We start from the raw sequence: 47,151 nt of genomic DNA on the forward strand, positions 1-47,151 counted from the left end.
CGCGCACCTCCTCGAGCGTGGTCAGCCCGCCGTCGGCGATGGCCCTGGTGATCCGACCCTTGCAGACGCCATTGCAGCCGCAGATCTCTGCCTCATCCGGCAAGGCTGCAACGGCCACCATAGGGTCCAGGGGGGCGCCCCCGGCATAGGCTGGCCCGAAGATCAGCGTGTCGCGCATCTGCGAGACGTCGGTCTGGTCCTTGAGCTGGCCGAAGAACCAGTTGCCGTCGGCGGTGTCGCCATACATCACCGCGCCGATGATCTTCTCCTCGCGCAGCACCAGGCGCTTGTAGACGCCGCGGCCGGGGTCGCGGAACACGATCTCCTCGCGGCCCTCGCCCTCGCCGAAGTCGCCGACGGAGAAGAGGTCGACGCCGGTCACCTTGAGCTTGGTCGAGGTCTCGACCGGCCGGAACGCCGCCGGCTCGCCGAGGAGCGTCTTCGCCGCCACCTTCGCCATGTCGTAGAGCGGCGCCACGAGGCCGTAGCAGGTCGTCCCGTGCTGGACGCATTCGCCGACGGCGAGGATGTCGGGGTCGGAGGTCCGCATCGCGTCGTCGACGACGACGCCGCGCTCGACGTCGAGCCCGGCGTCGGTGGCGATGCGGGTCTCGGGCCGGATGCCGACGGCCATGACGACGATGTCGGCCGGATAGACCGTGCCGTCCTCGAGCAGCACCGCGTCGACCTTGTCGTGGCCGAGGATCGCCTTGGTCGAGGCCTTGCAGTGCACGCGAATGCCGCGGCGCTCGAGATCCTTCTCCAGCAGGTAGCCGGCGGCCGGATCGAGCTGGCGCTCCATCAGGTGCCCCATCAGGTGCAGCACGGTCACCTCCATGCCGCGCGCCTTGAGCCCCGCCGCGGCTTCGAGCCCGAGCAGGCCGCCCCCGATGACCACCGCCCGGGCGTCCGGCCTCGCGGCGGCGGTCATCATCGCATGCACGTCGTCGAGGTCACGGTAGGCCATGACGCCCGCCAGCTCGCGCCCCGGAACCGGGATGATGAAGGGCGCCGATCCGGTCGCCACCAGCAGCCGGTCATAGGGGGTCTCGCCTCCCTTCGAGTGCACGACCTTCGCCGCGCGGTCGATCCGCGTCACCGTCTCGCCGAAGCGGGTCGTCACCCCCTGCGCGCGATACCAGTCCGCATCGTGGGTGACGATCTCCTCCCAGGTCTTCTCGCCGGACAGCACCGGCGAGAGCATGATGCGGTTGTAGTTGCCCCGCGGCTCGGCGCCGAAGAGGGTGATCTCGTAGCGGCCGCGGGCCTCCTCGACCAGGTGCTCGAGCACCCGGCCCGAGGCCATTCCTGCGCCGATGACGACGAGTTTCTCGGTCATGATCCCGGTTCCCTTCCGAGGTTCAGGCCGCCCGCGCCCGGGCGCGGGTTTCCATGCGATGGATGGCGAGGTGCATCCAGGCGAGCGAGGTGGCGACGACGACGAAGAGCGCCATGAAGCAGCTCGACCAGAGACCGGTCAGGTCCTTGAGGGCGCCGAACGCAAGCGGGAGGACGAACCCGCCGAGGCCCCCGATCATGCCGACGAGCCCACCCACCGCGCCGACGTTCTGGGGATAGTAGACGGGGATGTGCTTGTAGACCGCCGCCTTGCCGAGGCTCATGAAGAAGCCGAGCGTGAAGATCACCACGACGAACGTCCAGGGGCCGACGCTGGGCATCGACAGGATCAGCGTGCAGATGGCGGAGACGGCGAAGGTCCAGTACATGACGGTGCGGGCGCCGGCCTTGTCGGAGAGTACGCCGCCATAGGCGCGAAAGACCGAGGCCGGGATCGAGTAGATCGCCCCGATCATGCCGGCGGTCCGGATGTCGAAGCCGTAGACGCCGATCAGGTAGCGCGGCAGCCAGAGGGCGAGCGCCACGAAGGCGCCGAAGACGAAGAAGTAGTAGAGCGCGAAGCGCCAGACCTGAAGGTTCCTGAGCGGCTCGAGCTCGGAGGCGAGGCTCCGGCGCTGCGCCTGCCCGGCGCGCCGGGCGCGGATCACCGGATCGTCGCCGGTGGTGAACCAGAAGACGACCGCCATGACCGCCAGCGCCGCCGCCCAGACCTGCGCGACGACCTCCCAGCCCCAGGCGACCATCACGAATGGGGCGAGGAACTTCGTCACCGCCGCGCCGACGTTGCCCACGCCGAAGATGCCCAGCGCCGTGCCCTGCCGCTCGGCCGGGAAGAAGCGCGAGACATAGGCGACGCCCACCGCGAAGGAGCCGCCCGCCACGCCGACGCCGAGGGCGGCGACGAGCACCTGCGCATAGGTCTGCGCCCAGGACAGCAGAAAGGTCGCCACGGCGGCGGCCAGCATGGTGGCGGTGTAGACGAGCCGCCCGCCATAGCGGTCCGTCCAGATGCCGAGCATCATCCTGACCAGCGAGCCGGTCAGGATCGGGGCGCCGACGAGCAGGCCGAACTGGGTCTCGCTGAGGCCCAGCTCATCCTTGATGCGCACGCCGATGATGGAAAAGATCGTCCAGACCGCGAAGCAGACCGTGAAGGCGACGGTCGACATCGCGAGGGCTCGGGACGGCGCGGTCTCGGGCGTCGAAACGGGCTGTGAGGTTGGCATCGGGAGTCCTGCGTCCTTCTCGGTTGCGCTGGTCCGCCCATCGCGGAACGCGCGAAAACGAAAAGGCCGCCCGATCCGGACTGCGCGCTCGCAGCGGGATCGGGCGGCCTTGCCCGGATGCCCCGGCCTCGGGGCGAAACTCGCGACGGCCCGCCATTGGGTCGTCACGGCCTTGTCTCATGTTGTGCGGTGCAAGATCAACCAGAAAGTGTCTTCATTGGGGCATGATCCGGTCTTTGCGCATAAATTGACCAGCCCATCAAGATGGCTGCCTTACTGCGGATCAAAGACTTGCCCGTCATGAAACGAATCCGGCCCGAGAAGCAGCGTGCCGAGCGTCGACGCGACCTCGCTGCGGTGCGGCAGCGCCCCCTCAAGCTTCTCCGAGGCTCCGGGCAGGTCGGCGCCCGCAGGGCCAAGCGTCGCGCGGTAGAGGTCGGGCCGAAAGCATGCGCGGGCCGCTTCGCGCAGCGCCTCGCGATGGCCCATGCGGCGGGCCATCGACTCGGCGATCCATAGCGCCTGACTGCGCCAGGGAAAGGTCGCGGCGCCCCGGTAGAACTCGATCGCTTGCGACGCGCTGCGCTCGTCGCCGCGGGCGTTGACCACCATGCGGCATCGAAGCGGGCGCTCGATGATCTCGGAAGCCATGTCGAGATAGTCCGGGCGGCCCATGATTTCGGCCACCGTCCCGACGTTCTCAGTCTCGGCGATCCAGCGGCAGGCGCGCCAGACCGCGCGCATCAGCGCCGCCGCGATCTCGGGATTGGCTTGCGTCCAGTCGTGGCGCGCCGCCAGCACCTTCTCCGGGGCGAACCGCCAGATCGCGGCGCCCGGCAGCACCAGTTGCGTCATGCCCATCTCGGCGGCGAAGCTCCCCCAGGGCTCGCCGACGCAGAAGGCGTCGATCTCGCCCTGCGCCATCGCCTCCGCCATGCGGGGCGGGGGCACGGTGCGGATCTCGAAAGCGGCCGGAGGATCGCCGCCGAGGCTCCGCAGCCAGTAGTGCAGGAGTTCCGCGTGCATCGAGACGGGGAAGGGCGCCCCCACGCGCAGCGGACCGTCCGCCGCGGCGATCAGCGCGCGGCCGACCGCGAAGGCGTCGCCGAAGTCGAGCGCGGCGGCCCCCATGCGCCCGGCGATCCCGGGCCGTACGCCGATCATGTCGCCGTTGACCGAGAGCACCATCAGCGCATCGACCGCGACACGAAGCCCGCCGATGCCCGCCGTCAACGCCACAGGCATGGGCGAGAGCATGTGCGCCGCCTGAAGCCCGCCCCAGAGCAGCCGGTCGCGCAGCGCCGACCACGAAGGCTCCCGATGCAGCCGGAGCTCCAGCCCCTCCTCGGCGGCGAAGCCCAGTTCGCGCGCGATCGCCAGCGGCGCTGCGTCGAGCAGGGGGACGAAGCCCGCATCGAGCGCGACATGGCTCATTTCAGGAGTTCCGCCGCGGTGATCAGTGCCGCCGCCACCTCGCCGAGCTTCTTGCCCTGATCCATCGCGGCCCGCCGCATGAGCGCGTAGGCCTCGTCCTCGCCGATGCCCTTGGCCTTCATAACCATGCCCTTGGCGCGATCCACCAGCTTGCGCTCCTCGAGCGCGGCCTTGGTGGCGGCCAGTTCGGAGCGCAGCCGTGCGACCATGTGGAACCGCGCGATCGCCGCCGTCAGCACCGGCCGGATGCGCTCGCGGCTCAGTCCGCCGACCACGTAGGCGCTCACCCCCGCCTCGATGGCGGCGCGCATCACCGCATCGTCCGAGCGGTCGACGAACATCGCGACCGGCCGGTCGGCGGGGCCGGAGGCCATGGTCAGCGCGTCGAGCACGTCCCGGTCGGGACTCTCGAGGTCGATCAGCACCACGTCGGGCTGTAGCGCCACGAGCCGGCGGGCAAGCCCGACCACGTCGCCGATCACCGTGACGTCGTAGTCCCCGGCGTCGCGCAGGCCGTCCACGATCATGAGCGCGCGCTCGCGATCCTGCTCGACGACGGCGATGCTGAGCTTCGGGGTCATGGGGCGATACTCGGGCTTCGATGCTGCATCGCATCAAGCCCGCACGCAGTCCAGAGGGACGGTTCCATCGGGACGAGACGGCAGGTTTGCGGCCGACCTCGGGCGACGCTTGCCTCCGGCGACGCAGCCGTGCGTCGCAGCGGCTGCTGGGCCGGCGGTCAGCGCACGACCGCTTCAACCGGTTCTGGACCGATCGACCTCATCGCGCTGCCGTTTCGTTCGTGGCCGCCATTTCGGAGCTTTCCAGCATCCGCATCAGCGGCCCGTAGTGGTCGATCACCGCGCGACGATAGGCTTCGGCGTCGCCGCCCTGCGCGGCGTCGAGGATGTCGCCGTGCGCCAGGGCTGTCTGGCGCAGGTCCGAGGGCAGCGCGAGACCGAGACGCGGCAGCACCGCCGTATGGATGTCCCAGAACGCGGTCACGAGCTGGCCGGCCAGCCGATTGCCGATCGGGGCGAGCAGCTCGGCATGGAACTGCCGGTCCTCTTGCAGAAACGGTTGCTCTTTCTCGGCACGGATGCGCATCTGCTTGACCAACCGCGCGAGGGACGGGTTGGAGCGGCCGCGATGAGCTTCGACGATCCGATCGGCCAGGGCGAGATCGAGGGAGCAGCGCAGCTCGACGACCTCGCGCAGCGCCGCGAGATCGTCGCCGGGATAGAGAACCCCACGGAAAACCAGCGTCTCGACCAGGGGCGCGAGGCTCATGCCGCCCACGACCGTTCCATGACCATGCCGCACCTCGACGATGTCGAGCGTGGCCAGCGTCCGAATCGCCTCGCGCACCGAGGATCTCGAGACTCCCAGCTCCTGGCAAAGGTCGGCCTCGGTGGGGATCGCGTCTCCCGGCCGCAAGCCGCGACGCAGGATCAGGCGCTTGATCTGTTCGGCCGTTGTGCTCCGGCGCATCCGGGACACGGCCGGCGTGGTGTCGGAGGGGGGCTTCATCGTCTCGCAGACCTTTGACTTACATCGAGTTTGTCGCAAGGCATCTTTGTGTTCCCGGGTTCCAGAACAAGAGGGTTGCGAAAGGTCGTGGCGTGCCCTATAAGACGTATGACGTAAGACGTCCGATGTCAAGCTGGAGGAGAGCTGACTGATGCGTTCCCACCTACTTTCCGTATCTCGCCGTGCCCTTTTGCTGGGCGCGGGCGCCTTTGCGTCCAGCCTGCTGATCGGAGGAGGCGCCTTTGCGCAGTCCGCCCCCGCGGGGGTCGATGGCGAGGCCACCATCCAGGCGGCGATCGCCTATGGCCTGTCGGGCGCCTTCGACCCGCTCAACGCCTCGGGCGCGGTGACGGTCGCCGCCAACTGGCATGTCTTCGAGTCGCTGGTCGATCTCGATCCGGTGACCCGCGAGCCGTATGCGGCGCTGGCCGCTGAAATGCCGGTCAGCGAAGACGGCCTGACCTATACGATCAAGCTGCGCGACGGCGCCGTGTTCCACAACGGCGATCCCGTCACTGCCGACGACGTCGTCTATTCGTTCGAGCGCGTGCTCGACCCGGAATCGAAGTCGCTGTTCCGCTCGTTCGTGTCGTTCATCGACACCGTCGATGCGGTCTCCGACGACACGGTGAAGATCACCACCAAGTACCCGTTCTCGCTGTTCAACAAGCGTCTCGGCTCGGTCAAGATCGTGCCGCGCGCGGTGGTGGAAGCGAATCCCGAGGGCTTCGGGACCCAGCCCGTCGGCACCGGCCCCTACAAGCTGATCTCGGCCGTCCCCGAGGCGCAGATCGTCTTCGAGCGCAACGACGCCTATACCGGTCCGCGTCCGGCCCTCGCCAAGGACATGGTGTGGAACCTGATCTCCGATCCGACCGCGCGCGTCAACGCGCTGAGCTCGGGCACGGTCATGGCGATCGAGGACGTCCCCTACATCGACGCCGACGCGGTCGCCGCGGTGGCGAGCCTCGAGAAGGCGCAGTCCTTCGGCCTGCTCTTCGCGATGTTCAACACCTCGACCGAGCCCTTCGACGACGTCCGCGTGCGCCAGGCCTTCTTCTATGCCCTCGACATGGACAAGATCATCGGCACCGGCATGCTCGGCAATGCGACCGCCGCGACCTCGTTCCTGCCGAAGACGCATCCGAACTATCACGAGGCGTCCGTCGTCTACAGCTACGACCCCGACAAGGCCCGCGCGCTGCTGGCCGAGGCCGGCACGCCCGAGCTCGACATCACGCTGATGAGCACCGACCACGGCTGGGTGCGCGACGTGGCGCCGATCATCAAGGAATCCCTCGACCAGGTCGGCTTCAACACCACCCTCGACATCGGCCAGTCCGGCGGGCAGTACGGCAAGGTCGACGCCGGCGAGATGCAGGTCATGATCGCCCCCGGCGATCCGTCGGTCTTCGGCAACGACCCCGACATCCTGATGCAGTGGTGGTACGGCGACAATGTCTGGCCGAAGGATCGCTACCGCTGGGCCGGCAGCCCCGAGTACCAGGCCCTGACCGCGACGCTGACCGAGGCGCTGACCCTCGACGGCGAGGCGCAGCAGGAAAAGTGGAACGAGGCCTTCGACCTGCTCTCCGAACAGGTTCCGCTCTATCCGCTGTTCCACCGCCAGCTGCCGACCGCGTGGGACGACACCCAGCTCGTAGGCTTCTCCCCGGTGCCGACGACCGGCCTGTCGTTCCTCGGCGTCGGCGTGGCGGAGTAACCGCGCCTCGACCGGGCGCAGCGGCGGCAAGCCCGCGCCCGGTCTGGCCCGACCCTCCGGAACCGGGGGACACCCCCCGGTTCCGCGCATCATCCGTCCCGACACCGCCAGCAGCCCGGGGAGCCGCCTCGACATGATGAATGTAGTCAACCTGATCGGACGCCGCCTGTTGCAACTGCCGATCATGATGCTGGGGATCACGTTCCTGGTCTTCTTCGTCATGTCGTTCTCCAAGATCGACCCCGCCATCACCGCCCTTGGCGAAGGGGCGTCGGTGGAGGCCCGGCAGGAATACCGCGCCGCGCACGGCCTCGATGAGCCGCTGCTCGTGCGCTACGTCTCGTTCGTGTCCGGTCTGACGCGGCTCGATCTCGGCACCTACTCGGCCCGGCAGCTTCCGGTGATCGACGAGGTGGCGCGCGCCTTCCCGATCACGTTGCAGCTGACCTTCTTCGGCCTGATCATCGCTGTAGCGTTCTCGCTGCTCCTCGGGGTGATGGCGGCCGTCTACCGGGACCGCTGGCCCGACCACCTGATCCGGCTGGCCTCGATCGCGTCGCTGTCGACGCCGTCCTTCTGGCTGGCGATCCTGCTCATCCAGTTGCTCGGGAACAAGGTCGGGCTCATCTCGCTGCTGCCGACGTCGGGCAAGCTTCCCGCCATGACGGAGGATTTCGGCGGCTGGCTGGTGCGGATGCTGCTCCCCGCCGTCGCCCTGGCCGTCCCCGTGATCGGGCAGCTGTCCCGCGTCGTTCGCACCTCGGTCGTCGAGGAGCTCGACAGGGACTATGTGCGGACCGCGCTCGGGGCCGGCATCCCGTGGCGGACCGTGGTGTCCAGAAACGTGCTTCGCAACGCGCTCATCACGCCGATCACCGTGCTCGGCCTGCGCGTCGGCTATCTGCTGGGCGGCGCCGTGATCATCGAGATCATCTTCAACATCAATGGCATGGGCATGCTGATCCTCAACGGGGTGACCAACAACGAGCCCAATCTGGTTCAGGGCGTCACGCTTACCGTCGCGCTTGCCTTCATGGTCATCAACGTCGTGGTCGACCTGCTCTATGTTCTGGTCAACCCGCGCATCAGGACGATCTGACATGCTGCGGTCCCAACTCACCCAGACGCTCTCCATCTCCGGGATGCGCCTTGCCGCCCTTCGGGATCTGCCGGCGGCCTCGAAGATCGCCCTCGGCATCCTGCTCGTGGTCTGCCTCTCCGCGGTATTCGCGCCGCTGCTCGCGAACTTCGATCCGCTGGCCACCGGCCTGACGCCCGGCCCGGCCGCGCCCGACGCGACGCACTGGTTCGGCACCGACCGGCAGGGCAGGGACATCTATTCCCGCCTGCTCTATGGCGCGCGGTATTCGCTCGTCATCGGCCTCGCGGCCACCGCCGTGGCGCTGGTCGCCGCCTCCGTCCTCGGCGCAATCGCGGCGACCGCCGGCAAGTGGACCTCCGAGGCGCTGATGCGCGTCCTCGACATGGTGATGTCCTTTCCCGGCATCGCGCTCGCGGTGGCCTTCGTCAGCGTCTTCGGCCAGTCCCTGCCGGTTCTGGTGCTGACCATCGCCTTCCTCTACACGCCGCAGCTCACGCGTGTGATCCGCGCCAACATCATCGGCCAGTACGGCGAGGACTATGTCGCCGCCGTGCGGGTCATGGGCGCCTCGACGCCGCGCATCCTGATGCGGCATGTCGCGCGCAACTGCCTCGCGCCGATCCTGGTCTTCGCGACCGTGCTGGTCGCCGACGCCATCGTCTTCGAGGCCTCGCTGTCCTTCATCCAGGCCGGCGTGCCCGACCCGGAGCCGTCCTGGGGCAACGTCATGTCGGCGGGGCGGCAACTCGTCATGTCCGGCGCGTGGTGGCCCACCTTCTTCGCCGGTCTCCTGATCACCACCACCGTCCTGGCGCTCAACATCCTGGCCGAAGGCATGACCGACGCCATGGCCGCGCCGCGAGCCCGCTCGCGGGTCAACGCCGCCGCCGTCGAGGCCGGTATCGTGATGCTGGAAGCCTCCGAAGGCGTCCCGCCGGAAGGGCTGACGCAGAAGCTGACGGAGGCGTTCGAGCCGGTCGTGCCGCTGCACCAGCGCCTCGATCAGCTTCGCGGGGTCGAACTGGCGCGCACCGACCGGCGGATCTACGAGGGCGACGCCGCGCCGCTGCTGGAGGTGCGCAACCTCAGCATCGGCTTCGCGCGGCACGGCAAGATCAATGTCGTCGACAACATCTCCTTCTCCGTGCGCCCTGGCGAAACGCTCGCCCTGGTCGGCGAATCCGGCTGCGGCAAGTCGATCACCTCGCTCGCCATCATGGGCCTGCTCGGGCCGAAGACCGTGATCGGCGGCGAGATTCTCTTCGAGGGCAGGAACCTGCTGACCATGAGCGCGCGCGAACGCGACGCCCTGCGCGGCCGCGGCATCGCGATGATCTATCAGGACGCGCTCTCCTCGCTCAATCCGGCGATGCTGATCAGCGCGCAGATGCGCCAGCTCACCAGCCGGGGCGGCACGCGCAGCGCGTCGGACCTGCTGAGACTGGTGGGCCTCGATCCGGAACGGACGCTCAACTCCTATCCGCACGAGCTTTCGGGCGGCCAGCGCCAGCGCGTTCTGATCGCCATGGCGCTGACCCGCGATCCCAAGCTCATCATCGCCGACGAGCCGACCACGGCCCTCGACGTCACGGTGCAGAAGCAGGTGATCGAGCTCTTGGACCGGCTGCGCCGGGAACTGGGCTTCGCCATGATCTTCGTCTCGCACGACCTCGCGCTCGTCGCCGAGATCTCGCACCGGATCGCGGTCATGTATGCCGGGCAGCTGATCGAGCAGGGCAGCACCCGCGACATCCTCACCCACCCGGTGCACGAATACACCCGCGGGCTGCTCGGCGCGGTGCTGAGCATCGAGGCGGGCGCCGCGCGGCTGCACCAGGTCCCCGGCACCGTGCCCTCGCCGGCCGAGTTCCCGCCCGGCGACCGGTTCGCGCCGCGCTCGTTCAACCCGCGCCGCAACGCCGGGGTCACCCCCGTCATGCGGCAGATCCCCGGGACCGAGCACTACTATGCCGCCCACCCCGATGACGCGCCGATCGCGCCCAGGGAGGAATTCGCATGAGCCCCGCAACCGAAGCCGGCCCCGTTATCGAACTGCGCGACGTCTGCGTGGATTTCCGCACCCGCGCCTCCACCCTGTTCCGGCCCCGGTCGATCCGGGCCGTCGACCAGGTCTCGCTGGCGGTCCGTCCCGGCCGCACGCTCGGGATCGTCGGCGAATCCGGCTCGGGCAAGTCCACGGCGGCCAAGGTGCTGATCGGCCTTCTGGAGCCCAGCGCCGGGCAGGTGCTGTTCGAGGGCAAGCCGGTCGGCCACTTCGACGCCGCGACGCGCCGGCAGATCGGCCGGGTCGTCTCGGTGGTCTTTCAGGATCCGGCCACCGCGCTGAACGCCCGCATGCTCGTCCGCGACGCGCTGACCGATCCGCTGGAGGTGCACGGCATCGGAGACGCCGCCAGCCGTCAGGCGCGGGTGTCCGAGCTGGTTCAGCTGGTCGGGCTGCCGCAATCGGTGCTCGACGCCATCCCGGCGCAGCTCTCCGGCGGTCAGCGCCAGCGCGTCGCCATCGCCCGCGCCCTTGCGCTGGAGCCGCGGGTGATCGTCGCCGACGAACCGACCTCGGCGCTCGACGTCTCGGTGCGGGCGCAGATCCTCAACCTGCTGCAGGATCTCAAGCGCCGACTCAATCTGGCGATGGTGTTCATCTCGCACGACATCCAGACGGTCCGTCACGTGTCGGACGACATCATCGTCATGCGCAACGGCAAGATCGTCGAATCCGGCCCAGGCGCACAGGTCATGCACAACCCGTCGCAGGACTATACCCGCACGCTGCTCGCGGCCGCGCCCAGCCTGCTGCACGCGCGCGCGTCCTGACATACCTCCCACCCCGCAACCACCTGACAAGTTGGACAAGATGACCAGAACCGACTTCCGCGGCATCGTTCCGCCCATCGTCACCCCGATCAATCCCGACGGCACGGTGAACTGCGCCGATCTGGAAAAGCTGGTCGAGCACCTGATCACCGCCGGCGTGCACGGGCTGTTCGTCATGGGCTCGACCGGCCAGGTCGCGTATCTCACCGACGCCGACCGGACCGCTATCGTCGAGACGGTTAGCCGCACGACGGCGGGGCGCGTTCCAGTCATCGCGGGCGCCATCGACTCCTCGCCCGCCCGCGTGATCCAGGGCGCCCGCGCCATGGTGACCGCCGGCGCCGACGCCATCGTCACGACCGCGCCCGTCTATGCCCTCAACGACGAAACCGAGATCGCGGACCATTTCCGCCTCGTGCGCGCCGCCATCGACGTGCCGCTCTTCGCCTATGACATTCCGGTCCGGGTGCATCGCAAGCTTTCGCCCGGGATGCTGGTGCAGCTCGGCAAGGAAGGCGTCCTCGTCGGCGTCAAGGATTCCTCTGGCGACGACGTCAGCTTCCGGCGCCTGATCGCGATGAACAAGGCCGCGGGCCGTCCCCTCGCCCTCTTTACCGGGCACGAGGTCGTCGTCGACGCCATGGCGATGATCGGGGCGGACGGCGCGGTTCCGGGCCTCGCCAACGTCGATGCCGGGGCCTACGTGCGGCTCTGGGAGGCGGCGACTTCGGGCGACATGGCCAAGGCCATCTCCGAGCAGGAATACCTCAACCGGCTGTTCGAGATCGTCTTCGTCGCCACCGGCCGGTCCGGGGACGCCGCCGGCGTCGGCGCGTTCAAGGTCGCCATGGCCGCCATCGGCCTGCTCAGCTCCGCCACGATGACCGCGCCGCTGAAGGACCTCGACGCAGCCACCATCGGCCGCATTCATGCGATCCTGAAGGACGTGGGCCTGCTGCGCTAGGGCAGGGCGGGCCGGGGGGAACGGTTATGGACAAGCTGCAACGGCTTCGGGGCGGCCTCGTCGCCTCCTGCCAGCCGGTGGATGACGGGCCGATGGATCGCCCGGAGATCGTCGCGGCGATGGCGCAGGCCGCCGTCGCCGGCGGCGCGGTCGGCCTGCGGATCGAGGGGGTGGACAACCTTCGCGCCGTGCGCCCCACGGTGGACGTGCCGATCATCGGCATCGTCAAGACCGACCTGCCGGACAGCCCGGTGCGCATCACCGTCACGGTCGAGGATGCGCTCGCGCTGGCGGGGGCAGGGGCCGACATCATCGCCTATGACGCGACGCCCCGCCCGCGCCCCGGCGCGCGCGAGGATGTCCTGGCGGCGATCCTCGCCAGCGGATGCCTCGCCATGGCCGACTGCTCCACGATCGCCGACGGCGAGACGGCGCTGGCCGCTGGCGCCGCGATCCTCGGCACGACGCTGTCGGGCTACACCGCGGAGACGGCGACCGGCGACGACGGGCCGGACCTCGGGTTGATCCGCGCCTTCCGCGGTCTCGGCGGCTTCGTGATGGCGGAGGGACGGGTGAACACGCCCGATCTGGCCGCGGCGGCGATGGCCGCCGGGGCGGACGCCGTCACCGTCGGCAGCGCGCTGACGCGGCTCGAGATCGTCACGGGCTGGTTCGCCGAGGCCGTGCGGGGCAAGCGATGATCGAGGGGTTCGTCGTCGATCTCGGCGGCACCAAGACCGCCGCGGCCCGGGTGGTCGCCGACCGGATCGGGGACCGGCTCCAGGCCCCGACCGACGGGCAGGCGGGGTTGGAAGCCCAGCTCGATGCGATGGCCGCGCTGCTCGACCGGCTCGGCTACCGCGCCGGTCAACCCCTCGGCGTCGCGGTGGCCGGGCGCGTCGACGCGGCGGGGCGCTGGCACGCGGTCAACGCCGGCACCCTGGAGCGGATCGCGGGCGAGCCTCTGCTGGACCGCCTGCGCGCGCGCTTCGGCCCGGAGATCGCGCTCCGGAACGACGCCGCCGCCGCGGCGCTGGCCGAGGCGCGGCTCGGCGCCGGGCGCGGCGCCGAGCGGTTCGCCTATCTCACGGTCTCGACCGGCGTCGGCGGCGGCGTCGTACTGGACGGCCGCCTGCTGGCCAGCCGCGACGGACTCGCCGGTCACATCGGGTTCGTGTCGTCGTCGCTCGGCGATGATCCCTGCGGCTCGGGGCGCCACGGCACCGTGGAATCCGTCGCCGCCGGCCGGGCCATCGCCCGCGTCGCCGGAACGCCCGATGCGCGCGCGGCCTTCGCCGCGACCACGCCCCGGGCCGCCGCCGCCATAGATCGCTCGGCCCGGGCGATCGCCCGCCTCTGCGCGGATCTGCGGACGATCTTCGGGCTCGACCGGATCGCCATCGGCGGCAGCGTCGGCCTTGCGGAGGGCTATCTGCCGCGCGTGACCAACTATCTGGCCGAGGAGCCGGCGCTCTTCCGGGTCGAGCTCGTGCCGGCGGCCCTCGGTCAGGACAGCGCCCTCCTCGGGGCGCTCCTGCCGGACGGAGTTGAACGATGAAAGTCCTGATCTGCGAAAACCACGATGCCGCCGTCAGGCGCGCCGCCGGGTTGATCGCCGACCATGTCCGCGGGCGCGCCGACGCCGTCCTCGGACTCGCCACCGGCGGCACGATGCTGCCGCTCTACGAACGACTGGCGGCGCTTCATCGCGAGGGCCTGTCCTTCGCCGGGGTCACCACGTTCAACCTCGACGAATATGTCGGGCTCGCGCCCGACCATCCCGCGTCGTATCGCACCTACATGAACGACCTGCTGTTCCGGCACATCGACATCGACATCGCGCGCACGCACCTGCCGCGGGGCGACGCCGCCGACCCGACCGCCGAGGCCGTGCGCTACGAGGCGATGATCGCCGAGGCCGGGGGGCTGTCGCTGCAACTGCTGGGGGTCGGACGCAACGGCCATATCGGCTTTAACGAGCCGACCTCGTCGCTGGCCTCGCCGACCCGGATCAAGACCCTGACCGAGAGCACGCGGGCGGCCAACCGGCAATACTTCGGCCCGGACGAGACCCCGCCGGCCTATGCCATCACCATGGGCGTCGGCACCATCCTGGCGGCGCGCGAATGCCTGCTGCTGGCGACCGGCGCGACCAAGGCCGAGGCCGTGGCCGCGATGGTCGAGGGACCGGTCGCCGCCGTCTGCCCGGCCTCGGCGTTGCAGATGCACGCGCGCGCGACAGTGGTTCTCGACCGCGACGCCGCCGCCGGTCTGAAGCTGACGGACTACTATCAGAACGTTCACCCGGATGGCGAGGGAACCCCCTTTGACTGAGACGCTGATCCTGGCCGACCGGCTCTATGACGGCGTGCGGCCCGAACTCCAGCCCGACCGGGCCGTGGTCATCCGCGACGGAACGGTGGTCGCGCTCCGGCCCGCCACCGACGCCGACCGCGCGACGCCCGGCGCGATCCGCGCCGCGATCGCCGCCCCGGGGATGATCGACATCCAGATCAACGGCGCGGCCGACACCCAGTTCAACTTCGAGCCGACCGCGGCGGCGATCGCCCGCATCGCCCGAGGCGCGCGCCAGGGCGGCACCGCACACATCCTGCCCACCTTCATCACCGCCCACGGCCAAGCCTATCTGACGGCGCTGGCCGCCGCGCGCCAGGCCATCGAGGCGGGCGCGCCCGGGGTGATCGGGGTGCATCTGGAAGGCCCGTTCCTGTCGCCGGCGCGGCCCGGCATCCACGACCGCACCGCCATCCGCCCGCTCGCCGAGGCCGACGTCGCCGCGCTCGAACGGGAGGCCGCGAGCTTCCCGGGCGTGATCCTGCTGACGCTGGCGCCGGAGTGTCAGGAGCCCGAACGCCTTCGGCGGCTTTCCGACGCCGGGATCATCCTGTTCGCCGGCCACTCCGAGGCCAAGGCCGAGCATCTGGAGCGGATCAGCGGCGCCACGCACCTGTGGAACGCCATGCCCGGCCCGGCCAGCCGCGCCACCGGCATCGTGTCCGAAGTGCTCGGCGGCGACCGCCTGTTCGCCGGCCTGATCGCGGACGGCCACCACGTCAGGCCGCATGCGCTGCGCATGTCGGTTCGCGCCGCGGCCGACCGGTTGTGCCTGGTGACCGACGCCATGCTGACGCTGGCGGGGACCATTCAGAGCTTCGATCTCGACGGCAAGCTGATCAAGCTGGCCGACGGTCGCCTGACCGGCCAGGACGGGACGCTGGCCGGCGCCCATATCGCCATGGACGAATCCCTCCGCAACCTCGTCGATCTTGCCGGAATGGATCTGGTCGGCGCCTTGCGGATGGGATCGACGAACCCCGCGCGCGCCCTGCGCCTCGATCACGAACTCGGTCGGATCGCGCCCGGGACGCGGGCGTCGATCAGCCTCTTCGACGAGGCCCTGTCCACGCTCGCGGTGATTTCGGGGTAGCGTCGGCAAGACGCCGATCGCGCCCGCCGCTGCCGTCCGGGCGCGATGCGCGCGCCCGGACGCGAGACCGGCGCGACCTCCCGACGCACGGCCCGATCGGGAAGGCAGGCGTGACAGCCGCGCGGGATCCGTTTCGACCCGCGACTGGCTTCATGATCTCATGATGGGCAGCTCAGCGAGGCTGGTCTTCAGGCGCAGCATGTCCCAGGGCAGATGCTCGGTGATGGCAAGGCCGACCATGTCCGCCGCCGCGCCGACATCCTTCAGCAGGCGCACCGCCTGTTCGAGCCGCATCCGGCCCTGCTCGACCCCATCGAAGGCGCCCTCCGGCGCCCCCGGCCGGTTGAACAGCAACGGCGAAAAATGCGCCGGATCGAGGACGTCGAGGTCGAAATGAACCGCGACATGCGTGATCCCTTCGCTCTCGATCCAGTCGAGGACCGGCCGGCTGCTGTCGGCAATCGCGGCCGGCGGAATGTGGCGCAGGCCCAGCTCCTTCAGGATCGGGTCCTCGGCCTCGTTCCATCCCCGCATGCCGGCGATCATCACGCACCGGGCATCCAGCTTTTCGAGCACTTCCGCCGTGAAAGCCTCGTCGCCCCGGCCGAGCAGCATGGCCAGCACATGCGCATGGGCATGCGAGAACTCGGCCGCGCTCATCACGTCGGGATGAGCGTCGAGCCAGAGGGCGCCCAGCTTTTCGCCATACTTGCGGCTCAGGTAGGCGATCGGCGCCAGATCAACGAGGCAGTCGCCGCCAAGCGTCACGATCCGGTCGGGTTCGTGCCGCTCGATGGCTGCGCGCGCCGCCCTTGCCTGTGACAGCAGGGCCGCGCGCCACTTGATGCCGTGCTCGACCGGCGGCGTTCTGCCGTCCGGTTCGGGAACCGCCACGGTTTCCTCGGGCCCGTCATGCGGCGGGGCGAGCCAGCGCAAGAGTTCGGCGCCGAAGCGATAGGCGGGTTCATCGCCGCCCTGCCACTGCGGCATGTTCAGTCGGAGCGTCGTGGAGGTCATCGGAAAATCAGGCTCGTTCGAGGCGGGGAGGTATCGCAACGAGCCTAGGTCTCCGGCGAGGGAAATGTCCACTGGCCGCCGTGCGGCCGGATCCGGCCCGGACATTCGAAGCGGCCGCGCCGCGGCCGCCGTGATCGCCCCGGCAGCGGTCGCGCCGTCTACTGGACGATGAACTCGGCGTGCAGGGCGCCGGCGGCCTTGATCGACTTCAGGATGTCGATCATGTCGTTGGCCGACACGCCGAGGGCGTTGAGCCCGGAGACCACCTCGGGCAGCGAGACCGACGTCTCCACCAGCGCGAGCCCCGTGCCCGGCTCCTCGTCGATCGAGGCGTCGGTGCGCGGGATCACCACGGTTCGGCCATCGGCGAAGGGGTTCGGCTGGACCACGAGCGGCTCCTCCTCGACGCGGAGCGTGATCGAGCCCTGCGTCACCGCCACGCGGCTGATGCGGACGTCCTGCCCGAGGATGATCGTGCCCGAGCGCTGGTCGACCACCACGCGGGCGATGGTCGAGGTCTGCACCTCGACGTTCTCGATCTGCGCCATCAGGAGGGCGGGCCGGTCGATGCCGAAGCCGGCCAGATCGAGCCGCACGGTCCCGGCGTCGAGCATCCGCGCGATCTTCTCGCCGACGTTGCGGTTGATCGCCGCCTCGATGCGCGCCGCGGTGGTGAAGTCGGGGTTCCTGAGCGCCAGCCGAAGCTCGGCCGACTGGCTGAAATCGAACGCCACCTCGCGCTCGACCCGCCCGCCGGAGGGGATGAGGCCCGAGGTCGGCACGCCCTGGGTGACGCTCGCCGCCTCGCCCTCGGCGACGATGCCGCCGGCGATGATCGAGCCCTGCGCCACGGCGTAGATCTGGCCGTCGGCGGCGTTGAGCGGCGTCATCACCAGCGTCCCGCCCATCAGGCTGGAGGCGTCGCCGATCGCCGAGACAGTGACGTCGATCTGGCTCCCCGCCCGCGCGAAGGCGGGCAGCGTCGCCGTCACCAGCACGGCCGCCACGTTGCGGGCGCGGATCTGCTCGCCGGTGACGTTGACGCCCAGCCGCTCGAGGATGTTGATGATCGCGTCCTCGGTGAACGGCGAGTTGCGCAGCGAGTCGCCCGAATTGTTGAGCCCGACCACGAGCCCGTAGCCGAGCAGGTCGTTGCCGCGCACGCCGTCGATCTGGACGAGATCCTTGATCCGGACCGGCGCCGCCGCCGCCGGCCCGGCCAGCCCGCCGAACCAGAGGACGAGCATCGCCGCGAGAAGCGCCAGCAGACGGCCCATGATCACCGCATGAAGTTGGTGAAGCGCAGATCGGTCAGCCGCGACGTGACCGTGTAGATCGCCTCGAGCTGGACCTGGAGCTGCTGGTAGGTCGAGGCCGCCTCCAAGGGATCGGTGGCGACGATGCCGGCGCGGGCGAGCTTCAGCGCGTCGCGCTCCGACGTCCGTTCGGCCTGGGCGCGCTCGACGACGTTCTGCGACACGCCGACGCGGGCGCGCAGCGCGAGCACGTCCTCGCGCGCCTCGAGCATCCGCTGCCCCGACGCCGTGAGGAGCTCCATCTGCCCGTCCGGATCGCCGGCGAAGGCGCCGCCGGCGACGACGGCGGCCAGCGCGTGCGCCCGCAGCGTCGCGACGATCTCCGGGTCGTCGCCGCGCACGGCGTAGTCGAGCCGCGCGCCCTCGCCGATCTCGACAGGCGTGAGGCTGGCGGCCGAACCGACATAGCCCTGGGTGTGGAAGTCCCCGCCCGGCGCGAAATAGGCCTCGATCGCGGCCACGGCGTCCGCCGCCGTCGCGGCGCCCGCCGCCAGCGCGTCGAGATCGGCGGGCAGGTTCGTGGCGGAGGCGAGGGCAGGGCCGTCCGTCGCGGCGCCGGCGAACAGCGACTGTCCGGCGACGCGGGTGTTGAGCACGCTCACCGCGTCGACGATGGCGCGGCGCGCCGTCGCGGCGTGCAGTTTCCCGGCCGAGACGTCCGAGACCCCCGTCGCGGTCGCGAGGTCGACCGCAAGGCCTTCCACCGGCGCGAGCAGCCGGCCGAACCCCTCCTGCATGATGTCGAGCCGCATCTCGCTCAGCGAGGCGCTGTCGGCGAAGACCTGGTTGCGCGCCAGCGACCGCTCCAGCGCGAAGAGCCGCGTCAGGTTGCCACCCGTCGCCTCGAAACGGTCCTGCTTCTCGCCGCTCGTCATCTCCACCGAGGCGACGTCCATCGCCGAGCGCGTGGTGAAGGCGTTCCTTTGCAGCATCTGGAGCCGGGCGAGGTCGGAGGCGTTGCCGAGTTTCATGGCGTCACTCCAGCAGCAGCTTCAGGAGATCGTCGATGGTGGCGAGCACGCGGGCGTTCGCCGCATAGGCCTGTTCGATCAGGATCAGGTTCTGAAGTTCCCGGTCGGTGTCGACGCCGACGGCGTTGGCCTCGCTGTCCGAGAGGGTGGTCTGCCGCGCGGCGGCGTAGGCCTGCGCGCCCTCTGCCGTCGCCGAGCGCCCGGCGAAGAACGAGGCGATCTCGGAGGCCATCGTCGCCGCGTCGTTGGCGGCGTTCTGGGTCGTCCAGCCGCCCGGGGCCCGCGCCGTCGACATCGCGTCGGCGAGGCCCTGAAGATACGCCCCGAACCCTTCGGCGCCCGGCGTCGCGGCGGAAAGTCCGTCGCGCAGCCGCCAGGCCGCGCCGCCCTGGGTCGGGTCCACCGCGGCGTTGATCGCGAGCCGTCCCGCGAGCCCGACGGCAGGCCCCGAGGTCGGGTCCACGAAGAGACCCTCGCCGCCCGCGTCGAGCGACCCCGCGGCGGCGAGGCTCCGGAAGCGGTCGATCAGCTCGGCCGCGTAACGGTCCATCTCCGCGTCGACCCCCGGCACGAGCGTGTCGCGGATCTCGAAGAGCGCCCCGAGCGAGCCGCCGTCGAACGTCCCCGATCCGGTCCCGGCCGCAACGGCGGTCAGGCCCGCCGCGCCCTGGTCCTGCATCAGCCCGCCGAGCGGCGCGCCGGGCGTCATCTCCGGCGTGATGACGTTCGGCCCTTGCTGGAACGACAGCCCCCAGACCCGCCCGTCGAGCAGCGCGCCGCCGTTGGCCGAGTAGAGCGCCACCTGTCCGTTGTCGCGGTTGACGACCCGAACGGGGATGATCGAGGAGATCCCGTCGATGATCCGGTCCCGCTCGTCCTGAAGGGCCGAGACGTCCTCGCCCTTCAACCCGAGCGTCACGATCTTGCCGTTGACGTCCTCCACCGCATGAAGGGCGTCGTTCACCCTGTTGACCTGCCGCGCAATTTCGGCGTCGGCTTCGGTCCGCAGGCTCTGGTTCTCCCGCGCGACCGCGTTCACCGCCTCGGCGAGCTGGCGCGCCGCGGTCACGGCGTCGGTCAGTTGCGTCAGCGACTGCGGCGAGGCGACCGCCGCCATCAGCTTCGCCTCGAGCTCGGAGGCCCGCGTGGCGAGCGCCCCGGTCTCCCCGGGCTCGCCGAGGGCGTCCACGATCCGCAGCCAGGCGCCGGACGTCGTGCCCGCCGCGCCCGCCGAGGCGTCCATCGCGCGGCGTTCGGCGGTGAGGAAGGCGTTCTCGGTGCGGTAGGAGCCCGTCACCCGCACGCCGGAGCCATAGCCCCCGAGCGCCAGCGACGAGAGCTCCGTCACCCGCCGCCCGAAACCCGGCGTCATGGCGTTGGCCACGTTGTTCGACACCGTGTCGGCAAGCCGCGAGGCGCCGACGAGCCCCGTATAGGCATTGTTCAGCGCATTCGAGATGCCCATCGCTCGCTCCCCCGCCTACGTCTCAACGCTTGAGGTTGGTGGTTTCCTGCAACATCTCGTCGACGGTCTGGATGATCTTCGCGTTCGACGAATAGGCCCGCTGCGTGGTGATGAGCTGCGTCAGCTCCTGGGCGATGTCGGTGGTCGACTGCTCGCGGGCGAAGCCCTGTATCGCCCCGGTCGGCCCGTCGCCCGCGTCCCACAGGAACATCGAGCCCGACATGTCCGAGAGCCCGAAAGTCTGGTTGTCGAGCACGCGCAGGCCGTTGAAGTTCGGCACGTCCACGACCGGCACCTGGTAGACCACCCGGGTGAAGCCGGACGAGTAGCTCGCCCGCATCAGCCCGTTCTCGTCGATGGTGACGCCGGTGAACGTCCCCGCCGGCGAGCCGTCCTTGGTCACGCCCACCGGCGAGAACGTCGAGGAAAGCTGGCTGAGGTGCTGGTTGGCCCCGCCGCCCGGCGCGCCGAGCTGGATGGCGATCGGCTGGGCGCCGAGGTCGAGCGCGAGATCCCCCGTCGCCGCGTTGTAGGCCGAGGTCAGCGGCGCGGTCGGCGCGACGGTCTGGGTGACGCTGGCGATCGCGCCGGCCGTGGGCGGCGTGTCGGAGAAGACGATCTGGTAGGTTCCCCCCGAGAGGCCGCTCGCCTGGTCGGTGATCGTCATCGTCCAGGTGTTCGACTGCCCCGTCGCCGGGACGACCGGCGTGAAGGACATGGCGAGCGTCTGGGAGGCGCCGAGGTTGTCGAAATACTCGACGTTGACCGGCAGCGCGGTCCCCGCGCTCCCCGCCTGCGTCTCGGTCGCCGGCAGGTTGGCGTTGAGCGTGATCGTCGAGGTCGGTTGCGCCGCGAACGACGAGCGGTTGATCTGGATCGGCGCGAGGCCCGCGGCGCTGTCGCGCGGCTGGGGGGGAATGTTGCCGTTCAGGTCCGCGGGCCAGCCCATCAGCACCAGCCCCGAGGGGCTGCGCAGGTAGCCGTCGGCGTCGGCCTCGAACGAGCCCGTCGAGGTCAGGAAGAAGTCCGGGTCGCTCGGGGCCGCGCCGATGTTCGTCATCGACGAGAGCGTGGTGACGGGCAGCATCCCCCGTCCGGTGATGGCGATGTCGGTGGCGTTCGCGGTCGAGGCCAGCGCGCCCTTGGCGTCGATGTCCCAGATGGCGTTGGTCCTGACGCCGCCCGCGGTGAACCAGCGCCCGCCGCCGGCGGTGTAGGGCGTGCGCGAGTCGCTGACCGCCATCGAGGCGAAGTCCACGTCGGCGCGCTTGTAGCCGTAGGTCTGCGAGTTCGCGATGTTGTCGGAGATGGTGGCGAGCTTGTTCGCGTTCGCGTTGAGGCCGGAGACGCCGGCGTTCATCGACGAAGAGATGCCCATGCTCTGTCCTTCCGGATGGGGGCGGTCGCGAGGGGAGCGGCCGGTCGGCGGCGACATTGCGCAACGGGGGCTTAAGATCCCGTCAACGCAATGGATCGCGAGGGTCCGCCGCCGGCGGCGTCATTGTCTTGCGCCAACGGCCCGCGCGCCTGACGCGTGCCGAAGCCCTCCCGAATCCCTAAAAAGTGGCAAGGCAGATTCCAGCCCGGTTCCAGCCGCGTTCCAGCCAGATAAAACCACGCCTTTTCAGCCCCTTGCCTCTCCCCGCCCCAGCCATCGGCTTTTGCGCGTTTCACCCCGAACCGCGGGTCGCGGACCGCATCCCGTCGGCGTGCGCGGGGCAGGCCCGGCCCGAAGCCGGGAATTCCGCCGGCGCCTCGCACGAATCGTGCGCATGGACCGCACCCGGCCGATCCCCTATGACGACGCCGAGCACGGATCGGAGCGCGGAATGGCGGGACACGGCGAGGCGCAGCCCATGCGGGCCACGGCGGGCGGGCCGCTTCGCGGCGTGGCCGAGATCCCCGGCGACAAGTCGGTCTCGCACCGGGCGCTGATCCTCGGCGCGCTCTCGGTCGGCGAGACGGCGATCACCGGCCTTCTCGAGGGGCAGGACGTCCTCGACACCGGCCGTGCGATGGCCGCCTTCGGCGCGAGCGTGGAGCGCGACGGCCCCGGCGCCTGGCGGGTGCAGGGCGTCGGCGTCGGCGGATTTCGCGAGCCTCAGGACGTGATCGACTGCGGCAACTCCGGCACCGGCGTGCGCCTGATCATGGGCGCGGCGGCGACCACGGACCTGACGGCGACCTTCACCGGGGACGAGAGCCTGCGCTCGCGGCCGATGGGCCGGGTGACCGATCCGCTGGCGCTTTTCGGGGCCGAGGCGCGCGGCCGGCGCGGCGGGCGGCTCCCCATCACGCTGACCGGCGCGGCGGAGCCGGTCCCGGTGCGCTATGCGACGCCGGTCGCCTCGGCGCAGGTGAAGTCGGCGGTGCTGCTCGCCGGGCTCAACGCCCCCGGCGAGACGGTAGTGATCGAGAAGGAGCCGACGCGGGACCATACCGAGCGGATGCTGGCGGGCTTCGGGGCCGAGGTGGGCGTCGAGACGACGGCGGAGGGGCGCGTGGTGACGCTCGTCGGCCAGCCCGAGCTCAGGCCGCAGCGGATCGCGGTGCCGCGCGACCCGAGTTCTGCGGCGTTCCCGGTGGCGGCGGCGCTGCTCGCGCCCGGCTCGGAGGTGCGGGTTCCGGGCATCGGGCTCAACCCGACGCGGGCGGGGCTCTATCAGACGCTGGTCGAGATGGGCGCGGCGATCGAGTTCGTCGACCGGCGCGAGGAGGGCGGCGAGCCGGTCGCCGACCTCGTGGTGCGGCACGGGCCGCTCGCGGGGATCGAGGTGCCCCCCGAGCGCGCCGCGTCGATGATCGACGAGTATCCGATCCTCGCCGCACTGGCCGCGACGGCCGAGGGCAGGACGGTGATGCGCGGCGTGAAGGAGCTGCGCGTCAAGGAGAGCGACCGGATCGACGCCATGGCGCGCGGCCTCGAGGCCTGCGGCGTCACCGTGGAGGAGGGGCCCGACTGGTTTATCGTCCACGGCCGCGGGGCCGACGGAGTCCCGGGCGGCGCGACCGTGGCGAGCCGGCTAGATCATCGGATCGCCATGTCGTTCCTGTGCCTCGGGCTCGCGTCGCGAAGTCCGGTCACGGTCGACGACGCCGGGCCGATCACCACCAGCTTTCCATCCTTCGTGCCGCTGATGCGGGCGCTCGGGGCGGACCTGGCAGGGTAGCAAGATACCGGGGAGGGAGATGACCGGAACGGAGAGCTGGGGGGTCGGATCGCGCACCTTGCACGCGGCGGCGCCGACCGGAGCGGCGCCCGCCGACGGGCGGGGGGCGCCGCTGGCGGGGAGGACCCCGGAAAGCACCGTGGCCGAGACTCAAGGCCGACTGCTGTTCTTCACCAGCTCGCCCATGGGGCGGATGGCCCGCGTGCTGATCCGCGAATGGGCGCTGCCGATCGACGAGGAGGCGGTTCCGTTCTTTGCGCCCGATCCTGTGACCGCGCTCAATCCGCTCGGGCAGGTTCCGGTCCTCGTGGAACGGGGCGAACCGCTCTTTCCGACGCTCCTCGTGCTGGAACGGCTCTGGGTCATGGCCGGCGAACCCGCGCAGGCCTACGCGCCGGCCCGGGAGCGGCAGGCGCTCGCCACCGTCCTCGTCGCCGGCGACGCGCTCGTCGCCGCCCTCTACCAGCGCTGGTCCGGGCTGGAGCGGACGCTGCCGAACAACATCGGCTTCGACCCCGGCCAGCGCAACCTGGCGCGACTGCTCGCGACGCTCGACTGGCTGGAGCAGGGGCGGCTGCGCGACGGCCTGACGATCACCGGCGTCGCCGTGGCCTGCTGCATGCTCTGGTCCGACGCGCGGGGCGGGCCGGCCTGGTGGGGACGGCCGCGGCTCGAGGCGCTGGTGGCCGAACTCTCCGAGCGCGAGAGCTTCCGGAGCACGGCCCCGAAGCGCTGGCGTCCCGGCGAGAGCGAGCAGATGTGAAACAGACGTGACGCCGGGCTGGACGGAGGCCGGGCCGCGATCTACCGATTGGCGACCGACTCCAGCCGAGGCTGACATGGCCAAGCCACCCGCCTGCCGCGAGACCGCCCGATGAGGTTCACCGTCGCGATCGACGGGCTGGCCGCGGCCGGCAAGGGAACGATCGCCCGGGCGGTGGCGCGGGAGTTCGGCTTCGCCCATCTCGACACCGGCCTGCTCTATCGCGCGGTGGGTCTCCAGGCGCTGGAGGACGGCCGCGGCGTGATCGACCCGATGTGGGCGGCGGAGCTGGCGCGGCGGCTGACGCCGGCGGCGCTGGCGCGCGAGACATTGCGGAGCGTGCGGGCGGGTCAGGCGGCGTCCAGGGTCGCGGCGCTGCCCGAGGTCCGAAACGCGCTGCTGGCCTTCCAGCGCAACTTCGCCCGGCGCGACGGCGGCGCGGTGCTCGACGGGCGCGACATCGGCACGGTGATCTGCCCGGAGGCCGAGGCCAAGCTCTTCGTCGTGGCGAGCGACGAGACGCGGGCGGCGCGACGCGCGGCCGAGCTGGCCGCGGCCGACGTGGCGGCGGTGCTGGCGGATCTCAAGGCGCGGGACGCGCGCGACAGCTCGCGCGACATCGCGCCGCTCAGGGCCGCGGAAGACGCGCTCTTGCTCGACACGACGGAACTCACTATAGACGCGGCCGTCGCCGAGGCGGTCGCCTTCGTGAAAAGTCGCTTCGACCCCGACGGGGACTGATCCGCCGGGGCCGTCCGGCATTTCACGACGACACCGCCCGCAGGCGTCGCCAAAAGACCGGCGGAGCCAACCGCCTGGCCGGAAATCCGACGAACCAGGAGAACTTTATGCCAGCTACGGCAACCATGGAAGACTTCGAGGCTCTGCTCAACGAGAGCTACGAGCTGGAGACCCCCGACGAGGGCACCGTCGTCAAGGGCACGGTCCTCGCCATCGAGGCGGGCCAGGCCATCATCGACATCGGCTACAAGATGGAAGGCCGCGTCGATCTGAAGGAATTCACCCCTCCCGGCAAGTCGCCCGAGATCAAGGTCGGCGACGTCGTGGAGGTCTATCTCGATCGCGTCGAGAACGCCCGCGGCGAGGCCGTGCTCAGCCGCGAGAAGGCCCGCCGCGAGGAAGCGTGGGACCGCCTGGAGAAGGCCTACGCCAAGGAGGAGCGCGTCGAGGGCGCGATCTTCGGCCGGGTCAAGGGCGGCTTCACCGTCGATCTCGGCGGCGCCGTGGCCTTCCTGCCGGGCAGCCAGGTCGACGTGCGCCCGGTGCGCGACGCCGGGCCGCTGATGCACATGCCGCAGCCCTTCCAGATCCTGAAGATGGATCGCCGCCGCGGCAACATCGTCGTCTCGCGCCGCGCCGTGCTCGAGGAGAGCCGGGCCGAGCAGCGCGCCGAGATCGTGGCGCGGCTGGCCGAGGGCGACGTCATCGACGGCGTGGTCAAGAACATCACCGAGTACGGCGCCTTCGTCGACCTCGGCGGCGTCGACGGCCTGCTGCACGTCACCGACATGGCCTGGCGGCGCGTCAACCACCCGAGCGAGATCCTCGGGATCGGCGAGACCGTCAAGGTCCAGGTCATCAAGATCAACAAGGAGACGCAGCGCATCAGCCTCGGCATGAAGCAGCTGCAGGCGGACCCGTGGGACACCGTCGAGGCGAAGTTCGCGATCGGGTCCAAGCACCTCGGCCGCGTCACCAACATCACCGACTACGGCGCCTTCGTGGAGCTGGAGCCGGGGATCGAGGGCCTCGTGCACGTCTCCGAGATGTCCTGGACCAAGAAGAACGTCCATCCGGGCAAGATCGTCTCCACCTCCCAGGAGGTCGAGGTCATCGTGCTCGAGATCGACGGGCAGAAGCGGCGCGTGTCGCTGGGCCTGAAGCAGACCCAGGGCAACCCGTGGGAGAACTTCGCCCGGACCCACCCGAACGGCACGCAGGTCGAGGGCGAGGTGAAGAACATCACCGAGTTCGGCCTGTTCGTCGGCCTCGACGGCGACATCGACGGCATGGTCCACCTCAGCGACATCGACTGGAACCGTCCGGGCGAGCAGGCCATCCAGGATTTCCGCAAGGGCGACGTCGTCACGGCGGTGGTCACCGACGTCGACGTGGAGAAGGAGCGCATCTCGCTCTCGATCAAGGCGGTCGGCGGCGATCCCTTCGCCGAGGCGATCGGTGGCGTGAAGCGGGGCGACATCGTCACCGTGACTGTCACCTCGATCGAGGACGGCGGGATCGAGGTCGAGTACGACGGGATGAAGTCGTTCATCCGCCGCTCGGACCTGTCGCGCGACCGTTCGGAACAACGCCCGGAGCGGTTCACCAGGGGCGACCACGTCGACGCGCGGGTGACCAACATCGACACGAAGACGCGCAAGCTCGGCCTGTCGATCAAGGCGCGCGAGATCGCCGAGGAGAAGGAGGCGGTGGAGCAGTACGGCTCGTCCGACAGCGGCGCCTCGCTCGGCGACATCCTCGGCGCGGCGCTCCGCCGCGGCCAGGACAAGAACGAGAAGGACGACGCCTGAGCGGATGGACGCGCTCGAACGCGACTTCTACGAGGAGCGGCGCCGCAAGTGGCGCCGCTCCGCGTTCTGGCGGGGGTTTCTCGTCGCGGCGGCGCTCGCCGTCGTCGTGGGACTGTTCGCCTCGGGCGACGGAGATTCCTTCACGGAGCACGTCGCCCGCTTCGACGTCTCCGGCGTCATTTCCGACGATGCGAAGCGTGGCGTCCTTCTGAGCGAGCTGGCGAAGGACGAGAAGGTGCGCGCGCTGATCCTGCGCATCAACTCGCCGGGGGGCACGACAGCGGGGGCCGAGGCGCTGTTCGCGAGCCTGCGCGCGGTCGCCGCGCAGAAGCCTGTCGTGGCGGTGATGAGCGAGGTGGCCGCTTCCGGCGGCTATGTCGCGGCGCTCGCCGCCGACCACCTGATCGCGCGGGGCAACACCCTGACCGGCTCGATCGGCGTCATCCTGGAGTATCCCGACCTCACCGGCGTGATGGCGCGGCTCGGCGTCGGGCTCGAGACCGTGCGTTCCTCGCCGCTCAAGGCGGAGCCGTCGCCCTTCCGCCCGACCAGCCCGGCCGCGCGCGCCATCGACGAGGCGCTGGTCGCCGACAGCTACGGCTGGTTCCGGGGCCTCGTCGGCGAGCGGCGCGGGCTCGACGGGGCGGCGCTCGACCGGGTGGCCAACGGGCAGGTCTTCACCGGCCGGCTCGCGCTGGACGCGGGGCTCGTCGACGAACTCGGCGGCGAGACGGAGGCGGTCGCCTGGCTCGAATCGCGCGAGCCCGCGCTCGCGGACCTTCCGGTCCGCGACTGGGAGGTGGAAAGCGATAGGGGCCTGATCGGCTCGATCCTCGGCTTCTCGACCCCAAGCGGCGGAATTCTCGGGGAAATATCGCGCCTGACCGGCCCCAAGCTCTATTCCATCGGGCCCTGATTCCTGCCACTATGCGTCCGGGACGGTCCGGGAGCGCAGGCGGGTGGCAGAATGATCAAGTCCGAGCTCATCCAGAAGATCGCCGAGGAGAATCCCCACCTGTTCCAGCGCGACGTCGAGCGGATCGTGGCGACGGTCTTCGAGGAGATCATCGAGGCGATGGCCGCCGGGCACCGGGTGGAGCTGCGCGGCTTCGGGGCCTTCTCGGTCAAGAAGCGCGACGGGCGCACCGGGCGCAACCCGCGCACCGGCGACAGCGTCGAGGTCGAGGAGAAGTACGTGCCCTTCTTCAAGACCGGCAAACTCTTGCGCGACCGGCTGAACCAGGGCTAGGACGGCCGGGTCGCCCAGCGGAGGCCCCATGCGGACCATCAAGCTCATCCTTCTCGTCGTGATCCTGGCGGTGATCGTGATTCTCGCGCTCGCCAACCGTGGCCCGGTGACGCTGAACCTGCTGCCCGCGGGCATGTCGAGCATCGCCGACCGCTCGATCGAGCTGCCGCTCTACGTCGTGGGCGTGGTCTCGGTGCTGGTGGGGATGGTTCTCGGCTACATCCTCGAATGGCTGCGCGAGCACAAGCATCGCCGTCTCGCCTCGGCGAAGAGTCGCGAGGCGGCGTCGCTCAACCGCGAGGTCGGCCGGCTCCGCAAGGAAGCGAGCAAGGGCGAGGACGAGATCCTGGCGCTCCTGCGCAACTGAAGGCGCCGTCATGCAAGTGAAGATCTGCGGGCTGCGGAGCCGGGGCGACCTCGCCGCGGCCGCGGAGGCCGGCGCGACCTGGGGCGGGCTGGTGTTCTACCCGCCGTCGCCGCGGCACGTCTCGCTCGCCGACGCGCGCTGGATCGCCGCGGGCCGGCCCGAGGGGCTGCAACTCGTGGCGCTGACGGTCGACGCGACCGACGCCGAGATCGAGGCGATCCTGGAGGCGCTGCCGGTCGACATGCTCCAGCTCCACGGCGCGGAGAGCCCGGAACGGGTGGCGGAGGTGCGCGCGCGGTTCGGCCTGCCGGTGATGAAGGCGGTCGGCGTGGCGGAGGAGGGCGACCTCGACGGGCTCGCGGCCTACGCCGAGGTGGTCGACATGGTCCTGGTCGACGCCCGCCCGCCCGAGGGCGCGGAGCTTCCCGGCGGCAACGGGGTGGCCTTCGACTGGCGGCTGATCCGCGACATGGAATGGCCCGCCCCCTGGGTGCTGGCGGGCGGGCTGACGCCCGAGAACGTCGCCGATGCGATCCGCCTGACCGGCGCGGAGCGGGTGGACGTCTCCTCCGGCGTGGAGAAGGCGCGCGGCATCAAGGACCGGGCGCGGATGGAGGCCTTCGTGCGGGCCGCGCTCGCGGCCGGCGAGGGCGCCTGAGCGCGCCGGCGCGGGCGACGCGAAAGGTGCGCGGGGCGGTCGACGGCGGCCGGGCCGCGCGCTAAGGAGGGCGCGATCCGAGGAGCCCGACCCGTGACCATCACAGAGCCCAATTCCTTCCGCACCGGCCCGGACGAGCGCGGCCGCTTCGGCGATTTCGGCGGCCGCTTCGTCTCCGAGACGCTGATGCCGCTGATCCTCGACCTCGAGGCGGAATACGAGAAGGCGAAGACCGACGCCGCCTTCCAGGCCGAGATGGACGACCTCTGGACGCACTATGTCGGCCGGCCGTCGCCGCTCTATTTCGCGCCGCGGCTGACCGAGCGGCTCGGCGGCGCGAAGGTCTACTTCAAGCGCGACGAGCTGAACCACACCGGCGCCCACAAGATCAACAACGTCCTGGGCCAGATCCTGCTCGCCCGGCGCATGGGCAAGACCCGGATCATCGCCGAGACCGGCGCCGGGCAGCACGGGGTGGCGACGGCGACGGTCTGCGCGAAGTTCGGGCTGGAGTGCATCGTCTTCATGGGCGCGACCGACGTGGAGCGCCAGAAGCCGAACGTGTTCCGGATGCGGCTCCTCGGCGCCGAGGTCCGCCCGGTGACGGCGGGGCGCGGCACGCTCAAGGACGCGATGAACGAGGCGCTGCGCGACTGGGTGACCAACGTGCGCGACACGTTCTACTGCATCGGCACGGTGGCGGGGCCGCATCCCTATCCGGCGATGGTGCGCGACTTCCAGTCGATCATCGGCAGGGAGACGCGCGAGCAGATGCTGGCGCAGGAGGGTCGGCTGCCGGACGTTCTCGTCGCCTGCATCGGCGGCGGCTCGAACGCCATGGGGCTGTTCCACCCCTTCCTCGACGACAAGGGCGTGCGGATCGTCGGCGTCGAGGCCGGCGGGCACGGCGTCGACGAGCGGATGGAGCACGCGGCGAGCCTGACGGGCGGGCGGCCGGGCGTTCTGCACGGCAACCGGACCTATCTGTTGCAGGACGCGGACGGGCAGATCATCGAGGGCCATTCGATCTCGGCCGGGCTCGACTATCCGGGGATCGGTCCCGAGCACTCCTGGCTGCATGACATGGGGCGGGTCGAGTACGTGAGCGTCACCGACGCCGAGGCGCTCGAGGCGTTCAAGCTCTCCTGCGAGACCGAGGGCATCATCCCGGCGCTCGAACCCGCGCACGCGCTCGCGCATGTCGCCAAGCTCGCGCCGACGCTCTCGCCCGAGACGCTTCTGGTGATGAACATGTGCGGCCGGGGCGACAAGGACATCTTTACCGTCGCCGAGGCGCTCGGCTCGGCGATCTGAGGCGTCGCGCCGGTTGACCGGTTGATCGCCGATATCCCCGCCGATTTCGACCGTTGGCGAAATCGGCACGCGACTGCCCTTCCGGGGGCCGGCGCGTTCCGCGCCAGCCAGGGCAGCCGTGCGCCGATGGGAGGTCCGGAGATATGGGATGGCCCCTCGGCCCGCGCTTGCGGCGCGTGCCGACCGGATCGCGCGGCGCGCCACCGGCGCCCCGCAAGATGCGATCCGGGGAGAAATCGGATGGGCGCAGCCGGGGCTGCGCGGAGCTGGCCATGCCGATGGCATGGTTTGTCTTCGCGGACATCGGCCGCTCCGGCGGTCGCGCCCCGCTTCGGAAGTGCGGGACCGTGGCCGCGGGGCGTGCTGGAAATCGCCGGGGCGCACAACTAGGATGCGCTCGCGTCCTCGTGGAGTTCCCGTGCTCGGCTATGTCGCCAATCGCCTTGCGTCGCTCGTCGCGAGCCTCGTCGTCGCAAGCGTCGTGGTGTTCGCGGCCATCGAGGTCGTGCCGGGAGATCCGGCGTCCTACATGCTCGGCATGAACGCGACGCCGGAGGCGGTGGCGGCGCTCAGGGCCGAGCTCGGGCTCGACGCCGGCCCGCTCGCCCGCTACCTCGGCTGGGTCGGGGGAATGCTGACGGGGGATTTCGGGGTCTCCTACACCTATCGGACGCCGGTCTCGGGGATGGTGGCCGACCGGTTGCAGGTGTCGCTGCCGCTCGCGCTCTATGCGCTGGCGCTGTCCACGGCTATCGCGTTCCCGGTCGGCATCTGGGCGGCGGCGCGGCGCGGGACGGCGGTAGACGCCGGGGTGATGGGCGCGACGCAGCTCGGCGTGGCGGTGCCGAACTTCTGGTTCGCCATGCTGCTGGTGCTGGTCTTCGCGGTCAACCTGCGCTGGTTCTCCGCAGGCGGCTTCCCCGGATGGAACGCGGGGGTCTGGCCGGCGCTGAAGGCGCTGACGCTGCCGGCGATCGCGCTGGCGCTGCCGCAGGCCTCGATCCTCGCGCGGGTGATGCGCTCGTCGCTCCTCGACACGCTGGGCGAGGACTTCGTGCGGACGGCGCGGGCCAAGGGGCTGACGCGGGGGCAGGCGTTGCGGCGGCACGCGCTGCGCAATGCGCTGATCCCGGTGCTGACCATCATCGGGTTGCAGTTCTCGTTCCTGCTCGCGGGGGCGATCATCATCGAGAACGTGTTCTTCCTGCCCGGCCTCGGGCGGCTGGTGTTCCAGGCGATCTCTGCGCGCGATCTCGTGGTGGTCGAGAGCGTCGTGATGCTCTTGGTCTTTGCGGTGATCGTCGTGAACTTCGCCGTCGACCTCGCCTATGCCGCCGTCGATCCGCGGCTGCGGAGGCGGGTCTGATGCGCAGTCTCTGGATCGGCGGGGCGCTGGCGGGCGCGTTCGCGCTGGCCGCGCTCGTGTCCTTCGTCTGGACCCCTTGGGATCCGGCGGCGATCGACATCGCGGCAAAGCTCCGGCCGCCCTCGGCGACGCACTGGCTCGGGGCCGACCATTTCGGGCGCGACGTGTTCTCGATGATGATGGTGGGCGCCCGGGTGTCGATCGCCGTGGCGCTCGTCGCCGTCGGGATCGGCATGGGCCTCGGCGTGCCGCTCGGCCTCGCGGCGGCTGCGGCGCGGGGGTCGTTGCTCGACGAGGCGATCATGCGCGGCAATGACCTCGTATTCGCCTTTCCCGCGCTGCTGATCGCCATCATGATCACCGCGGTCTTCGGGCCGTCGGCGGTGAATGCGATCATCGCCATCGGCATCTTCAACGTGCCGGTGTTCGCCCGGCTGGCGCGGGGCGGGGCGCTGGCGCTGTGGCAGCGCGAGTTCGTCCTCGCAGCGCGCGTCGCCGGCAAGGGCCGGGCGCGCATCTCGGTCGAGCACGTGCTGCCCAACCTCGCGAGCCTGCTGATCGTGCAGGGCACCATCCAGTTCTCGCTCGGCGTGCTGGCGGAGGCAGGGCTCTCCTATGTCGGGCTCGGCGCCCAGCCGCCGACGCCGTCCTGGGGGCGGATGCTGGCCGAGAGCCAGACGATGATCTCGTTCGCGCCCTGGCTCGCGATCTTTCCCGGCCTCGCGATCGTGCTGACCGTGCTGGGGCTGAACCTCATGGGCGACGGCCTGCGCGATCTGCTCGACCCGCGCGTGCGGCGGGCGCGCGCATGAACCTGCTCGCGGTCGAGGATCTGTCGGTCGAGATCGGCGGCGCGCCGGTCCTGCGGCGCGTCTCGCTGGCTCTCGAACCGGGCGAGACGCTCGGCGTGATCGGCGAGTCGGGGTCGGGCAAGTCGATGACGGCGCTGGCGATCATGGGCCTGCTGCCGCGGTCGGCGCGGGCGAGCGGACGGGCGCTGCTCGGGGAGGTGGACCTGCTGGCGCGCACCGAGGCGGAGATGTGCGCGATCCGCGGCCGCGACGTGGGCATGATCTTCCAGGAGCCGATGACGGCGCTCAACCCCTTGCAGACGATCGGCGACCAGGTGGCGGAGACGGTCCGCGTGCATCGCCGGGCCAGCCGGGCCGAGGCGCAGGGCGTGGCGCGGCTGACGCTGGAGCGGGTGGGTTTGCCGCAGGCGCGCTTCCCGCTCGACCGCTTTCCGCACGAGCTCAGCGGCGGGCAGCGCCAGCGGGTGGGGATCGCCATGGCGATCGCGCTGCGGCCGCGGCTGCTGATCGCCGACGAGCCGACGACGGCGCTCGACGTGACGACGCAGGCGGCGATTCTCGACCTGCTCCGCCGGCTGGTCGCCGAGGACGGCATGGGACTGATGCTGATCACCCACGACCTCGCCGTCGTCGCCGAGACCGCCTCCCGGGTGGCGGTGATGACGGCCGGCGAGGTGGTGGAGAGGGGCGCGACCCGCGAGGTGCTGCGGGCGCCGCGGCATCCCTACACGCGCACGCTGCTCGCCGCGGCGGCGGATCGGCCGATGCGCCTGCCGCGGATCGCCCGGACACCGCTCCTGAAGGTCGAGGGGGTGACGCGGGACTATCCCGGCGCGCGGCGGGGCCTCTTCGGGCGTGAGACGCCGACGCGGGCGGTGCGCAACGTCAGCTTCACGCTCCATGCCGGCGAGAGCCTCGGCCTCGTCGGCGAGAGCGGCTGCGGCAAGTCGACGCTGACCCGCGCCGTGCTCGGGCTGGACGCCCTCCAGGGCGGCAGGATCGTGCTCGACGGCGAGGAGATCCGCGCCGGCGAGGCGATGGCGCGCGAGCTTCGCGCCCGGATTCAGGCGGTGTTCCAGGATCCCTACGGCAGCTTCGACCCGCGCTGGCGGGTGGGCCGGCTGGTGGCCGAGCCGTTTCACGTCGTCGACGACGCGCCGGGCGGCGAGGCCCGGACGCAGGCGGTCGCTGCGGCGCTGGAGGCTGTCGGGCTCGCCGCGTCGGACGCGGGCAGGTTCATCCACGAGTTCTCGGGCGGCCAGCGCCAGCGCATCGCCATCGCCCGCGCGCTGATCATCCGGCCGAAGCTGATCGTGCTCGACGAGGCGGTCTCGGCGCTCGACGTACGGGTGCGCGCCCAGATCCTCGATCTTCTGGACGGCCTGTCGACGCGCTACGGGCTGAGCTACCTTTTCATCTCGCACGACCTGCACGTGGTCCGCGCCGTGACCGACCGGGTGCTGGTGATGCGCGCCGGCGAGATCGTCGAGGCGGGTCCGACCGAACGCGTGTTCTCCCGCCCCACGCATCCCTACACGCGCGAGCTTCTCGCCGCGACGCCGGTCCTGGAGATGGCGGGGTAAGGACCCGACGGCGCCGTGGCCGGGGTGGGGGGCCGGCCCCGTGCGGGACCGGCCCGGAGTTTTCAGGTCAGTTCAGCATCCCGTCGCCGTCGAGGTCGGCGGCGCCGAAATCGGCAAGGATCTGCGTATCGTACTCCACGCGGGAGACGAAGCCATCGTGGTCGGCGTCCATCTCCTGGAACAGCACGACCGGAATCGCCTGCGCCTCGGTCTCGGACAGCTGGTGGTCAACGTCGCCGTCGAGCAGGATGAAGACGTTGGACCCCATCACCCGGTACTCGGTGACGCTGACCTTGCCGTCGCTGTCGAGATCGACGACCGCGAGGTGGTCGGTGGACATCGCCGGCGAGGCGGCATGGGCGGCGCCGGCGCCGAGGGCGACGAGCGCGGCGAACGCGATCAGGCGGGTCATGGCGATCTCCCTCACTTGCCCGGGCACTTCATGGCGTGGCCCGCCATGCCGCCGGCGACGCCGCCCGCGGTCATGAACAGCGACCGGCCAAGGCCGCCGCCGAGAAGGCTGCCGAGCGCAACGCCCGCCACGGCCCCGCCGACCGTCGCGGCCGTGCAAGCCATCTCGTGGGTCTTCGACTCGCCGGTCGACTGCGCGCGCGCCGGGGCTGCCCCGAGCGCGATCAGGGCTGCGAGCGCCGCGGCCCCCATCCAGTGGTTTCTCATCTGCCTCGTCTCCGTGGTCCGCGGCGCGCTGGCCAGCGGCCAGACCCTGCGCCGGGGGCGGTTCTTGGCCCGCCAGCCGGTTGCTCCAGCAAACAAGCCTCTATCGGGAAGACTTACGTCCCTCGAACCTGATAGTCGTCCGAAATGAATAACTTGCCTGCGAGCGTTAACCTACTGATGCTATCGTGCCGCTGTCAAGCAAGAACCTCGTTTCGAAGCGCGCACCCAGCCTGCGAGGCAAGCCGGCGTGCGTCGCTCATGACGTCGGCGCCATCCAGTCGATGTCAGGGCCGATGGGAACGATCCCGGTCGGATTGATGTTGCGGTGGCTGCCATAGTAGTGATGCGTGATGTGGTCGAAGGCCACGGTGTCGGCCACGCCGGGATTCTGGTAGAGGCGCCGCGCGTAGTCCCACAGGTGCGGATGGTCGACGATCCGCCGGCGGTTGCACTTGAAGTGCCCATAATAGACCGGATCGAAGCGGAAGAGCGTAGTGGCGAGCCGCCAGTCGGCTTCGGTCAGCCGGTCTCCCAGGAGCCAGCGTCGCCCGTCGAGCCGGTCCTCCAGCCAGCCGAGCGTCTCGAAGACGTCTTGCGCCGCCTCGTCATAGGCGCTCTGGCCGGTGGCGAAGCCGGCGCGGTAGACGCCGTTGTTGACGTTGTCGTAGACGCGGGCGTTGACCGCCTCGATCTCGCCGCGCAGCGCCTCCGGCCAGTAGTCGTCATGGTTTCCGGTGATGCCGTCGAAGGCCGAGTTGAACATTCGGATGATCTCGGCGGATTCGTTCGAGACGATGCTCGACGTGGCCTTGTCCCACAGGACCGGGACGGAGACGCGGCCGGAGGCCTTCGGATCGGCGCGCAGGTAGATGTCGCGCAGAAAGGCCGAGCCATGGAGGCTGTCGCCGGTCGCGCCTGGGAAGTCGGTGGCGAAGGTCCAACCCTCGTCCAGCATCAGCGGGTGGACGACGTCGACGCCGACATGCGGGGCAAGCCCCTTGATTGCGCGGAAGATCAGCGTCCGGTGCGCCCACGGGCAGGCGAGGGAAACGTATAGATGGTAGCGTCCGCTCTCCGCGGCGAAGCCGCCGCGGCCCGTGGGCCCGGGCGATCCGTCGGCGGAGATCCAGTTGCGATAGCTGGTCTTCGAGCGCCTGAAGCTGCCGTCGCCGTTGGCGAAGCCGCCCGCGTCGCTCCTCCACTCTCCGTCGACCAGTTGGCCCATGTCATGTCCTTTCATAGCGTCGCTACCCGGAGGCGCGGATCTCCCCCGCTCCGCGATTAACCGCGCCGGCTCGGAAGCGTTGCCGTTGAAGAGCATTTGCCGTCTCCTGTCCATCGGCGGATGCGACAGGAGGCGGGGCGATGCATTGCGATGCGGACGGCGGCCGCGGGGCGCCGCGCGGATTCAGGCCGGGGCTGGTGCTCGAGGCGGGAACGCGGCGCTTTCCCATCCTCGACCTCTCGGCGGACAGCTGCCTCATCGAGGCGTCCGACAGCGCCGCGCTGCGCGGCTTTGCCGACATCTGGGACGGGGAGCGTCACCTGTCGCAATGCCTCCTGGTGGTGGCCGCGCCCGAAGGCGACCTGCTGCGCTGCTCGTTCAAGCGGCGGACGCCGTTCCGGCTGGAGCCGCCGCGCGACTTCGCCTGACGCGCGGCGCGCGACGCAGAGGCGGGGAAGCCGCTGGCGTCCCGCGACGCGGGCCCTTAGGTTCTCCGGGCCTGCCCCCGGAGAAGTCCGATGATCGAGACGCCCTATCTCCTGTTCCTCGGCGACGCGCCGGACGCGCTGGCGGCCAAGGTCGCGCAGGGCGTGCGCGACTGGCGGCCGGACGCGGCGATCGGGCAGTACCGGATGCCGGGCTGCCGGGCCGACATGGGCCTGCCCGACATGACCCTCGCCGAGGCCGCCGCCGCCGGGGTTCGGACCGTCGTCATCGGCGTGGCGAACCGCGGCGGGGTGATCGCGCCGGCGTGGATCAGCGTGCTGGAGGAGGCGCTGCTGCACGGGATGGACCTCGCCTCGGGCCTGCACAACCTTCTGCGCGACGAGCCGCAGCTGGTCGCCACCGCGATGGCGAAGGGGCGCACACTCCATGACGTGCGGTTGCCGCCGACGACCTATCCGATCGCCAACGGCAGGCGGCGGACAGGCAAGCGGATGCTGGCCGTCGGCACCGACTGCTCGGTCGGCAAGATGTACACGGCGCTCGCCATGGAGAAGGTCATGCGGGCGCAGGGGCGCAAGGCGGCCTTCCGGGCGACGGGGCAGACCGGGATCCTCGTGACCGGCGGCGGCGTGCCGCTCGATGCGGTGGTGGCGGATTTCATGGCCGGGGCGGTGGAGTGGCTGACGCCCGACAACGACCCCGACCACTGGGACCTGATCGAAGGGCAGGGGAGCCTGTTCCACGCCTCCTATTCCGGGGTGACGCTGGCGCTCGTGCACGGCGGGCAGCCCGACGCGCTGATCCTGTGCGACGAGCCGACGCGGCCGCACATGCGCGGCTTGCCCGACTATCGGCCGCCGAGCCTCGAGGCGTTGCGCGACGTGGCGCTGACCATGGCGCGAATTGTCAACCCGGACGTGCGGGTCGTGGGCGTGTCGGTCAACACCGCCTCGATGGGCGAGGCCGAGGCGCTGGCGCATCTGGCCGAGGTCGAGGCCCGCATGGGCCTGCCCACGATCGACCCGTTCCGGCAAGGCGCCGGGCGTCTCGTCGAGGCGCTGTTGTGATCGAGACCGAGCGCCTGCGCCTGCGGCGCTGGGAGGCGCGCGACCTCGCGCCGTTCGCCGCCCTGAACGCCGATGTCTGGACGCCGCCGCTGAGCGCGGCACAGAGCGACGCGATGGTCGACCGGCTGGAGGCGCGCTGGGCGGCGGACGGTTTCGCCTTCGCCGCGGCGGAGCGGCTCGCGGACGGCGACTTCGTCGGCATGGTCGGGTTGCAACGGTTTGCCGGCGTGGGGCCGCTCGGGCCGTGCGTCGAGATCGGCTGGAGGCTGGCGCGGGAGCATTGGGGCAGGGGCTTTGCCACCGAGGCGGGTCGGGCCTGGCTCGAATACGGGTTCGGCACGCTGGGGCTCGGAGAGATCGTGGCGTTCACCGAGGCGGGGAACGCCGCCTCGCTGGCGGTCATGCGGCGGCTGGGGATGCGCCGGGAACCGGCCCGGGACTTCGTGCATCCCGACGCGCCGGAACTGGGGCCGCTCCTCGTGCATCTGGTGGCGGCGGCATGAGGATCGAGGTCACGGCCGAGGCGTTTCCGCTGGCGCGGACCTTCACGATCAGCCGCGGCTCGCGCACCGAGGCGCGGGTGCTGACGGTCACGGTGGCGCGCGAGGGCGTGACCGGGCGCGGGGAATGCGTGCCCTATTCCCGCTATGGCGAGACGATGGAGGGCGTGGCCGAGGCGATCCGGGCCGTGCGCGCGGACGTGACGCGAGCGAGGCTGCCGGAGTTGCTGCCCGCCGGGGCGGCGCGCAACGCGCTCGATTGCGCGCTGTGGGACTGGGAGGCGAAGCGCGCCGGCAGGCGGGTCTGGGAACTCGCCGGTCTGCCGCCGCCCGGGCCGGAGGTGACCGCCTATACGCTGTCGCTCGACACGCCCGAGGCGATGCGGGCGCAGGCGGCGGAGAACGCCGGCCGGCCGCTTCTCAAGGTCAAGCTCGGGGGCGAGGGCGACATGGCGCGGCTGGAGGCGGTGCGGGCCGGCGCGCCCAAGGCGCGGATCGTCGTCGACGCCAACGAGGGCTGGAGCGCGGAGGAATACGCGGCGCTCGCCCCGGCGCTTGTCCGGCTCGGCGTGGCGATGGTGGAGCAGCCGCTGCCGGCGGGGCGGGACGAGGCGCTCGGCGAGATGGCGCGGCCGCTGCCGGTCTGCGCCGACGAGAGCTGCCACGACCGGGCGAGCCTGCCGGCGCTCGCAGGGCGCTACGACATGGTCAACGTCAAGCTCGACAAGACCGGCGGCCTGACCGAGGCGCTGGCGCTGCGCGACGCGGCGCGGTCGGCGGGCTACGGCGTGATGGTCGGCTGCATGGTGGGGACGAGCCTCGCCATGGCGCCCGCGGTGCTGGTGGCCCAGGGGGCTGCTGTGGTCGATCTCGACGGCCCGCTGCTGCTGGCGCAGGATCGGCCGCACGGGCTGAGATACGACGAACGGGGCGTCCATCCCGCGACGCCCGAGCTATGGGGGTGAGGATGGGACGCATCGTCTACGTGAACGGGGAATACCTGCCCGAGGAGGAGGCGAAGGTCTCGATCTTCGACCGCGGCTTCCTGATGGCAGACGCGGTCTACGAGGTGACGAGCGTGCTCGACGGCAAGCTCATCGACTTTCCCGGCCACCTGAAGCGGCTTGCGCGCAGCCTCGGCGAACTGGAGATGGCGCGGCCGCTCGACGACGCGGCGATCGAGGCGATGCACCGGGAGCTGGTGGCGCGGAACGCGCTGGTCGACGGCATGGTCTACATGCAGGTCACCCGCGGCGCCGCCGACCGCGACTTCACCTATCCCGAAGGCGCGACGCCGACGGTGGTGGCCTTCACCCAGGCGAAGCCGATGGAGGACACGGTGGGGGCGCGGGACGGGATCAAGGTGATCACCATGCCCGACATCCGCTGGGGCCGGCGCGACATCAAGACGGTGCAGCTGCTCGCGCCGTCGATGTGCAAGATGGCGGCGAAGAAGGCGGGCAAGGACGACGCCTGGCTGGTCGAGGACGGGTTCGTCACCGAGGGCACCTCGAACAATGCCTGGATCGTCACCAAGGACGGGCGGATCGTCACGCGGGATCTGTCGACCCGCATCCTGCACGGCATCACCCGGGCGGCGGTGATCGCATACGCCGAGGCGGCGCAGATGAAGGTCGAGGAGCGCGCCTTCACCGTCGAGGAGGCCCGGGACGCGGCCGAGGCGTTCATGACCGCGGCCTCCGCCTTCGTCACTCCGGTGGTCGAGATCGACGGGGTCGCGCTCGGGGACGGCCGCCCTGGTCCGGTGGCGCGGCGCCTGCGCGAACTCTACCTGTCCGAGAGCCGGAAGCGGGCGATCTAGACAGAAACTGGCTCCACGGTTGAGATCGAGCATGGAATCCGAGGCGATCGATCTGCCTTGCGCGGGCTTTCGCGCGGCGCCCGCGGCGGCGGCGCGCACCCGGACCCGCTTCTCCACCGAGAGCTATGGCTGAATTTGGGTGACGCGGCGCGATCAGGCGGCGCGGCTCTGGCTGGCGTCGACATCGGCGACGCGGTCGGTGAACTTGACGCCTTCGATGACGCGGGGCGACTGGTTCGCGCCGTTCTGTTGGCGGCGACGCCTTGCCCCTTGCGGTGGTCGAATCGAGACTGTCTTGTTCCGCCATGCGCTACTCGGTCCTGTCCATCCTGAAGAACGCCCTGGCCGGCGACGTCGCCTGGGCGCCGGTCTGGCGCGATCCCGAGCCGCAGCCCGCCTATGACGCCATCGTCATCGGTGGGGGCGGGCACGGTCTCGCCACCGCCTACTACCTCGCCCGCAACCACAGGGTCGCCAGCGTCGCCGTGCTGGAGCGCGGCCTGATCGGGCAGGGCAATGTCGGGCGCAACACCACGATCGTCCGCGCCAACTATCTCTTGCGGGGAAATTCCGAGTTCTATTCGCATTCTCTCAAGCTCTGGGAGGGGCTGGAGCGGGAGCTGAACTACAACGTGATGATGTCGCAGCGCGGCGTCCTCAACCTCTGTCATTCCGACGCCCAGCGCGATGCCTTCGCCCGGCGCGGCAACCAGATCCGCTTCCAGGGCGACGATGCCGTTCTGCTCGACCGCGAGGGCGTCAGACGGATCGCGCCGTTTCTAAACTTCGACGACCTGCGGTTTCCGATCCACGGCGGCCTCTTGCAGGTCCGCGCCGGGACGGCGCGCCACGATGCCGTCGCCTGGGGCTACGCTCGGGCGGCCGACGCGCGCGGCGTGGATCTGCTGCAGAACTGCGAGGTGACCGGCATCCGGGTGGAGAACGGCAGGGTCTGCGGGGTCGAGACGACGCGGGGCGCGATCGCGGCGGAGAAGGTCGCCATCGTCGCCGCGGGCCGGTCCGGCCAGGTCGCCGCGCTCGCCGGGCTCCGGCTTCCCATCGAGAGTCACGTCCTTCAGGCCTTCGTCACCGAGGGGCTGAAGCCGGTCTTGCCGGGGGTCGTCACCTTCGGCATGGGGCATTTCTACATCAGCCAGTCGGACAAGGGCGGGCTGGTCTTCGGCGGCGACCTCGATTCCTACAACTCCTACGCGGCGCGCGGGAACCTGCCGGCGGTCGAGCACGTCATGGAGGCGGGCATGGCGCTGATGCCGATGATAGGCCGGGCGCGGGTGCTGCGGTCCTGGGGGAGCATCGTGGACATGACGCCGGACGGCTCGCCGATCATCGACCGGACGCCGGTCGAGGGGCTCTTCCTCAACGCCGGCTGGTGCTACGGCGGCTTCAAGGCGACGCCGGCCTCGGGCTGGTGCCTCGCGCACCTGATGGCGACGGGTCGCCCGCATCCCGTCGCCGCGCGGCTGCGGCTCGACCGCTTCGCCTCCGGCCGCGTCCTCGACGAAGAGGGCGCGGGTGCCCAGCACAACCTGCACTGATGCGGATAGCCTGTCCCCTCTGCGGCGAGCGCGACCTGCGGGAGTTCACCTACCGCGGCGCGGCCGTCCTGCTCGACCGGCCGGCGGAGCCCGATCCGGTCGCCTTCGACGCCTACCTGCACCTGCGCGACAACCCCGCCGGTCCCAACGCCGAACTGTGGCATCACGCCTTCGGCTGTCGCGCCTGGCTGCGGGTGGTGCGCGACACCCGGACCCACGCGATCCTCGAGGTCGGCCTGGCGCGGGACGCCCGCGGCCGCCTTGCGCCCGGGGTCGGCGAGGCGGTCGTGCCCGCGGAAGGCGAGGGGACGGCATGACCCGACTTGCCTCCGGCGGGCTGGTCGACCGGAGCCGGAGGCTCGCGGTCACGTTCGACGGCGCGCCGCTCGTGGCGCATCCCGGAGACACGCTCGCCTCGGCGCTGGTCGCGAACGGGGTGCGGCTGGTCGGGCGCAGCTTCAAGTATCATCGGCCGCGCGGCATCGTCGCGGCCGGGGTGGAGGAGCCGAACGCGCTGGTCACGCTCGGCGCCGGGGCGCGGCGCACCCCGAACCTGCGCGCGACCGAAGTCGAGGTCCATGACGGGCTTGTCGCGGTCAGTCAGAACCGCTGGCCATCGCTGCGCCGGGACGCGATGGCGGTGAACGACCTCCTGTCGCCGTTCCTGTCCGCAGGCTTCTACTACAAGACCTTCATGTGGCCGCCGGCGTTCTGGGAGCGGCTCTACGAGCCGATGATCCGCGCCGCCGCCGGGCTCGGGGCGCTCTCGGGCGAGCGCGACCCGGACGCGAGCGAGAAGGCCTTCGCATTCGCCGACCTGCTGGTGATCGGCGCCGGGCCGGCCGGGTTGATGGCGGCGCTGGTCGCCGGTCGGGCCGGGGCGCGGGTGATCCTCGCCGACGAGGATTTCCGCCTCGGCGGGCGGCTCAACGCCGAGCGGATGGAGGTGGACGGGCGCCCCGGGGCCGCGTGGGCCGGGGAGGTCGTGACCGAGCTCGCGGGCCTGCCGAACGTGCGGCTGATGCCACGGACCTCGGTGATCGGCGCCTATGACGGCGGAACCTGGGGCGCGGTCGAGCGGGTGAGCCGGCATCTGGCGGAGCCGCCCGCCGACGCGCCGCTCGACGCGTTCTGGCGCATCGCGGCGCGGCGCGCGATCCTGGCGACGGGGGCGATCGAGCGGCCGATCGCATTCCCCGACAACGACAGGCCGGGGGTGATGATGGGCGGCGCCGTTCGCGCCTATCTCAACCGGTGGGCGGCGGCGCCGGGGCGGCGGGCGGTGGTGTTCACCAACAACGACGACGGCTGGCGGACGGCCGAGGCGCTCGTCGCGGTGGGGATCGAGGTGGCGGCGCTGGTCGACGCCCGGCCGGGCGCGACGCCGCCGGCGGGGCCGTGGCTGGCGGCGGCCGGCGCCGTCGTGACCGGAACGCGCGGGCGGCGGGGTCTTCGCGCCGTGCGGCTGCGCGACGCGGCGGGCGAACGCTGGGTGGAGGCCGACCTGCTCGCGGTCTCGGGCGGCTGGAATCCGAGCGTGCATCTCGCGTGCCATCTCGGCGCGCGGCCGGTCTGGGACGAGGGAGTCGCCGCCTTCGGGCCGCCGGCGGACGGCGTGCCGGGGTTGCTGGCGGCGGGCGCGGCGGCGGGGGCGTTCTCGACCCGCGCCGCGCTTGCGGGCGGCGCGGCGGCGGCGGCCGAGGCGCTGGCGGCGCTGGGGCTTGCCGCTGGTACGGTCGACATCCCGGAGGCGGAGGACGGGCCGGTCGCGGTGACGGCGTTCTGGCATGTCGCGGACGCCGGGGGGCGGGCCTGGGTCGACCTTCAGAACGACGTGACGGTGAAGGATGTGGCGCTGGCGGCGCGGGAGGGCTTCCGGGCCGCCGAGCACATGAAGCGCTACACGACGCACGGCATGGCGACCGACCAGGGCAAGCTCGGCGGGCTGCTCGGGACGGCGGTGCTGGCGGGGCTGACCGGGCGGTCGGTGGCGGAGACCGGGATAACGACGTTCCGGCCGCCCTGGACGCCCGTGCCGATCGCGGCGCTCGGGGCCGGGGGGCAGGGGCAGGGCTTCGCGCCGGAGCGGCTGAGCCCGGCCCACACCGCCATCATCGCGCGCGGCGCGCCGCAGACCGAGGCGGGGTTGTGGCGGCGGCCGCTGTGCTTTCCCCGGCCGGGCGAGGCGACCGTGCGGGCCGCCTGCGACCGCGAGGTGCGGATGGTCCGCTCGACGGTCGGGGTCTGCGACGTCTCGACGCTCGGCAAGATCGATGTGCAGGGGCCCGACGCGGCGGCGTTCCTCGACCGGGTCTATGCCAACACGATCTCGACGCTCGCGCCCGGGCGGGTGCGCTACGGGCTGATGCTGCGCGAGGACGGCTTCGCCATGGACGACGGAACCGTGGCGCGGCTCGGGCCCGCGCATTTCCTCGTCACGACGACGACGGCGGCGGCGGGCGAGGTGCTGGCGCATCTCGACTTCGCCTACCAATGCCTGTGGCCGGAGCTCGACGTCGCCTTCGCCTCGGTGACCGACCACTGGGCGCAGGTCGCGGTGGCCGGACCGCTGGCGCGGGAAGTGGTGAACGCGGTCATCGACGCGCCGGTCGGGAGCGACGGCTTTCCTTTCATGGCCTGCGGGCCGGTTTCGGCGGCGGGCGTGGCGGGACGGCTGTTCCGGATCTCGTTTTCGGGCGAGCACGCCTACGAGCTGGCGGTCCCGGCGCGCCACGGCGCCGCGCTGTTCGACCGGCTGGTCACGGAGGCGGAGGCTCGGGGCGGCGGGGCCTACGGACTCGAGGCGCTGAACGTGCTGAGGATCGAGAAGGGCCATCCGACCCATGCCGAGCTGCAAGGGCGGACGACGGCGGACGATCTCGGGCTCGGGCGGCTGGTCGCGGCGGGCAAGGACTGTATCGGCAGGGGTGCGGCCGCGCGGCCGGGCCTGTCAGACCCGCAGCGCGAGCAGCTGGTCGGGCTGAAGGCGATCGAGGCCGGCGGGCGGCTGGTCGCCGGCGCGCACGTCGTGCTGCCGGGCGGGCATACGACGCCGCCGAACGACCTCGGCTATCTCACATCGGCGTGTTTCTCGCCGACGCTCGGGCGCGAGATCGCGCTGGGGTTCGTGCGGAACGGGCGGGCGCGGACGGGCGAGACCGTGCGCGTGGTCTGCCTGCTGCGCGGGCACGACACGCCGGCGGAGATCGTCGCGCCGGCCTTCGTCGATCCGGAAGGAGAGCGGCTCCGTGGCTGACCTCGCCGCCCGCCCGGCGCTCGCCGCGTGCGACCTGCCGTTCTCGGCCGGCGCAGCGAGCCTCGCCGCGCTGCCGGAGGCGGCGATGCTGGAAATCCTGCCGTTCCGAGGGCGCGCGGCGGCGGTGGCCGCCGTGCTGGGCGTCGGGCTGCCCGCGCCGGGCCGTGTCGCGAGGCTCGACGGCGCCACGCTCGCCTGGGCGGGGCTCGACCGCTGGCTCGTGCGCGGGCCGGCGGCGGGCGCGGCGCTGGCGGCGCGGCTCGATGGTCTGGCGGCGGCGCTCGACCAGACGGACGGCTGGATCGGGCTGGCGCTGGGCGGCGGCGCGGCGCGCGAAGTGCTGGCGCGGCTCGCGCCCGTCGACCTGGCGCCGGAGGCGTTCCCGTCGAACGCCGCGGCGCGGACGGCGCTGCGGCACGTGCCCTGCCTGATCCTCGCGGCGGGGGACGGGTTCGAGCTGCTGGCGCCGCGATCCTGTGCGACGGCGGTCGTGGCGGACCTCGTCGGGGCGATGCGGTCGGTGGCGGCGCTGGCGGAGATCGCTGACCCTCGAACATGACCAACAAGTGACTGATAAACCGTAGTTGTGCAACCAATTCCTGTCCCATGATACCAATTGCGGGATCACGGAAGAGCTGGGAAGACCTCGGGCTATCTCGGAAGAGCGGCGTCGGCGGCCGCTCGGGTGCGGCGGCGGGAGGCCCATGCGTGGATGGCGGAGTGGCGGACGCGACGCTCGGGCGGGAAGTATTCGGCGACCTCGTCTGCGCGGCAGCCGCCGGCTTGACGCCAGGGCGATCCACGTGCTGGCCGCGTTCTCGACCGACCTCGGCGCGGTCATCGGGGACCTCGTGGTCGAGCCCGACCAGAACGAGATCACCGCCGCAATGGCGCTCCTGAAGGATTTGCCGCTCGACGGCGCCGTGATCACTGGCGATGCGATCTTCACGCGAACCGCGAGATCTGCCGCGCCATCCGGGATGGCGACGGCCACTATCTGTTCGTCGTCAAGGACAACCAGCCGCAGCTGAAAGCCGGCATCGCCGAGGCCTTCGGCGACCATTCCCCCCTCGGACCCGCACCGCGTGGACAACGGGCCGCCCCCTGACCTGCGCTGCGCCGAGACCCTCGAAAAAGGCCATGGCCGCATCGAGACCCGCGCCATCGCGGTCAGCGCCGAGGCTCTCGCGCATCTCGGCTGGCCCGGCCTTGCGCAAGTCGCGCGCCTCACACGCACGCGTCCGCTTCGGGGCCCGCGCCCTTGCCAGCATACGCAACGCCACCCTCGCCCTCGTCCGCAGCCTGCCGCTCCGTGAAGCCCGGGAAAACTTCCACGAGGATCGTTCGTACGCCATCCAGGTCGTAACCGGACGCATTCTTTGAATGGCCCTGGCCCCCGCCGACGCTCCCGTCAGTCGGTTTCTTTCATGAGCTGCGCCTTCGCGACGTCGAGGTACGAGGCCAGTTTGGCGCGAATGGTCGCCTCGTCGGCAAGCGTCCCGAGATCGGCCTTGAGCTTGCGGACCACGTCCTCGTGCCCGTCCTCCTTGAAATCCTCGCGCACGATGTCGAGCGCGTAGCGCACTTCGTCGTCGCCGGTCTTGCCGAGCAGCCGCGCCGCCCAATGGCCGAGCAGGCGGTTGCGCCGCGCGTTCGCCCGGAACTGCAACTCCAGGTCGTGGGCGAACTGATTCTCGAAGCCCTTCTCGCGGTCCTTGAAGCTGTCGCTCATCACGCATTCCCCTGTCGCGTTCCGGTACGTCCGGGAGATAAGCGCTGGAACCCGCTTCCGGCAAGGGCGCAAAGCCGCGTCGCGGCGACTTCCCCGCCGGCCGCCGGCCCGCCGCGCGTCCGTCTCCCGCCTTCAGATGTCGAGATCGACCCAGACCGGCACGTGGTCGGACGGCTTGTCGCGCCCGCGGACCTCGGCGTCGATGCCGCAGGCCACCAGCCGGTCGGCCGCCTGCGGCGTCAGCAGCACGTGGTCGATGCGGATGCCGTTGTTCTTCGGCCAGGCCCCGCCCTGGTAGTCCCAGAAGGTGTAGACCTTCGGCTCCGGATGGGTGACGCGCACGGCGTCGGTGTAGCCGAGGTTGACGATCCGCCGCCAGGCGTCCCGGGTCGCCGGAAGAAACAGCGCGTCGCCCTCCCAGGCCCCGGGGTCGTAGCAGTCGATCGGCTCCGGGATGACGTTGAAATCGCCCAGCAGCGCCGCGGTCTCCTCCGCGGCGAGAAGCTCGGCCGCGCGGGCGCGGAGCCGCGCCATCCAGCCGAGCTTGTAGTCGTACTTCGGCCCGGGCGCGGGATTGCCGTTCGGCAGGTAGAGGCCGCAGACCCGCAGCGCTGCGACCTCGCCGACCATGGTCGCCTCGATCC

The 47,151-nt window shown here is 71.0% G+C and carries 45 protein-coding genes and 1 pseudogene; 31 read left to right on the forward strand and 15 right to left on the reverse strand.

All coding sequences use genetic code 11. The features are described from left to right. The 5 genes from KBA23_RS03820 to KBA23_RS03840 form a co-directional block, all read right to left on the reverse strand. A partial coding sequence (locus KBA23_RS03820; protein WP_290737049.1) for an FAD-dependent oxidoreductase occupies nucleotides 1-1,339 on the reverse strand: 1,339 nt, incomplete at its 3' end. A gap of 22 nt (nucleotides 1,340-1,361) precedes the next feature. Continuing rightward, a complete protein-coding gene (locus KBA23_RS03825; protein ID WP_290737050.1) occupies nucleotides 1,362-2,528 on the reverse strand; it encodes a nitrate/nitrite transporter in 1,167 nt (388 codons plus the stop codon). 330 nt (nucleotides 2,529-2,858) lie between these two features. Beyond that, on the reverse strand, nucleotides 2,859-4,019 hold the full coding sequence (locus tag KBA23_RS03830) for a CmpA/NrtA family ABC transporter substrate-binding protein (RefSeq protein ID WP_290737051.1): 1,161 nt from the start codon (nucleotides 4,017-4,019) through the stop codon (nucleotides 2,859-2,861). Beyond that, the gene (locus KBA23_RS03835; protein WP_290737052.1) at nucleotides 4,016-4,600 is read right to left on the reverse strand and encodes an ANTAR domain-containing protein; all 585 of its coding nucleotides are present in this window, start codon (nucleotides 4,598-4,600) and stop codon (nucleotides 4,016-4,018) included. Before KBA23_RS03835 ends, KBA23_RS03830 begins: the two co-directional genes overlap by 4 nt. Nucleotides 4,601-4,799: 199 nt before the next feature. Then, nucleotides 4,800-5,549 carry a GntR family transcriptional regulator gene (locus tag KBA23_RS03840; RefSeq protein WP_290737053.1) on the reverse strand — a complete coding sequence of 250 codons (750 nt, stop codon included), beginning with the start codon at nucleotides 5,547-5,549 and terminating at the stop codon, nucleotides 4,800-4,802. Between the two features lie 151 nt (nucleotides 5,550-5,700). On the opposite strand from KBA23_RS03840, the gene KBA23_RS03845 reads away from it, so the two are divergent. The 9 genes from KBA23_RS03845 (at nucleotide 5,701) to nagA (ending at nucleotide 15,621) form a co-directional block, all read left to right on the forward strand. After that, nucleotides 5,701-7,272 carry an ABC transporter substrate-binding protein gene (locus KBA23_RS03845; protein WP_290737054.1) on the forward strand — a complete coding sequence of 524 codons (1,572 nt, stop codon included), beginning with the start codon at nucleotides 5,701-5,703 and terminating at the stop codon, nucleotides 7,270-7,272. Between the two features lie 133 nt (nucleotides 7,273-7,405). Then, entirely contained in the window at nucleotides 7,406-8,371 is a 966-nt protein-coding gene (locus KBA23_RS03850; protein ID WP_290737055.1) for an ABC transporter permease, read from the forward strand. A 1-nt stretch (nucleotide 8,372) separates the two neighbouring features. Next, nucleotides 8,373-10,394, forward strand: coding sequence for a dipeptide/oligopeptide/nickel ABC transporter permease/ATP-binding protein (locus tag KBA23_RS03855; RefSeq protein ID WP_290737056.1), 2,022 nt, complete (start codon nucleotides 8,373-8,375; stop codon nucleotides 10,392-10,394). Beyond that, nucleotides 10,391-11,209 carry an ATP-binding cassette domain-containing protein gene (locus KBA23_RS03860; RefSeq protein WP_290737057.1) on the forward strand — a complete coding sequence of 273 codons (819 nt, stop codon included), beginning with the start codon at nucleotides 10,391-10,393 and terminating at the stop codon, nucleotides 11,207-11,209. The genes KBA23_RS03855 and KBA23_RS03860 overlap by 4 nt, the downstream gene beginning before the upstream one ends. Nucleotides 11,210-11,249: 40 nt before the next feature. Next, on the forward strand, nucleotides 11,250-12,173 hold the full coding sequence (locus tag KBA23_RS03865; RefSeq protein ID WP_290737058.1) for a dihydrodipicolinate synthase family protein: 924 nt from the start codon (nucleotides 11,250-11,252) through the stop codon (nucleotides 12,171-12,173). A gap of 26 nt (nucleotides 12,174-12,199) precedes the next feature. Continuing rightward, nucleotides 12,200-12,874: a putative N-acetylmannosamine-6-phosphate 2-epimerase gene (locus KBA23_RS03870; protein ID WP_290737059.1), complete on the forward strand. Its 675-nt coding sequence runs from the start codon at nucleotides 12,200-12,202 to the stop codon at nucleotides 12,872-12,874. After that, complete coding sequence (locus tag KBA23_RS03875; RefSeq protein ID WP_290737060.1) at nucleotides 12,871-13,731, forward strand: ROK family protein; 861 nt, start codon at nucleotides 12,871-12,873, stop codon at nucleotides 13,729-13,731. Before KBA23_RS03870 ends, KBA23_RS03875 begins: the two co-directional genes overlap by 4 nt. Next, nucleotides 13,728-14,507 (forward strand): glucosamine-6-phosphate deaminase, encoded by a 780-nt coding sequence (gene nagB / locus KBA23_RS03880; RefSeq protein WP_290737061.1) that lies wholly within the window; start codon nucleotides 13,728-13,730, stop codon nucleotides 14,505-14,507. Before KBA23_RS03875 ends, nagB begins: the two co-directional genes overlap by 4 nt. Next, nucleotides 14,500-15,621 (forward strand): N-acetylglucosamine-6-phosphate deacetylase, encoded by a 1,122-nt coding sequence (gene nagA / locus KBA23_RS03885; protein WP_290737062.1) that lies wholly within the window; start codon nucleotides 14,500-14,502, stop codon nucleotides 15,619-15,621. Before nagB ends, nagA begins: the two co-directional genes overlap by 8 nt. 150 nt (nucleotides 15,622-15,771) lie before the next feature. Here the strand turns inward: nagA and KBA23_RS03890 are convergent, their stop codons facing one another. From KBA23_RS03890 to KBA23_RS03910, 5 genes are all read right to left on the reverse strand, one after another. Beyond that, complete coding sequence (locus KBA23_RS03890) at nucleotides 15,772-16,638, reverse strand: arginase family protein (protein ID WP_290737063.1); 867 nt, start codon at nucleotides 16,636-16,638, stop codon at nucleotides 15,772-15,774. Nucleotides 16,639-16,796: 158 nt separating this feature from the next. After that, a complete protein-coding gene (locus tag KBA23_RS03895) occupies nucleotides 16,797-17,885 on the reverse strand; it encodes a flagellar basal body P-ring protein FlgI (RefSeq protein ID WP_290737090.1) in 1,089 nt (362 codons plus the stop codon). A gap of 32 nt (nucleotides 17,886-17,917) precedes the next feature. Next, nucleotides 17,918-18,925: a flagellin gene (locus tag KBA23_RS03900; RefSeq protein ID WP_290737064.1), complete on the reverse strand. Its 1,008-nt coding sequence runs from the start codon at nucleotides 18,923-18,925 to the stop codon at nucleotides 17,918-17,920. Between the two features lie 4 nt (nucleotides 18,926-18,929). Then, entirely contained in the window at nucleotides 18,930-20,390 is a 1,461-nt protein-coding gene (flgK, locus tag KBA23_RS03905) for a flagellar hook-associated protein FlgK (RefSeq protein ID WP_290737065.1), read from the reverse strand. Nucleotides 20,391-20,412: 22 nt separating this feature from the next. Next, a complete protein-coding gene (locus tag KBA23_RS03910) occupies nucleotides 20,413-21,768 on the reverse strand; it encodes a flagellar hook protein FlgE (protein WP_290737066.1) in 1,356 nt (451 codons plus the stop codon). 451 nt (nucleotides 21,769-22,219) lie between these two features. Between KBA23_RS03910 and aroA the strand changes: the two genes are divergently transcribed. The 12 genes from aroA to KBA23_RS03970 all read left to right on the forward strand — a co-directional run bounded on the left by aroA (nucleotide 22,220) and on the right by KBA23_RS03970 (nucleotide 34,224). Beyond that, nucleotides 22,220-23,560, forward strand: coding sequence for a 3-phosphoshikimate 1-carboxyvinyltransferase (aroA, locus tag KBA23_RS03915; RefSeq protein ID WP_290737091.1), 1,341 nt, complete (start codon nucleotides 22,220-22,222; stop codon nucleotides 23,558-23,560). A gap of 139 nt (nucleotides 23,561-23,699) precedes the next feature. Further along, complete coding sequence (locus KBA23_RS03920; protein WP_290737067.1) at nucleotides 23,700-24,323, forward strand: glutathione S-transferase family protein; 624 nt, start codon at nucleotides 23,700-23,702, stop codon at nucleotides 24,321-24,323. A gap of 111 nt (nucleotides 24,324-24,434) precedes the next feature. Next, nucleotides 24,435-25,064, forward strand: a complete 630-nt coding sequence (cmk, locus tag KBA23_RS03925) for a (d)CMP kinase (RefSeq protein WP_290737068.1) — start codon at nucleotides 24,435-24,437, stop codon at nucleotides 25,062-25,064. Between the two features lie 74 nt (nucleotides 25,065-25,138). Next, a complete protein-coding gene (gene rpsA, locus KBA23_RS03930; RefSeq protein ID WP_290737092.1) occupies nucleotides 25,139-26,875 on the forward strand; it encodes a 30S ribosomal protein S1 in 1,737 nt (578 codons plus the stop codon). 4 nt (nucleotides 26,876-26,879) lie between these two features. Then, complete coding sequence (sppA, locus tag KBA23_RS03935) at nucleotides 26,880-27,791, forward strand: signal peptide peptidase SppA (protein ID WP_290737069.1); 912 nt, start codon at nucleotides 26,880-26,882, stop codon at nucleotides 27,789-27,791. 51 nt (nucleotides 27,792-27,842) lie between these two features. After that, the gene (ihfB, locus tag KBA23_RS03940; RefSeq protein WP_290737070.1) at nucleotides 27,843-28,124 is read left to right on the forward strand and encodes an integration host factor subunit beta; all 282 of its coding nucleotides are present in this window, start codon (nucleotides 27,843-27,845) and stop codon (nucleotides 28,122-28,124) included. A gap of 28 nt (nucleotides 28,125-28,152) precedes the next feature. Further along, nucleotides 28,153-28,491 (forward strand): lipopolysaccharide assembly protein LapA domain-containing protein, encoded by a 339-nt coding sequence (locus tag KBA23_RS03945; RefSeq protein WP_290737071.1) that lies wholly within the window; start codon nucleotides 28,153-28,155, stop codon nucleotides 28,489-28,491. 10 nt (nucleotides 28,492-28,501) lie between these two features. Beyond that, complete coding sequence (locus tag KBA23_RS03950) at nucleotides 28,502-29,149, forward strand: phosphoribosylanthranilate isomerase (protein ID WP_290737072.1); 648 nt, start codon at nucleotides 28,502-28,504, stop codon at nucleotides 29,147-29,149. Between the two features lie 93 nt (nucleotides 29,150-29,242). Further along, a complete protein-coding gene (gene trpB, locus KBA23_RS03955; RefSeq protein WP_290737073.1) occupies nucleotides 29,243-30,463 on the forward strand; it encodes a tryptophan synthase subunit beta in 1,221 nt (406 codons plus the stop codon). Nucleotides 30,464-30,881: 418 nt separating this feature from the next. Then, nucleotides 30,882-31,829, forward strand: coding sequence for an ABC transporter permease (locus KBA23_RS03960; protein ID WP_290737074.1), 948 nt, complete (start codon nucleotides 30,882-30,884; stop codon nucleotides 31,827-31,829). Then, nucleotides 31,826-32,641, forward strand: coding sequence for an ABC transporter permease (locus KBA23_RS03965; protein ID WP_290737093.1), 816 nt, complete (start codon nucleotides 31,826-31,828; stop codon nucleotides 32,639-32,641). The genes KBA23_RS03960 and KBA23_RS03965 overlap by 4 nt, the downstream gene beginning before the upstream one ends. Then, nucleotides 32,638-34,224, forward strand: a complete 1,587-nt coding sequence (locus tag KBA23_RS03970; RefSeq protein WP_290737075.1) for an ABC transporter ATP-binding protein — start codon at nucleotides 32,638-32,640, stop codon at nucleotides 34,222-34,224. The genes KBA23_RS03965 and KBA23_RS03970 overlap by 4 nt, the downstream gene beginning before the upstream one ends. A 67-nt stretch (nucleotides 34,225-34,291) precedes the next feature. On the opposite strand, the gene KBA23_RS03975 is transcribed toward KBA23_RS03970, so the two are convergent. The 3 genes from KBA23_RS03975 to KBA23_RS03985 all read right to left on the reverse strand — a co-directional run bounded on the left by KBA23_RS03975 (nucleotide 34,292) and on the right by KBA23_RS03985 (nucleotide 36,127). Continuing rightward, the gene (locus KBA23_RS03975; protein ID WP_290737076.1) at nucleotides 34,292-34,636 is read right to left on the reverse strand and encodes a hypothetical protein; all 345 of its coding nucleotides are present in this window, start codon (nucleotides 34,634-34,636) and stop codon (nucleotides 34,292-34,294) included. Between the two features lie 11 nt (nucleotides 34,637-34,647). After that, nucleotides 34,648-34,902, reverse strand: a complete 255-nt coding sequence (locus KBA23_RS03980; protein WP_290737077.1) for a hypothetical protein — start codon at nucleotides 34,900-34,902, stop codon at nucleotides 34,648-34,650. Nucleotides 34,903-35,158: 256 nt separating this feature from the next. After that, nucleotides 35,159-36,127: a glutathione S-transferase family protein gene (locus tag KBA23_RS03985; RefSeq protein WP_290737078.1), complete on the reverse strand. Its 969-nt coding sequence runs from the start codon at nucleotides 36,125-36,127 to the stop codon at nucleotides 35,159-35,161. 140 nt (nucleotides 36,128-36,267) lie between these two features. Between KBA23_RS03985 and KBA23_RS03990 the strand changes: the two genes are divergently transcribed. From KBA23_RS03990 to KBA23_RS04035, 10 genes and pseudogenes are all read left to right on the forward strand, one after another. Beyond that, the gene (locus KBA23_RS03990; protein ID WP_290737079.1) at nucleotides 36,268-36,555 is read left to right on the forward strand and encodes a hypothetical protein; all 288 of its coding nucleotides are present in this window, start codon (nucleotides 36,268-36,270) and stop codon (nucleotides 36,553-36,555) included. Between the two features lie 90 nt (nucleotides 36,556-36,645). After that, nucleotides 36,646-37,641 carry an N-acetyltransferase DgcN gene (gene dgcN / locus KBA23_RS03995; protein WP_290737080.1) on the forward strand — a complete coding sequence of 332 codons (996 nt, stop codon included), beginning with the start codon at nucleotides 36,646-36,648 and terminating at the stop codon, nucleotides 37,639-37,641. Next, nucleotides 37,638-38,144, forward strand: a complete 507-nt coding sequence (locus KBA23_RS04000) for a GNAT family N-acetyltransferase (protein WP_290737081.1) — start codon at nucleotides 37,638-37,640, stop codon at nucleotides 38,142-38,144. Before dgcN ends, KBA23_RS04000 begins: the two co-directional genes overlap by 4 nt. Continuing rightward, nucleotides 38,141-39,106: an N-acetyl-D-Glu racemase DgcA gene (gene dgcA / locus KBA23_RS04005; RefSeq protein ID WP_290737082.1), complete on the forward strand. Its 966-nt coding sequence runs from the start codon at nucleotides 38,141-38,143 to the stop codon at nucleotides 39,104-39,106. The genes KBA23_RS04000 and dgcA overlap by 4 nt, the downstream gene beginning before the upstream one ends. Before the next feature lie 2 nt (nucleotides 39,107-39,108). Next, nucleotides 39,109-39,963: a D-amino-acid transaminase gene (locus KBA23_RS04010; RefSeq protein WP_290737083.1), complete on the forward strand. Its 855-nt coding sequence runs from the start codon at nucleotides 39,109-39,111 to the stop codon at nucleotides 39,961-39,963. 305 nt (nucleotides 39,964-40,268) lie between these two features. After that, entirely contained in the window at nucleotides 40,269-41,519 is a 1,251-nt protein-coding gene (locus tag KBA23_RS04015; protein WP_290737084.1) for a sarcosine oxidase subunit beta family protein, read from the forward strand. Beyond that, the gene (locus tag KBA23_RS04020) at nucleotides 41,519-41,836 is read left to right on the forward strand and encodes a sarcosine oxidase subunit delta (protein ID WP_290737085.1); all 318 of its coding nucleotides are present in this window, start codon (nucleotides 41,519-41,521) and stop codon (nucleotides 41,834-41,836) included. The genes KBA23_RS04015 and KBA23_RS04020 overlap by 1 nt, the downstream gene beginning before the upstream one ends. Continuing rightward, the gene (locus KBA23_RS04025; protein ID WP_290737086.1) at nucleotides 41,833-44,775 is read left to right on the forward strand and encodes a sarcosine oxidase subunit alpha family protein; all 2,943 of its coding nucleotides are present in this window, start codon (nucleotides 41,833-41,835) and stop codon (nucleotides 44,773-44,775) included. Before KBA23_RS04020 ends, KBA23_RS04025 begins: the two co-directional genes overlap by 4 nt. After that, complete coding sequence (locus tag KBA23_RS04030) at nucleotides 44,768-45,334, forward strand: sarcosine oxidase subunit gamma family protein (RefSeq protein ID WP_290737087.1); 567 nt, start codon at nucleotides 44,768-44,770, stop codon at nucleotides 45,332-45,334. The genes KBA23_RS04025 and KBA23_RS04030 overlap by 8 nt, the downstream gene beginning before the upstream one ends. A 238-nt stretch (nucleotides 45,335-45,572) precedes the next feature. Then, nucleotides 45,573-46,080: pseudogene (locus KBA23_RS04035) on the forward strand (ISAs1 family transposase); the annotation flags it as partial. Between the two features lie 106 nt (nucleotides 46,081-46,186). Here KBA23_RS04035 and KBA23_RS04040 read toward each other — a convergent pair. Next, nucleotides 46,187-46,507 (reverse strand): DUF1476 domain-containing protein, encoded by a 321-nt coding sequence (locus tag KBA23_RS04040; protein ID WP_290737088.1) that lies wholly within the window; start codon nucleotides 46,505-46,507, stop codon nucleotides 46,187-46,189. Nucleotides 46,508-46,639: 132 nt separating this feature from the next. Next, nucleotides 46,640-47,151 (reverse strand): exodeoxyribonuclease III (locus KBA23_RS04045; RefSeq protein ID WP_290737089.1); only part of this gene is annotated, 512 nt, incomplete at its 5' end.

The sequence above is a fragment of the Amaricoccus sp. genome, assembly GCF_017995835.1.
Lineage (GTDB): Bacteria > Pseudomonadota > Alphaproteobacteria > Rhodobacterales > Rhodobacteraceae > Amaricoccus.

Bases quoted from the DNA above. Each gene is read 5' to 3' on its own strand.
- KBA23_RS03825 (WP_290737050.1), bottom strand. From the start codon at position 2,528: ATGTCGACCGTCGCCTTCACGGTCTGCTTCGCGGTCTGGACGATCTTT.
- KBA23_RS03830 (WP_290737051.1), bottom strand. From the start codon at position 4,019: ATGAGCCATGTCGCGCTCGATGCGGGCTTCGTCCCCCTGCTCGACGCA.
- KBA23_RS03835 (WP_290737052.1), bottom strand. From the start codon at position 4,600: ATGACCCCGAAGCTCAGCATCGCCGTCGTCGAGCAGGATCGCGAGCGC.
- KBA23_RS03840 (WP_290737053.1), bottom strand. From the start codon at position 5,549: ATGAAGCCCCCCTCCGACACCACGCCGGCCGTGTCCCGGATGCGCCGG.
- KBA23_RS03845 (WP_290737054.1), top strand. From the start codon at position 5,701: ATGCGTTCCCACCTACTTTCCGTATCTCGCCGTGCCCTTTTGCTGGGC.
- KBA23_RS03850 (WP_290737055.1), top strand. From the start codon at position 7,406: ATGATGAATGTAGTCAACCTGATCGGACGCCGCCTGTTGCAACTGCCG.
- KBA23_RS03855 (WP_290737056.1), top strand. From the start codon at position 8,373: ATGCTGCGGTCCCAACTCACCCAGACGCTCTCCATCTCCGGGATGCGC.
- KBA23_RS03860 (WP_290737057.1), top strand. From the start codon at position 10,391: ATGAGCCCCGCAACCGAAGCCGGCCCCGTTATCGAACTGCGCGACGTC.
- KBA23_RS03865 (WP_290737058.1), top strand. From the start codon at position 11,250: ATGACCAGAACCGACTTCCGCGGCATCGTTCCGCCCATCGTCACCCCG.
- KBA23_RS03870 (WP_290737059.1), top strand. From the start codon at position 12,200: ATGGACAAGCTGCAACGGCTTCGGGGCGGCCTCGTCGCCTCCTGCCAG.
- KBA23_RS03875 (WP_290737060.1), top strand. From the start codon at position 12,871: ATGATCGAGGGGTTCGTCGTCGATCTCGGCGGCACCAAGACCGCCGCG.
- nagB (WP_290737061.1), top strand. From the start codon at position 13,728: ATGAAAGTCCTGATCTGCGAAAACCACGATGCCGCCGTCAGGCGCGCC.
- KBA23_RS03890 (WP_290737063.1), bottom strand. From the start codon at position 16,638: ATGACCTCCACGACGCTCCGACTGAACATGCCGCAGTGGCAGGGCGGC.
- KBA23_RS03895 (WP_290737090.1), bottom strand. From the start codon at position 17,885: ATGCTCGTCCTCTGGTTCGGCGGGCTGGCCGGGCCGGCGGCGGCGGCG.
- KBA23_RS03900 (WP_290737064.1), bottom strand. From the start codon at position 18,925: ATGAAACTCGGCAACGCCTCCGACCTCGCCCGGCTCCAGATGCTGCAA.
- flgK (WP_290737065.1), bottom strand. From the start codon at position 20,390: ATGGGCATCTCGAATGCGCTGAACAATGCCTATACGGGGCTCGTCGGC.
- KBA23_RS03910 (WP_290737066.1), bottom strand. From the start codon at position 21,768: ATGGGCATCTCTTCGTCGATGAACGCCGGCGTCTCCGGCCTCAACGCG.
- aroA (WP_290737091.1), top strand. From the start codon at position 22,220: ATGGCGGGACACGGCGAGGCGCAGCCCATGCGGGCCACGGCGGGCGGG.
- cmk (WP_290737068.1), top strand. From the start codon at position 24,435: ATGAGGTTCACCGTCGCGATCGACGGGCTGGCCGCGGCCGGCAAGGGA.
- sppA (WP_290737069.1), top strand. From the start codon at position 26,880: ATGGACGCGCTCGAACGCGACTTCTACGAGGAGCGGCGCCGCAAGTGG.
- ihfB (WP_290737070.1), top strand. From the start codon at position 27,843: ATGATCAAGTCCGAGCTCATCCAGAAGATCGCCGAGGAGAATCCCCAC.
- KBA23_RS03945 (WP_290737071.1), top strand. From the start codon at position 28,153: ATGCGGACCATCAAGCTCATCCTTCTCGTCGTGATCCTGGCGGTGATC.
- KBA23_RS03950 (WP_290737072.1), top strand. From the start codon at position 28,502: ATGCAAGTGAAGATCTGCGGGCTGCGGAGCCGGGGCGACCTCGCCGCG.
- KBA23_RS03970 (WP_290737075.1), top strand. From the start codon at position 32,638: ATGAACCTGCTCGCGGTCGAGGATCTGTCGGTCGAGATCGGCGGCGCG.
- KBA23_RS03975 (WP_290737076.1), bottom strand. From the start codon at position 34,636: ATGACCCGCCTGATCGCGTTCGCCGCGCTCGTCGCCCTCGGCGCCGGC.
- KBA23_RS03980 (WP_290737077.1), bottom strand. From the start codon at position 34,902: ATGAGAAACCACTGGATGGGGGCCGCGGCGCTCGCAGCCCTGATCGCG.
- KBA23_RS03985 (WP_290737078.1), bottom strand. From the start codon at position 36,127: ATGGGCCAACTGGTCGACGGAGAGTGGAGGAGCGACGCGGGCGGCTTC.
- KBA23_RS03990 (WP_290737079.1), top strand. From the start codon at position 36,268: ATGCATTGCGATGCGGACGGCGGCCGCGGGGCGCCGCGCGGATTCAGG.
- dgcN (WP_290737080.1), top strand. From the start codon at position 36,646: ATGATCGAGACGCCCTATCTCCTGTTCCTCGGCGACGCGCCGGACGCG.
- dgcA (WP_290737082.1), top strand. From the start codon at position 38,141: ATGAGGATCGAGGTCACGGCCGAGGCGTTTCCGCTGGCGCGGACCTTC.
- KBA23_RS04010 (WP_290737083.1), top strand. From the start codon at position 39,109: ATGGGACGCATCGTCTACGTGAACGGGGAATACCTGCCCGAGGAGGAG.
- KBA23_RS04015 (WP_290737084.1), top strand. From the start codon at position 40,269: ATGCGCTACTCGGTCCTGTCCATCCTGAAGAACGCCCTGGCCGGCGAC.
- KBA23_RS04020 (WP_290737085.1), top strand. From the start codon at position 41,519: ATGCGGATAGCCTGTCCCCTCTGCGGCGAGCGCGACCTGCGGGAGTTC.
- KBA23_RS04025 (WP_290737086.1), top strand. From the start codon at position 41,833: ATGACCCGACTTGCCTCCGGCGGGCTGGTCGACCGGAGCCGGAGGCTC.
- KBA23_RS04040 (WP_290737088.1), bottom strand. From the start codon at position 46,507: ATGAGCGACAGCTTCAAGGACCGCGAGAAGGGCTTCGAGAATCAGTTC.